The organism is Candidatus Poriferisocius sp., assembly GCF_965219775.1.
In the GTDB taxonomy this organism is placed as follows: Bacteria; Actinomycetota; Acidimicrobiia; order Acidimicrobiales; family Bin134; genus Poriferisocius.
The window spans coordinates 2,864,059-2,920,840 of sequence record NZ_OZ244793.1 but is presented as its reverse complement, the minus strand read 5'-3'; the positions used below and the strand labels follow the sequence as shown (position 1 = coordinate 2,920,840).

At 68.9% G+C, this 56,782-nt stretch carries 55 protein-coding genes, 1 tRNA gene and 1 riboswitch (2 of these 57 running past the window's edge); of the genes, 21 read left to right on the top strand and 35 right to left on the bottom strand.

Translation table 11 applies throughout. From position 1 onward, the window contains the following. The 6 genes from mfd to ACOQPQ_RS13185 all read right to left on the bottom strand — a co-directional run. Positions 1-3,402, bottom strand: the 5' portion of a protein-coding gene (gene mfd, locus ACOQPQ_RS13210; protein ID WP_420639884.1) for a transcription-repair coupling factor. 45 nt of this gene lie to the left of the window's left edge; the window shows 3,402 of its 3,447 coding nt (coding positions 1-3,402); it begins with the start codon at positions 3,400-3,402; its stop codon lies off the left edge, out of view. A gap of 35 nt (positions 3,403-3,437) precedes the next feature. Then, complete coding sequence (pth, locus tag ACOQPQ_RS13205) at positions 3,438-4,049, bottom strand: aminoacyl-tRNA hydrolase (protein WP_420639883.1); 612 nt, start codon at positions 4,047-4,049, stop codon at positions 3,438-3,440. A gap of 17 nt (positions 4,050-4,066) precedes the next feature. Further along, the gene (locus ACOQPQ_RS13200) at positions 4,067-4,747 is read right to left on the bottom strand and encodes a 50S ribosomal protein L25 (protein ID WP_420639882.1); all 681 of its coding nucleotides are present in this window, start codon (positions 4,745-4,747) and stop codon (positions 4,067-4,069) included. A 46-nt stretch (positions 4,748-4,793) separates the two neighbouring features. After that, positions 4,794-5,774: a ribose-phosphate diphosphokinase gene (locus ACOQPQ_RS13195; RefSeq protein ID WP_420639881.1), complete on the bottom strand. Its 981-nt coding sequence runs from the start codon at positions 5,772-5,774 to the stop codon at positions 4,794-4,796. 5 nt (positions 5,775-5,779) lie between these two features. Next, positions 5,780-6,745, bottom strand: coding sequence for an NTP transferase domain-containing protein (locus tag ACOQPQ_RS13190; protein WP_420639880.1), 966 nt, complete (start codon positions 6,743-6,745; stop codon positions 5,780-5,782). Positions 6,746-6,865: 120 nt separating this feature from the next. Further along, positions 6,866-6,938 (bottom strand) — tRNA-Gln (locus tag ACOQPQ_RS13185). A 112-nt stretch (positions 6,939-7,050) separates the two neighbouring features. Here ACOQPQ_RS13185 and ACOQPQ_RS13180 point away from each other — a divergent pair. Next, complete coding sequence (locus ACOQPQ_RS13180; RefSeq protein WP_419847603.1) at positions 7,051-7,152, top strand: 30S ribosomal protein bS22; 102 nt, start codon at positions 7,051-7,053, stop codon at positions 7,150-7,152. A 44-nt stretch (positions 7,153-7,196) separates the two neighbouring features. On the opposite strand, the gene ACOQPQ_RS13175 is transcribed toward ACOQPQ_RS13180, so the two are convergent. From ACOQPQ_RS13175 to ychF, 9 genes are all read right to left on the bottom strand, one after another. After that, positions 7,197-7,895, bottom strand: coding sequence for a 4-(cytidine 5'-diphospho)-2-C-methyl-D-erythritol kinase (locus ACOQPQ_RS13175; RefSeq protein ID WP_420639879.1), 699 nt, complete (start codon positions 7,893-7,895; stop codon positions 7,197-7,199). 43 nt (positions 7,896-7,938) lie between these two features. Beyond that, a complete protein-coding gene (gene rsmA / locus ACOQPQ_RS13170) occupies positions 7,939-8,754 on the bottom strand; it encodes a 16S rRNA (adenine(1518)-N(6)/adenine(1519)-N(6))-dimethyltransferase RsmA (protein WP_420639878.1) in 816 nt (271 codons plus the stop codon). Next, positions 8,751-8,903 (bottom strand): hypothetical protein, encoded by a 153-nt coding sequence (locus ACOQPQ_RS13165; RefSeq protein ID WP_420639877.1) that lies wholly within the window; start codon positions 8,901-8,903, stop codon positions 8,751-8,753. The genes rsmA and ACOQPQ_RS13165 overlap by 4 nt, the downstream gene beginning before the upstream one ends. Positions 8,904-8,913: 10 nt before the next feature. Beyond that, positions 8,914-9,660, bottom strand: coding sequence for a TatD family hydrolase (locus ACOQPQ_RS13160; RefSeq protein WP_420640413.1), 747 nt, complete (start codon positions 9,658-9,660; stop codon positions 8,914-8,916). A gap of 2 nt (positions 9,661-9,662) precedes the next feature. Further along, positions 9,663-11,162, bottom strand: coding sequence for a methionine--tRNA ligase (gene metG, locus ACOQPQ_RS13155; RefSeq protein ID WP_420639876.1), 1,500 nt, complete (start codon positions 11,160-11,162; stop codon positions 9,663-9,665). Positions 11,163-11,205: 43 nt separating this feature from the next. Then, positions 11,206-11,670 carry a VOC family protein gene (locus tag ACOQPQ_RS13150; protein ID WP_420639875.1) on the bottom strand — a complete coding sequence of 155 codons (465 nt, stop codon included), beginning with the start codon at positions 11,668-11,670 and terminating at the stop codon, positions 11,206-11,208. Positions 11,671-11,747: 77 nt separating this feature from the next. After that, entirely contained in the window at positions 11,748-12,575 is an 828-nt protein-coding gene (gene rsmI, locus ACOQPQ_RS13145; protein WP_420639874.1) for a 16S rRNA (cytidine(1402)-2'-O)-methyltransferase, read from the bottom strand. A 39-nt stretch (positions 12,576-12,614) separates the two neighbouring features. Beyond that, positions 12,615-12,962: a DUF192 domain-containing protein gene (locus ACOQPQ_RS13140; protein WP_420639873.1), complete on the bottom strand. Its 348-nt coding sequence runs from the start codon at positions 12,960-12,962 to the stop codon at positions 12,615-12,617. Positions 12,963-13,012: 50 nt separating this feature from the next. Next, positions 13,013-14,089 carry a redox-regulated ATPase YchF gene (gene ychF, locus ACOQPQ_RS13135; protein ID WP_420639872.1) on the bottom strand — a complete coding sequence of 359 codons (1,077 nt, stop codon included), beginning with the start codon at positions 14,087-14,089 and terminating at the stop codon, positions 13,013-13,015. A gap of 150 nt (positions 14,090-14,239) precedes the next feature. On the opposite strand from ychF, the gene ACOQPQ_RS13130 reads away from it, so the two are divergent. Next, entirely contained in the window at positions 14,240-14,725 is a 486-nt protein-coding gene (locus ACOQPQ_RS13130; protein ID WP_420639871.1) for a thiol-disulfide oxidoreductase DCC family protein, read from the top strand. A 42-nt stretch (positions 14,726-14,767) separates the two neighbouring features. Here the strand turns inward: ACOQPQ_RS13130 and ACOQPQ_RS13125 are convergent, their stop codons facing one another. After that, positions 14,768-15,898, bottom strand: a complete 1,131-nt coding sequence (locus ACOQPQ_RS13125; RefSeq protein WP_420639870.1) for a ferritin-like domain-containing protein — start codon at positions 15,896-15,898, stop codon at positions 14,768-14,770. Positions 15,899-16,044: 146 nt separating this feature from the next. Between ACOQPQ_RS13125 and ACOQPQ_RS13120 the strand changes: the two genes are divergently transcribed. Both ACOQPQ_RS13120 and ACOQPQ_RS13115 read left to right on the top strand, forming a co-directional pair. Further along, entirely contained in the window at positions 16,045-17,193 is a 1,149-nt protein-coding gene (locus tag ACOQPQ_RS13120; protein ID WP_420639869.1) for a BMP family ABC transporter substrate-binding protein, read from the top strand. A 385-nt stretch (positions 17,194-17,578) separates the two neighbouring features. Next, positions 17,579-18,337 carry a DUF6338 family protein gene (locus ACOQPQ_RS13115; protein WP_420639868.1) on the top strand — a complete coding sequence of 253 codons (759 nt, stop codon included), beginning with the start codon at positions 17,579-17,581 and terminating at the stop codon, positions 18,335-18,337. A 127-nt stretch (positions 18,338-18,464) separates the two neighbouring features. On the opposite strand, the gene ACOQPQ_RS13110 is transcribed toward ACOQPQ_RS13115, so the two are convergent. The 11 genes from ACOQPQ_RS13110 to deoC form a co-directional block, all read right to left on the bottom strand. Next, a complete protein-coding gene (locus ACOQPQ_RS13110; RefSeq protein WP_420639867.1) occupies positions 18,465-19,151 on the bottom strand; it encodes an HAD family hydrolase in 687 nt (228 codons plus the stop codon). Further along, complete coding sequence (locus ACOQPQ_RS13105; RefSeq protein ID WP_420639866.1) at positions 19,148-20,218, bottom strand: adenosine deaminase; 1,071 nt, start codon at positions 20,216-20,218, stop codon at positions 19,148-19,150. Before ACOQPQ_RS13105 ends, ACOQPQ_RS13110 begins: the two co-directional genes overlap by 4 nt. A 62-nt stretch (positions 20,219-20,280) precedes the next feature. Continuing rightward, positions 20,281-21,555, bottom strand: coding sequence for a thymidine phosphorylase (locus ACOQPQ_RS13100; protein ID WP_420639865.1), 1,275 nt, complete (start codon positions 21,553-21,555; stop codon positions 20,281-20,283). A 49-nt stretch (positions 21,556-21,604) separates the two neighbouring features. Further along, positions 21,605-22,006, bottom strand: a complete 402-nt coding sequence (locus tag ACOQPQ_RS13095; protein ID WP_420639864.1) for a cytidine deaminase — start codon at positions 22,004-22,006, stop codon at positions 21,605-21,607. Between the two features lie 4 nt (positions 22,007-22,010). After that, entirely contained in the window at positions 22,011-23,321 is a 1,311-nt protein-coding gene (locus tag ACOQPQ_RS13090) for an ABC transporter permease (RefSeq protein WP_420639863.1), read from the bottom strand. Further along, entirely contained in the window at positions 23,318-24,469 is a 1,152-nt protein-coding gene (locus tag ACOQPQ_RS13085; protein WP_420639862.1) for an ABC transporter permease, read from the bottom strand. The genes ACOQPQ_RS13090 and ACOQPQ_RS13085 overlap by 4 nt, the downstream gene beginning before the upstream one ends. Continuing rightward, on the bottom strand, positions 24,466-26,010 hold the full coding sequence (locus ACOQPQ_RS13080; protein ID WP_420639861.1) for an ABC transporter ATP-binding protein: 1,545 nt from the start codon (positions 26,008-26,010) through the stop codon (positions 24,466-24,468). The genes ACOQPQ_RS13085 and ACOQPQ_RS13080 overlap by 4 nt, the downstream gene beginning before the upstream one ends. Positions 26,011-26,116: 106 nt before the next feature. Then, on the bottom strand, positions 26,117-26,758 hold the full coding sequence (locus ACOQPQ_RS13075) for a 5' nucleotidase, NT5C type (protein ID WP_420639860.1): 642 nt from the start codon (positions 26,756-26,758) through the stop codon (positions 26,117-26,119). Positions 26,759-26,788: 30 nt separating this feature from the next. Then, the gene (locus tag ACOQPQ_RS13070; protein WP_420639859.1) at positions 26,789-27,676 is read right to left on the bottom strand and encodes an aldehyde dehydrogenase family protein; all 888 of its coding nucleotides are present in this window, start codon (positions 27,674-27,676) and stop codon (positions 26,789-26,791) included. Then, the gene (locus tag ACOQPQ_RS13065) at positions 27,673-29,130 is read right to left on the bottom strand and encodes an aldehyde dehydrogenase family protein (RefSeq protein ID WP_420640412.1); all 1,458 of its coding nucleotides are present in this window, start codon (positions 29,128-29,130) and stop codon (positions 27,673-27,675) included. Before ACOQPQ_RS13065 ends, ACOQPQ_RS13070 begins: the two co-directional genes overlap by 4 nt. Before the next feature lie 43 nt (positions 29,131-29,173). Continuing rightward, positions 29,174-30,100 carry a deoxyribose-phosphate aldolase gene (gene deoC / locus ACOQPQ_RS13060; protein ID WP_420640411.1) on the bottom strand — a complete coding sequence of 309 codons (927 nt, stop codon included), beginning with the start codon at positions 30,098-30,100 and terminating at the stop codon, positions 29,174-29,176. Positions 30,101-30,224: 124 nt separating this feature from the next. Here deoC and upp point away from each other — a divergent pair, with 124 nt between their 5' ends. Next, a complete protein-coding gene (gene upp, locus ACOQPQ_RS13055; RefSeq protein WP_420639858.1) occupies positions 30,225-30,848 on the top strand; it encodes a uracil phosphoribosyltransferase in 624 nt (207 codons plus the stop codon). Between the two features lie 89 nt (positions 30,849-30,937). Here the strand turns inward: upp and ACOQPQ_RS13050 are convergent, their stop codons facing one another. From ACOQPQ_RS13050 to ACOQPQ_RS13040, 3 genes are all read right to left on the bottom strand, one after another. Further along, entirely contained in the window at positions 30,938-31,357 is a 420-nt protein-coding gene (locus tag ACOQPQ_RS13050) for a hypothetical protein (RefSeq protein WP_420639857.1), read from the bottom strand. Positions 31,358-31,496: 139 nt separating this feature from the next. Beyond that, entirely contained in the window at positions 31,497-33,164 is a 1,668-nt protein-coding gene (locus ACOQPQ_RS13045) for an N-acyl-D-amino-acid deacylase family protein (protein ID WP_420639856.1), read from the bottom strand. After that, positions 33,161-34,192: a hypothetical protein gene (locus ACOQPQ_RS13040; RefSeq protein WP_420639855.1), complete on the bottom strand. Its 1,032-nt coding sequence runs from the start codon at positions 34,190-34,192 to the stop codon at positions 33,161-33,163. The genes ACOQPQ_RS13045 and ACOQPQ_RS13040 overlap by 4 nt, the downstream gene beginning before the upstream one ends. Before the next feature lie 127 nt (positions 34,193-34,319). Here ACOQPQ_RS13040 and ACOQPQ_RS13035 point away from each other — a divergent pair, with 127 nt between their 5' ends. From ACOQPQ_RS13035 to thiD, 13 genes are all read left to right on the top strand, one after another. Next, the gene (locus ACOQPQ_RS13035; RefSeq protein WP_420639854.1) at positions 34,320-34,865 is read left to right on the top strand and encodes a LysM peptidoglycan-binding domain-containing protein; all 546 of its coding nucleotides are present in this window, start codon (positions 34,320-34,322) and stop codon (positions 34,863-34,865) included. A gap of 281 nt (positions 34,866-35,146) precedes the next feature. Next, the gene (locus ACOQPQ_RS13030; protein WP_420639853.1) at positions 35,147-36,109 is read left to right on the top strand and encodes a hypothetical protein; all 963 of its coding nucleotides are present in this window, start codon (positions 35,147-35,149) and stop codon (positions 36,107-36,109) included. Between the two features lie 159 nt (positions 36,110-36,268). Next, entirely contained in the window at positions 36,269-36,898 is a 630-nt protein-coding gene (locus ACOQPQ_RS13025) for a peroxiredoxin (RefSeq protein WP_420639852.1), read from the top strand. Positions 36,899-36,916: 18 nt separating this feature from the next. After that, positions 36,917-37,663 carry an ABC transporter ATP-binding protein gene (locus ACOQPQ_RS13020; RefSeq protein ID WP_420639851.1) on the top strand — a complete coding sequence of 249 codons (747 nt, stop codon included), beginning with the start codon at positions 36,917-36,919 and terminating at the stop codon, positions 37,661-37,663. 9 nt (positions 37,664-37,672) lie between these two features. After that, complete coding sequence (locus ACOQPQ_RS13015; RefSeq protein WP_420639850.1) at positions 37,673-40,393, top strand: ABC transporter permease; 2,721 nt, start codon at positions 37,673-37,675, stop codon at positions 40,391-40,393. Positions 40,394-40,476: 83 nt separating this feature from the next. Then, a complete protein-coding gene (gene pgi, locus ACOQPQ_RS13010) occupies positions 40,477-42,018 on the top strand; it encodes a glucose-6-phosphate isomerase (RefSeq protein ID WP_420639849.1) in 1,542 nt (513 codons plus the stop codon). A gap of 3 nt (positions 42,019-42,021) precedes the next feature. Beyond that, positions 42,022-42,132, top strand: a riboswitch (TPP riboswitch). Further along, positions 42,123-43,892 (top strand): phosphomethylpyrimidine synthase ThiC, encoded by a 1,770-nt coding sequence (gene thiC / locus ACOQPQ_RS13005; protein WP_420639848.1) that lies wholly within the window; start codon positions 42,123-42,125, stop codon positions 43,890-43,892. Its footprint overlaps the riboswitch before it by 10 nt. After that, positions 43,889-44,491, top strand: a complete 603-nt coding sequence (gene thiE, locus ACOQPQ_RS13000) for a thiamine phosphate synthase (RefSeq protein ID WP_420639847.1) — start codon at positions 43,889-43,891, stop codon at positions 44,489-44,491. Before thiC ends, thiE begins: the two co-directional genes overlap by 4 nt. Then, complete coding sequence (thiO, locus tag ACOQPQ_RS12995) at positions 44,484-45,656, top strand: glycine oxidase ThiO (RefSeq protein WP_420639846.1); 1,173 nt, start codon at positions 44,484-44,486, stop codon at positions 45,654-45,656. Before thiE ends, thiO begins: the two co-directional genes overlap by 8 nt. After that, positions 45,653-45,841 (top strand): sulfur carrier protein ThiS, encoded by a 189-nt coding sequence (thiS, locus tag ACOQPQ_RS12990; RefSeq protein ID WP_420639845.1) that lies wholly within the window; start codon positions 45,653-45,655, stop codon positions 45,839-45,841. Before thiO ends, thiS begins: the two co-directional genes overlap by 4 nt. Then, positions 45,842-46,648 carry a thiazole synthase gene (locus tag ACOQPQ_RS12985; protein WP_420639844.1) on the top strand — a complete coding sequence of 269 codons (807 nt, stop codon included), beginning with the start codon at positions 45,842-45,844 and terminating at the stop codon, positions 46,646-46,648. Then, positions 46,635-47,210 carry a thiamine phosphate synthase gene (locus ACOQPQ_RS12980; RefSeq protein ID WP_420639843.1) on the top strand — a complete coding sequence of 192 codons (576 nt, stop codon included), beginning with the start codon at positions 46,635-46,637 and terminating at the stop codon, positions 47,208-47,210. The genes ACOQPQ_RS12985 and ACOQPQ_RS12980 overlap by 14 nt, the downstream gene beginning before the upstream one ends. Positions 47,211-47,301: 91 nt before the next feature. After that, entirely contained in the window at positions 47,302-48,087 is a 786-nt protein-coding gene (gene thiD / locus ACOQPQ_RS12975) for a bifunctional hydroxymethylpyrimidine kinase/phosphomethylpyrimidine kinase (protein ID WP_420639842.1), read from the top strand. A 20-nt stretch (positions 48,088-48,107) separates the two neighbouring features. Here the strand turns inward: thiD and ACOQPQ_RS12970 are convergent, their stop codons facing one another. The 3 genes from ACOQPQ_RS12970 to ACOQPQ_RS12960 are packed head-to-tail and all read right to left on the bottom strand — an operon-like array spanning position 48,108 to position 51,266. Then, positions 48,108-48,779: an O-methyltransferase gene (locus ACOQPQ_RS12970; RefSeq protein WP_420639841.1), complete on the bottom strand. Its 672-nt coding sequence runs from the start codon at positions 48,777-48,779 to the stop codon at positions 48,108-48,110. Beyond that, on the bottom strand, positions 48,776-49,180 hold the full coding sequence (locus ACOQPQ_RS12965; RefSeq protein WP_420639840.1) for a TIGR03618 family F420-dependent PPOX class oxidoreductase: 405 nt from the start codon (positions 49,178-49,180) through the stop codon (positions 48,776-48,778). The genes ACOQPQ_RS12970 and ACOQPQ_RS12965 overlap by 4 nt, the downstream gene beginning before the upstream one ends. Before the next feature lie 4 nt (positions 49,181-49,184). Then, positions 49,185-51,266 (bottom strand): HelD family protein, encoded by a 2,082-nt coding sequence (locus ACOQPQ_RS12960; RefSeq protein WP_420639839.1) that lies wholly within the window; start codon positions 51,264-51,266, stop codon positions 49,185-49,187. Positions 51,267-51,435: 169 nt separating this feature from the next. On the opposite strand from ACOQPQ_RS12960, the gene hemE reads away from it, so the two are divergent. The 3 genes from hemE to lnt all read left to right on the top strand — a co-directional run bounded on the left by hemE (position 51,436) and on the right by lnt (position 55,421). Next, positions 51,436-52,545 (top strand): uroporphyrinogen decarboxylase, encoded by a 1,110-nt coding sequence (hemE, locus tag ACOQPQ_RS12955; protein ID WP_420639838.1) that lies wholly within the window; start codon positions 51,436-51,438, stop codon positions 52,543-52,545. Then, positions 52,542-53,876 carry a protoporphyrinogen oxidase gene (gene hemG, locus ACOQPQ_RS12950; RefSeq protein ID WP_420639837.1) on the top strand — a complete coding sequence of 445 codons (1,335 nt, stop codon included), beginning with the start codon at positions 52,542-52,544 and terminating at the stop codon, positions 53,874-53,876. Before hemE ends, hemG begins: the two co-directional genes overlap by 4 nt. A gap of 63 nt (positions 53,877-53,939) precedes the next feature. Further along, positions 53,940-55,421, top strand: coding sequence for an apolipoprotein N-acyltransferase (gene lnt, locus ACOQPQ_RS12945; protein WP_420639836.1), 1,482 nt, complete (start codon positions 53,940-53,942; stop codon positions 55,419-55,421). Here lnt and dtd read toward each other — a convergent pair. Both dtd and ACOQPQ_RS12935 read right to left on the bottom strand, forming a co-directional pair. After that, positions 55,405-55,842, bottom strand: coding sequence for a D-aminoacyl-tRNA deacylase (gene dtd, locus ACOQPQ_RS12940; RefSeq protein ID WP_420639835.1), 438 nt, complete (start codon positions 55,840-55,842; stop codon positions 55,405-55,407). The genes lnt and dtd overlap by 17 nt on opposite strands. Before the next feature lie 20 nt (positions 55,843-55,862). Next, on the bottom strand, positions 55,863-56,782 hold the 3' portion of the coding sequence (locus ACOQPQ_RS12935) for an NIPSNAP family protein (RefSeq protein ID WP_420640410.1). 73 nt of this gene lie beyond the right edge of the window; the window shows 920 of its 993 coding nt (coding positions 74-993); its start codon lies off the right edge, out of view — the gene reads right to left on this strand; its stop codon occupies positions 55,863-55,865.

Here is a 56,782-nt window from a genome sequence, read left to right as displayed (position 1 = left end):
CACCAGGTCGCACAAGGCGGCCACCACCGTTTCCGCCGCGGCCCCGGCGGAGGCCAGCGGCAGGGTGAGCAGTCCCGGACCCTCCTGGTAGGTGGCCTGGGGGTAGAGCCGTTCGAGGCGCACCCGGCGGCTGGGCCGCAGCCGCACCGGGTGGATCCGGGCCACCCATTTGGGCCCGCCGAAGCCGGGACCCTTGGCCACCGACACCTCTCGCACCCCGGTCCGCAGGCACTCGCACCGCAGCCCGGCCACCTCCAGCAGCGTCCGGGCCACCTCGGGAATCGGCCCGTAGCGATCCACCCATTCCGTGGCCACATCGTCCACCTGTTCCTGGGTTTGGCAGGCCGCCACCCGGCGGTAGGCCTCCAGCCGCAACTCCTCTTTGGCCATGTAGTCCTCGGGAATGCTCGCGGCCTGGGGCAGGTCGATGGTGACCTCCACCGGTTCGGGCGCCTGTTCCCCCTTCAGCTCGGCCACTGCCTCGGTGACCAACTGGCAGTAGAGGTCGTAGCCCACCGCGGCGATGTGGCCCGACTGGCCGGTGCCCAACATGTTGCCCGCACCCCGGATCTCCAGGTCGCGCATGGCGATCTTGAATCCCGAGCCCAGCTCAGTGGCCTCGCCGATCGTCTTGAGCCGCTCGTAGGCCTCCTCGGTGATCACCCGCCCTTCCGGGGTGAACAGGTAGGCGTAGGCCCGGGAACCGGCCCGTCCCACCCGGCCCCGGAGCTGGTGGAGCTGGCCCAGGCCCAACAGGTCGGCCCGGTCCACCACCAGGGTGTTGACGGTGGGCATGTCGATGCCCGACTCGATGATGGTGGTACACACCAGCACGTCGTAGGCCCGTTCCCAGAAGTCGATCACCACCTGTTCCAGGGTGCCTTCGTCCATCTGCCCGTGGGCCACGGCGATGCGGGCCTCGGGAACCAGCTCGGCCAGGTCGACGGCCACGTGGTCGATGTCGGCCACCCGGTTGTGGACGAAGAACACCTGACCGTCGCGCAACAGTTCCCGGCGAATGGCCTCGGCCACCGGGCGCTCGTCGTAGGCCCCCACGTAGGTCAATATGGGTTGGCGATCGGCGGGGGGCGTGTGCAACAGGGTGAGGTCGCGGATGCCGGTCAGGCTCATCTCCAGGGTCCGGGGAATGGGGGTGGCGGTGAGGGTCATCACGTCCACGTCCGCCTTGATCGACTTGATGGCCTCCTTGTGGCTCACCCCGAATCGTTGTTCCTCATCCACCACCAACAGGCCCAGATCCCGAAACGTCACGTCGTCGGAGAGCAGGCGGTGGGTGCCGATCACCACGTCCACCGACCCGTCGGCCACCCCGGCCACCACGGCTCGGGCCTGGCTCGGGGACAGGAACCGGCTCAAGGCCTCCACCCGGATGGGATAGCCGGCGAAGCGCTCGCTGAAAGTCTGGTAGTGCTGCTGGGCCAGCAGGGTGGTGGGCACCAGCACCGCGGCCTGGGTGCCGTCCTGCACGGCCTTGAACACCGCCCGAATGGCCACCTCGGTCTTGCCGAATCCCACGTCGCCGCATATCAACCGGTCCATGGGCACGGCCTGCTCCATGTCGGCCTTGACCTCCACGATGGCCTTGTGCTGATCGGGGGTGAGCTGGTAGCCGAAGGCCGATTCCATCTCCGCCTGCCACGGGGTATCGGGGGTGAACGACCGGCCGGGCGTGGTGATCCGGCGCTGATACAGCACCACCAGCTCCTTGGCGATCTCGCTGACCGCCGAGCGCACCCCGCTCTTGGTCCGCTGCCAGTCGGCGCCTCCCATCTTGCTCAGGGTGGGGGATTCACCCCCGGAGTACCGGCGCACGGCGTCCACCTGGTCGGTGGGCACGTACAGCTTGTCGCCCCCCCGGTACTCCACCAGCAGGTAGTCGCGGCTAACCCCGCCGATGGCCCGGTTCACCATGCCCCGGTAGCGGCCCACCCCGTGGTGGCGGTGGACCACGTAGTCGTCCGCGGCCAGGTCGTCCAGCTCCCGGGCCGACGAACGGCGGGACCGGCTTCGACGATGGGAACGTCGGCGGCCGGTGAGTTCGGCTTCGCCCAGGACGGCCAGCCGAGCGTCGGGCAGCACGAATCCCCGCTGGAGCGGGGCCACCACCACGCACCCGCCCCCGCCACTACCCTCTTCGGGGCGGCCTTCGGTGCGAACCGGGAGGTCCACCCCGTGCTCGCGCAAGAGGGCCGCGGTCCGCCCGGCCGACCCCGGACCATCAGCGGCCACCCGCACCTGGTAGCCCTCGGCCAGTAGCCGGGACACCTGGGACACCGGGGCCGACGGATCGCCGATGGCCGAGGCCCACCCCCCCACCGCCACCGTCGGGGTGCCCGGACCGGCGGGCACTGAGGTCATGGTCCACACCGGCGACCGGCATTCGGCCAGCAGCCGGTCGTAGGCCACGTGCAGACGGGGGAACCGCTCACCGGCGGCTCCCCAGGTTTGGGCCAGCGCCCGGGCCAGATCGGCCTCTTCGGCGGCGATGTCGTGGGCCCGGGCCACCAGGCGACTGGGCTCCAGGAGAACCACCAGGGCGTCGGGACCGAGGCGATCGGTGAGGATGTGCTCGGCGTCCACCAACCAGGGCAGCCAGGATTCCATGCCGTCGAAGAACTGGCCCTCGGCCAGCCGCTCCCACTGATCCCGACCCCAAGGACTGGTGGCCACCAACTTCTGGGCGGCGGCGATGACCCCGGGCCCCGGTCGCACTTCCCGGGCGGGGAACACCATGACCTGTTCGACGGGTTCGGTGGCCCGCTGATCGGCCACGGAGAACTCGGTCAGCCGGTCCACCTCATCGCCCCACAGGTCGATGCGCACCGGGCTGTCGGCGGTTGAGGGAAACACGTCCACGATGGAGCCCCGCACGGCGAACACCCCCCGGTGCTCCACCTGGATGTCCCGCCGGTAACCCCGGTCGGCCAACGCGGCGGTCAGTTGGCTCAGGTCCAGCCGATCCCCGGCGGCCACCGTCACCGGGTCGGCGCCGTCCCCGTCGACCACCAGGCGCTGGAGCAGGGCCCGGACGGGGCCCACCACCACCGGCGGGCACCGGTTGGGATCGCCGAGCCGCCACAGGACCTGGCTGCGCCGACCCATGGTCTCCACACCGGGACTGACCCGCTCGAACGGCAGGGTCTCCCACGCCGGGAACAAACAGGCACCCCCGTCTACCATGACCGACAGGTCCCCGGCCAGGCGCTCGGCGTCGGCCGAGGTGGGGGTGGCCACCACCACGGGGCGACGGCCGTTCAGCTCGGCGATGGCGGCCAGCGCGGCGGCCTGGCCGGCTTCGGCCACCGCCAGCGAGGCGTCGCGGCGCCCCAGCACGTCGATCACCGCCGGTTCGGTGGCCAACAGCCGTCCCAGGCCGGACAATCCCGGTGTAACCCCAGCCACTCGTGACGCCCCTGTCAGTTGAACCGGTTCATGACCGCGTCCACCGGATGATCCAGCAGGGCCAGGGCGGCGTCGGCGGCCCGCTCCACCGCATCGTCGAGGGCCTGCCGGTCGACTCGACCGGGCCGCTTCAGCACATAGTTGACGCCCGCTTGGGCGTGGGGTGGCTTGCCCACGCCGATTCGGACTCGGGTGAAGTCGGCGGTGTGCAGGTGGGACCTGATCGAGGACAGGCCGTTGTGGCCGGCCAGCCCTCCGCCGTGTTTCACCTTGATGCGTCCGGGGGGCAGGTCCAGCTCGTCGTGTACCACCACCAGGCGGTCCAGCCGCTCGGCCATGCTCCAGCGGCGCACCAATGACCGGACGGCCTCACCCGATTTGTTCATGTAGGTCTGGGGAAAGGCCAACACCACGCGACGGCCGTTCACCTTGACCTCGGCCACCAGCGAGGCCTCCCGGCTCTTGCGCAACGGCTCCCGGTAGCGGTCGGCCAGCAACTCCACCACCTCGGCTCCCACGTTGTGCCGTGATCCGACGAATTCGGTGCCGGGATTGCCGAGCCCGACCACCACCAAATCAGCAGGGGTGTCGCGGTGCTTGGTGCGGGATCGCCAGCGGGGCGGCACGGCGACCTCGGCCGGACTCAGCCTGCAGCGTCGGAAGCGGCGTCGTCGGCCTGCTCGGTGGCGTCGTCGGCGCCGTCGGCCTCGCCGTCGACGTCCAGCTCACCTTCGAGCTCTTCGTCGACCTCGGGCTCTTCGACCTCGATGACCGCCATCGACGTGCTGGCCACCAACTCCTCGGGATCGCCGGCCAGTTGCGCCCCGGTGGGCAGTTGGATGTCACCGGTCCGCAGGGTGTCGCCCATCACCATGTCGCTGATGTCGATGGTCAGTTCGTTGGGGATGGCTTGGGGCTTGGCCAGCACCCGCACGGTGAAGGCGGCTTGGTCGACCACCCCGCCCTCGTTGGTCACGCCGGGGGCATCACCCACCAGCACCATGCGCACGTCGACCTCGACCTCCACGTCGGCGTCGACCCGAATGAAGTCCACGTGGATGATCTCGTTCCGCACCGGGTGGTGCTGCAGTTCCTTGACCAGGCCGAGCTGGCGGTCGTCGCCCACCTCCAGGGTGAGCAGGGCGTTGAGACCGGCCTCGGTGTTCAGGGCCGAGCGAAGCTCACGGGCGTTCACGGCCACGGCCACCGACTCTCCGCCGAGGCCGTACACCACGCCGGGAACGGCACCCTCCCGGCGCAGGCGGCGGGACGGGCGGGTACCCCGTTGGCGCGTAGTGTCGGTCTTGAGGATCAGTTCGGCCATAGCGCAGTCGGCGATTTTACCGGGCCGACGTCCAAACGGCTAGCGGTCAGGAGAGGTTCTTGCCCCCGAAGATCTCCGAAACCGAGGTGTCCTCGAACACGGCGTCGATGGCGTCGGCGATGATCTCGGCCACCGACAACACCTCGATCTTGTCGATCTGCTTCTCGGGAGCCAACGGCAGCGTGTTGGTGATCACCACCTTGGAGATCACCGAGTTCTTCAGCCGATCGATGGCCGGCCCGGAGAACACACCGTGGGTGGTAGCCGCGTAGATGGTGGCCGCCCCCCGGGCAGCCAAGGCGTCGGCCGCGGCCACGATGGTGCCTCCGGTGTCGATCATGTCGTCGATCAACACGCAGGTGCGACCGGCCACATCCCCCACCACCTCCATGACCTCCACCGCGTGCATCACATCCTTGGACCGGCGCTTGTGGACGATGGCCAGGTCGGCCCCCAGATCGTTGGTGTAGCGCTCGGCCACCTTCACCCGGCCGGCGTCGGGCGACACAATGACCAGATCGCCGTCGATGTCCTTCAGGTAGTCGGTGAGGACCGGCATGGCGGTGAGGTGATCCCAGGGTCCGTCGAAGAACCCCTGGATCTGCCCCGAGTGCAGGTCCACGCTCAGCATGCGATCGGCGCCTGCGGCCCGAAACGAGTTGGCCATCAGCTTGGCGGTGATGGGCTCGCGGCCCGCGGCTTTGCGGTCCTGGCGGGCGTAACCGAAAAAGGGGCACACCGCGGTGATCCGTTTGGCCGAGGCCCGCCGGGCGGCATCCACCATGATGAGGTGTTCCATGACGGCATCATTGATGGTGAACTCGTCGTGGGCGGTGTGGCTCTGCACGATGAACACGTCGGTGCCCCGCACCGACTCCTCGAAGCGGCAGTGGATCTCCCCGTTGGCGAAGTCACCGAGGTTGGGCTCCACCATCTCCTCGCCGAGTGCCACCGCGATCTCGGCGGCCAAGCCGTGGTTGGCCCGGCCCGAGATGATGACCAACTTCTTCTTGGTGACCAATTCCATGAGTCTCAGCTTCCTTCGACCGTGGGGGACGGAATGTGCGTACCGGGCGCCAGCGTGATGTAGGGGCCGACTTGGGCATCGGCCCCGATTTCGACATCGGTGGCCGACACCGCCTCCACCACCGCCCGGGGTCCGACCACGCAGTCGGCCAGGATGGTGTGCGGTCCGATCACCGCGCCCTCGCCGATGACCGTATGGCCCCGCAGCATCACGCCGGGGTGGATGACCACATCGGGGGCCAGCTTCACGCTGACGTCGATGTAGGCGCTGTGGGGAGCGGTGATGCGCACCCCGGAGATCATCCAGTTGCGGTTGACCCGCTGGCGCATCTCGGCTTCGGCGAACGCCAATTGCTCCCGGTCGTCCACCCCCTGCGCCTCGCTCCGATCGATGGCAAAAGTCTCCGCTTCGTGGCCGGCGGCGGTCAGCACCGATACCGCGTCGGCCAGCCCGTACTCCAGCCCGGAGGTACGGTCCGACACCCGGCGCAACGCGGGCGACAGCAGGCTCCGGCGAAAGCAGAAAATGTCGGCGTTCTCTCCATCGGCGGTGGCCACCGTGGCCGCCGCCTGGCGAACCCGGTGGTGGGCCACCAAGGCCTGCAACGTCCGGCCCTGTAGTAGCGGCATGTCGGCCGGGACCACCAGCACGTCCTCGTCGTCGGGGGCGCCGTCCAGCCCGGCCAGGGCCACCGCGGTGGCATCCGCGGTGCCCGCGGGGATGGGCTGGTCCACGTAGTCGATGGCCAGGTCGTAGGCCTCATTGGTGATGTGCTTGGCCACCTCTTCCGCACCGTGGCCCACCACCACGGCCATGTGGAGAGGCCGGGCCTCGGCCAGGGCGTCGATCACGTGCAGGACCATGGCCCGGCCGCACACGTCGTGCAGGGGTTTGGGCCGGCCCGACCGCATCCGAGCGCCCCGACCCGCGGCCAGGACGATGGCGGACAGGGGCAGGTGGTCCGACGTCATGGGCGCTCAGTCTCGGCGGGGCCAGACCACGGTGAGCCGGTCCGAAAGTCGCACGCCCACTTTCTAGCGCGAACTGGGGGGCAACCACGTGCAGGCGGCACCAATTCGCCCGACGGTCGGCTGGCGAGGCAGGGCTCGAACCTGCAACCTCCTGGTCCAAAGCCAGGCGTTCTACCGATTGAACTACTCGCCACAGAACTCCTTGCGTGGCCGCCGCAAGGCGTTACCGGCAGGCTACCCCATGGCCTCGGGGTGAATCCCCGAGTTATTGCCGGCGCGACTGGCCGGGCTAGCGTGGTCGCACCATGGGATCGTTGATCAAAAAGCGCCGCAAGCGCATGCGCAAGAAGAAGCACAAGAAGATGTTGAAGCGCACCCGTTTCCAGCGGCGAGCCCGCGGCAAGTAGCCCGAGCGCACCCGCTTCGGGCGGCGAGCCCGCGGCACAGAACCTCAGCGGGCCGGGACGGTGTGGACCACCCGGCGGTCGGCACCGGGGTGGGCCCCCTCCACAAACCAGGTGGAGCCGCTGCCCGCCAGCCGGGGTAGCCGGCCACTGGCCTCCTCCAGCGCCCGGCGGTACTGCTCGAGGCGGGGTTCCACCTGAAGCGCGGCAGGCTCCAGGTCATTGCCGTTCTCCCCCTGCGGTCCGCCCAGTTCGTCCCAGCGGCGGTACACCGCGGGCGTGGAGCAGCCGAACGGGGGGGTGAGCAGCGTCAGGGTCCGGGGAAGATGGTCCAGCGGTTCCACCTGCTCGCCGATGCCTCGCACCCGGGCCCGCCCGCCGACCAGACAGAACGGGACGTCGGCCCCCAGTCGGGCCGATCCCGCCACGTCGGCGTACCCGGCCCAGCGGAGGACGGCCGCCGCGTCGGCCGAGCCGCCCCCCAGTCCCGCCCCCGGCGGGATCCGTTTGGTCACCGTCACCCGGGCGGTGCGCCCCACCAGGTCGAGGGCCCGAGTGATGAGGTTGTCGTCCGCATCGATGTCATGCCCGCCCTCGAGGATCACCCCGCGCCCCGGCTCGATCACCAGGGTGTCGGCCAGATCCAGCGTGACCATCTCGGCGTCGATCTCGTGATAGCCGTCCGGTCGCACCCCGGTGATCCGCAACGACAACGTGAGCTTGGCATAGGCCGCAACCGTGGTCACCGAATCTGCTTCTTTCGGGGCTCTCGCCGGTTTTCGGCGGCCATCATGAGGCTGCCTCGGCCAAGGCGGCCCATTGGGCGAGGGTGAGCTGTTCGGGGCGGTCGGTGGGGTCCACGGCGGCCGCCGCGAAGTGGTCGGGGGTGACGTGAGCGGCCAGGGAGCGACGGAGCATCTGGCGGCGCCGGCCGAAAGCGGTGCGAATGAGGGCGAACAGGCGGTCGGAGTCGGCGTCGGTGGCCGGGTGGGGACGCCGCACCAAGCGCACCACGGCCGAGGACACCCGGGGGCGGGGCCAGAACACCGACGGGGATACGGTGCGGACCAGGCGGGCCTCGCACCAGTAGGCCACCTTGAGGGTGGGAATGCCGTAGGCCTTGGTGCCCACCGGAGCCACCAGGCGCTCGGCCACCTCCCGTTGGACCATCACGGTGAACGAGTCGATCCGGGGCTCGTGGTCCAGCAGGTCGAGCAGGAGCGGAACGGCGACGTTGTAGGGCAGGTTGGCCACCAATGCCCACCGACGGCCAGGGTCGCCCAGCCTGTGGCGCCACCCTGGGGCGGTGGCGTCGGCGTGAACGATCTCCACGTTGGGGGCGTCGGCGGTTTCGGCCAGCGGCGCCAGCACGTGGCGGTCGGCCTCCACCGCCAGCACATGGGCCACCTCGTCGGCCAACGCCCGGGTGAGCGACCCCAGGCCGGGGCCGATCTCCACCACCGATTGGTCGGAGTTCAGGTCGGCCGCTCGGACCATGGCGGCAATGGTGTTGGGATCGACCACGAAGTGCTGGCCCAACGCCCGGCTGGGCACCAACCCATGGCGGTCGAGCAGGTCCTGCACCTGGGTACGGGTGAGGGTCACCGCGGGCCCACCATCAGCGGGGCAACGGTCCCTGCCGGGGTAGCCGCGGCCGCAGCCTCGAGCTGCACCACCAGCACCACCAGCACGGCCACCACCACCAGCCACAAGGCCAGTCGGGCCAGATCCGGGGGCTGATCGGAGCGGGCCATGCGTGCCGGGTCAGGGGTCGAGCCGGTAGAACTCGGCGGCGTTCACCCAGGTGCGCTCGGCCACCACTTCGGGGGCCAGGTTCTTGGCGAGGGCCAGCGCCTCCCCCACCAGGGGCAGGTTGGCCGGGGAATTGGGGCGACCCCGCCGGGGGACCGGCGCCAGATAGGGCGAGTCGGTTTCCACCAGGAGGCGGTCGAGGGGGCACAGCGCGGCCGCCTCTCGCACATCGTCGGCCGAGGGGAAGCTCACGATCCCGCTGAACGACAGCATCGCCCCCCGGTCCAGCGCGGACCGGGCCTCGTCGACCCCGCCGGTGAAGCAGTGAAACACGGTGCGGTCGGGGGCCCGATGTTCGTCCAGGACGGCGAACGTGTCGTCCCACGCCTCTCGGGAGTGAATCACCAGGGGCATCTCGTGGCGGTGGGCCATCTCGATTTGGGCGGCGAAGACCGCCTGCTGGTCGGCGGGGGACGAATGGTTGTAGTGGTAATCCAACCCGCACTCACCTACCGCCACGACCCGGTCCGACCCCAGCAAATCCTCGATGCCTTCGATGCCGTGGCGGGCTTCATGGGGGTGAACCCCCACCGTGGCCCACACCCGGTCGTCGGCGTTGGCCTTGGCCACGGCAGCCCGCGAGGTGGCGAGGTCGGTCCCCACGTCGATCATGCGCTCCACCCCGGCCGCGGCGGCCCGGGCCACCACGTCGGACAGGGTGTCGGGTTCCAGGTGGCAGTGGTTGTCGGTCCAGCGCACCGTCAATCACGCAGCCGGGGGAACAGGGGCTCGCCCTGGGCCACCGGCAGGCCGCCGGGATACTGCCCCCAAACGGCCGCCGCGGGCAGTCGCTGGTCGAGAGGTGAGCCGTCCAGGCCCAGCCGGGTCCAGGCCGCCTCGCAGGAGTCGGGGATGGCCGGGGCGGCCAGCACGCAGACGATCCGCAGGGCCTCTAGGGCGTTGCCCAGCACCGGGTTGACCTGGGGGCCGGGATCCATCTTCCACGGCTCGGTGGCCTGCAGGTACTCATTGGTGTCGCGGATGAGGCGCCACGTGGCCTCCAGGGCCACCGACGGTTGGAACCGGTCCCAGGCGGCGGCCGCGTCGGCGTACACCTGAGCGGCCACGTCGGCCAGCGGGTGGTCCACGTCGGGGGCGGGACCGATCCCATCGCACTTCTGGTGGACCAGTGTGGCGGACCGCTGCAAAAGGTTGCCGAAGTTGTTGGCCAGATCGGTGTTGTAACGGTGCTGGAGGGCCTCGTGGCTGACCTCGCTGTCGGGGCCGAACGGGGTGTCCCGCAGCAGGGCGTAGCGGAAGCCGTCCACCCCGAAGTCACCGATGAGATCGGAGGGGGAGATCTGGTTGAACGCCGACTTGGACATCTTCTTCCCGCCCACCAGGAGCCAGCCGTGGACGTGGTACCGGGGCAGATCGGTCACCCCGGCGGCCAGCAGCATGGCCGGCCAGTACACGCAGTGGAAGCGGATGATGTCCTTGCCCAGCAGGTGGCGCACCGACGGCCACCATGCCCCGAACCGGTCCTCGTCGTGGCCGTACCCGGCGGCGGTGGCGTAGTTGGTGAGGGCGTCGTACCACACGTAGAACACATGGTCCGGCGCCCAGGGCACCGGAATGCCCCAGTTGATGGAGGTCCGGGTGATGGAAATGTCCCGCAGGCCGCCCCGAATGATGCCCAAGGCCTCGTTGCGGTAGCCCTCCGGAGTGATGTTGGTGGGATTGGCCTCGAACCACTCCAACAGCGGCTCCTCGAAGGCGGAGAGCTTGAAGAAGTAGTTCTCCTCGGTCATCCGCTCCACCCGGCCCGACTCGACGTCGGCGGGCGTCACCTCTTCCTCGGTGATGTAGGCCTCGTCGGCCACCGAGTACCAGCCGTCGTAGACCGCCGAATAGATGTGGCCGTTGTCGTAAGCCCGCTGCATGAGCGTCTGGACGGCATGGTGGTGGCGGGGCTCGGTGGTCCGGATGAACTCGTCGTTGGCCACCCCCAGCTCCGCCCACGCTTCCCGGAAGCGGGTACTGGTGCTGTCGGCCTGTTCCAGCGGCGACAGACCGTTGGCCTCGGCCGCCCGCTGCACCTTGAGGCCGTGCTCGTCGGTGCCGGTCAGGTAGAAGACGTCTTCGCCCAAGAGGCGGTGCCAGCGGGTGACGGCGTCACCGTTGAGCACCGTGTAGGCGTGGCCGATATGAGGAGCGTCGTTGACGTAGAAGATCGGGGTCGTCAGGAAATAGCGCGACACCACTTCACACTACTGCCCCCCGGCCTGTCGGCCCCGATTGGGTTTACTCGCCGAACATCTCGGCGGAGCGCCGAAGCACCTCCTCGGTGGACACGTCCTCCACGTGGGTGGACACGTTCCAGCGGTGGCCGAACGGGTCGATGAACATGCCGCCACGGTCCCCGTAGAAGTGCGTCTCCACCGGTCGCTCGGCGGTGGCCCCGGCAGCGACCGCCTTGGCAAAAGTGGCATCGGCGTCTTCCACGAACACGCTGATGGTCACGGCCGTACCCCCGAAGGTCTTGGGGCCCACCACTCCCATCTCGGGGAACTCGTCGGACAACATGAGCAGCCCGTCGCCGATGGCCACCTCGGCATGGGCGACCTTGCCACCGGGGGTGGGCATCCGCAGGCGCTCGGTGGCCCCGAACACCTCAGCCAGGAAGTCGATGGCCGCTACCCCGTCGTCCACACAAAGATACGGGGTGATCCGGGGATAGTCGTCGGGAATGGGTTGGACCTCGCTCATGAGACCTCCTCAGTAATTTCGGCCCCGGCCTGATGGGTCAAGGCCAGTTCGGCATCGTTTTGGGATGGCGTACCCGTTCAGTCTGCCAGGGCCAACTGGTAGACCGCTCGCCGGGAAATGCCGAGGTCGGCAGCCACGGCAGCGGCGGCGTCCCGGCGGGAGAGGCCATCGGCCAGCCGCTCGTCGAGGGCGGCTCTGATCTGGGGCTCCGTAGGGGGAGCCGAAGCGGGGCAGCCGGCCACCACCAGCACGTGCTCGCCCTTGGGCGGGGCGCCGGCAGCCCGGTCGGCGGCATCGGCCAGGGTGCCCCGCCACACCTCCTCGTGGAGCTTGGTCTGTTCCCGCACGACGGCCACCGACCGGTCCCCGCCCAGCACCGAGGCCAAATCGGCCAAGGTACGGGCCAGTCGGTGGGGGGCCTCGAACAACACCATGGTGCGGGGTTCCCGGGACAAGGCCTGCAGGCGATCGTCACGGTGTCGGCCCTTGCGGGGCAAGAACCCCTCGAAGCAGAAGCGCCCGGTGGGCAGTCCGCTCACCACCAGGGCGGCCAACGCGGCCGAGGGGCCGGGTACGGCCTCCACCTGGCCTCCGGCGTCGAGCGTGGCCCGGACCACCCGGGCGCCGGGGTCGGACACCGCCGGGGTGCCGGCGTCGGTGACCAGACACACGGTGCGGCCGCCGGCCACCAATTCGGCGATCTCGGCCGCCCCGGCGGCCTCGGTGTGCTCGTTCACCACCACCAGGCGGGGGGCTTGCACCCCGGCGTGGGACAGCAAGCGCCCGGTGCGGCGGGTGTCCTCGCAGGCCACCACGTCGGCGTCGGCCAACACGGAAACGGCGCGGGGGGAGAGGTCGCCCAAGTTGCCGATCGGGGTGGCCACCACCAGCAGCCTTCCAGCCATGATTCCTCCCAAGCTTCCTCTGCGGGTGCCGGTGCCCGACTATCCCCGCTCCCCCGCAGTCTGTCTCACCTCCAGGCGGTCTCCCGGCCTTATTCCCCATCGGGAGAACGAGCCAGCTTCGGCCTCGAGCACCGCCCGGGCCCGCCACACCGGCAATCCCACCCGGTGGCGACCCATGGTGGTGGTCTTCAGCACCACCAGGTTGCGATCCAGGTACGCCACGTCGATGGGAAAGCGCATGCCCAGGGTGTGGACCGAGAACGCCGGTCGCAGCAGCAGGACCCGGTCGTATCGGTCGCGGCCCAACAACCCCCGAGCCCGCTGTCGCCAACCGACGGCCATGTCCACGGTGGCCAGCACCTGATCGTCGCAGACGAGCCACGCCATGGCTTGATTCTCCAACTCCGGCGGCCCTCATTCAAGAGGGACTTTGCCCCTCACACGTTGAATCGGATCTCCATGACGTCACCGTCGGCCACGAGGTAGTCGCGACCCTCGGTGCGCATCCGACCCTGGTCCTTGGCCTGCGTCCAGCCACCGGCGTCGAGCAACTCCTGCCAGCCGATGACCTCGGCTCGGATGAACCCCCGTTGGAAGTCGGTGTGGATCCGTCCGGCCGCCTCCGGGGCGGTGGCCCCCTGGCGGTAGGTCCAGGCTCGGGTTTCCTTGTCGCCGGTGGTGAAGAAGGTCCGCAAGCCCAACAGGTCGTAGGCCCGATGGGTGAAGCGGCCCAGGGCGCCCTCACCCAGGCCCAGGCCCTCCAGCAGCTCGGTCCGCTCGCCGGCGGATAGCTGGGCGGCTTCGGCTTCGAGCTGCACGCACACCGCCAGGACCTCGGCCCTCCCCTCCAGCTCGATGGCCACCGGCTCGGTCACCGCGTCGGCGTCATCGAGCTGATCGTCGCCGATGTTGACCACGGCCAGGACCGGTCGGTTGGTGAGCAGGAAGCTCTCCCGCAGATCGGCCCGTTGATCACCGGACAAGTCGCTGCGATACAGGGGGATGCCCTCGCCCAGCACCTCGACGGCCGCTTCCAGGGCGGCCACCTCACCGGCCAACGTGCGGTCTTGAACCGCCGATTTGCGCCGTTTGACCAGTCGACTCTCCACCGACTCCAGATCGGCCAGCGTCAGCTCGATCTCCAGCACCCGCAAGTGCTCCAGGGGGTCGGTGGGACCGGGCACGTCGTCATCGACAAAGGCCCGAAGCACGAACACCACCGCGTCCACCTCTCGGATGCCGGCCAGGAAGCGGTTGCCCAGCCCCTCCCCTCGGCTGGCTCCCTCCACCAGGCCCCCGATGTCGGTGAACTGCACGCTGGCGGGGGTCACCGTTCGGGAGCCGCTGAGTTGGGCAATGGCGTCGAGGCGAGGGTCGGCCACCTTGGCCACCCCGATGTTGGGGCTGGTGGTGGCGAAGGCGTAGGGGGCGGCCAGCACGTCCGACCCGATCAAGGCGTTGTAGAGAGAGGACTTGCCCGAGTTGGGCAGGCCGACGAACCCGAAGCGCTCCACGGATCGCTCAGGCTAACCCCGCCCGGTAGCATTGCCTCATTGGTGTGTCGCAGAAATCGCGACGCGCCGGCATCACCCCACACGCGGAGGCGGCAATGTCGAAGCGCACCCAAAAGCGCAAGGCCCGAGCACGACGCAAGAAGGCCAACCATGGGCGCAAGCCCAACGCGGGACGAAACAGCTAGGGACCACGCCGCCAACCTCGGGGACGACCCGGCCCCGTTTTCCGATTTCGGGGCCACGCCCCCGGCGCACCCCGATCTGACGACCACCAGGGGGTGGCTGATCTACGACGGTGACTGCGGTTTCTGCTCGGCTGCGGCCCGCTGGGTGGACCGCAGGCTGGGTGACGGCTACCGGGTCGTTCCGTCGCAGCAGGCCGATCTCCACGTGCTGGGCCTGACCGATGACGACGTGGCCCGCTCCGTGTGGTGGATCGACCCCGACGGTCGCCCTTGGGACGAGCACCGCGGCATCGCCCAGGCCCTCGGGGCCCTGGGTGGCCCCTGGCCTTGGCTGGGGCGGCTGCTCACCCTGCGGCCGATGGGACCACCGGCTCGCTGGATTTATCGCCGGGTGGCCCACAACCGCCACCGACTCCGCCGCCCCGGCGCCAGCCCGACCTGCCGACGCTGAGGCGGGGGTGAGCGACAGCCTCCGGTGGTGGCCCCCACGGGCTCAGACGGCGGCGGCCTCCTCCACTTGGAAGTCCTCGTACTCCTCCCCGGTGTCCACCCAGTCTTCGAACTGGATCACGTGGATGTCCTCGAACCGGCGACGCAGCCAGCCGTCTCCGGCGTCGAGCAGGCCCAGCTTCTTGCAGTTGGGCACGATCTTGGAGAACAAGATGTTCTGGAACGGCTTGTGTTCGGGGGGCAACGACAGGAAGTTCTCCACCATGGGGCGCACGGGCACACCCATGCGCTCCCACACCTCTTGCGACAAGAACCGGTCGCGCATCCGCACGGCGGCCTCGAAGGCGAACTCCTGGCGCTCCCGCAACTCGGCTTGGGAGAGGTCGGCGTAGAACTCCTGGAGGCTGAGCACGCCGAAGGCCACGTGGCGGGCCTCGTCGGCCATCACGTAGCGCAGCAGCTTCTTGAGCAGGGGCTCGGGAGTGAGCTGGTGCATGAAACCGAAGGCGGCCAAGGCCAAGCCCTCCACCATGATCTGCATGCCGAGATAGGTCATGTCCCAGCGGCTGTCGTTGATGATGTCGTCCAGCAGCATCTTGAGGTGGGCGTTGATGGGATAGGAGTCGCCCAGCTTGGTGTCGATGTACTGGGCGAACACCTCCACGTGCCGGGCCTCGTCCACCACCTGGGTGGCGGCGTAGTACTTGGCGTCGATCCAGGGAACGGTCTCCACGATCTTGGCCGTACACAACAGGGCGCCCTGCTCGCCGTGGAGGAACTGGCTCATGCGCCATTTGAACGACTCCAGGGAGAACTCCCGCCACTCCGCCTCACCCCACTTGGCGGTGGGCAGATCAGGGTTGCTCTCGTACTCCTCGTCGGCACCCGACTCGCTGAAGATCGAGAACGCCTCGTAGGGATCCACCTCGATGGACCAGTCCAGGTCGGTCTGGGCGTTCCACTGGGAAGTCTTGGCCTTCTCGTAGAGGCGCTCCAGTTGGGGACGGGCGCCCTTGGCGTAGTCCCAGGTGAACAGGGCGTCGCTGTTGTCCTCCACGGTGTGGATCACCGAGGTGACGTCGGGGTTGGTGGTGCAAATGTCCAAGATGGTGTCGATGTCGTTGACACCGCCGCGACCGAGGATCTCCTCGTCGGAGCGAGCGGTAACGGTCATGGCGATCCTCCTCGGCTGGGCTCCCCCGCGCCGGTCCATGCTAACCCTTGCCGGCCTGCCAAGCCGTTGCGGCCCGACGTACCGCCGGCGGCATTGCTGGGGTAACCTTCAGACTTCACCAACGGCATCAGACGAAGGGACCCGTGATGCTCAAGAAGCTGTCCTCCACGATTGCAGTGCTGCTCCTGTTGGCCCTGGTGGCTGCAGGGTGCGGCAACGACGACGACTCGGACTCGGCACCGCCTCCGGATGACGCAGGCACCGGGTCTGCTGCACTCCTTACCCTGGAGGAGGAGTGCGCGGCGTGGGGTGGCCTGCAGGCGCCCGACGGCTTCCGGGTCAACATGGTCACCGACATCGGCAAGGTGGACGACGGTACCTTCAACCAGTTCGCCTACGAGGGCATGACCGGGGCCCTCGCCTGCTTCGGCATCGAGGACTCCAGCGTCATCGAGACCGCCTCAGAAGCCGACTACGACGCCAACTTGAACACGTCGGCCAGTGAGAACCCCGACGTGCTCATCACCGTGGGCTTCCTTCTCGGGACCGACACGCTCGAGGCTGCCGAAGCGAACCCGGCCATCAACTACATCGGCATCGACCAGTTCCACCTCGAGTATCCCGACAACTACGTGGGCGTGTTGTTCAACGAGCACGAAGGTGGTTTCATCGCCGGGGCCCTGGCCGCCTCGCTCAGCGAGTCGGGCGTGGTCGGCGTGGTCGGAGGACGCGAGGACGTGCCCCCGGTGGTGAAGTTCGTCAACGGCTACGAGGCGGGTGCCAAGTACATCGACCCCGACATCCAGGTGCTGTCGGTGTACAACGAGAGCTTCACCGATCCGGCCAAGGGTGCCTCCGATGCCCAGCAGTTCATCGGCGACGGTGCCGACGTGATCTTCGGAGCGGGCGGCCCCACCGGATCGGGCGGGATCAAGGCCGCCACCGAGACCGGAGCCTGGGGCATCGGCGTCGACCAGGACGAGTACTACACCACCTTCAACGGAGGCGCGGCCCCCGGCTCGGAGTACCTGGCCAGCTCGGCCATCAAGCGGGTGGACCTGTCGGTGTTCCGCAACATCGCCACCACGATCCAAGACACGTTCGCTGGCGGAGCCTACGTTCTGACCGCCGAGAATCTGGGCATCACCTACGCCCCGTTCCACGACGCCGCCGTGAGCGCCGAGGCGGCCGCCACCGTCGAGCGGGTGCGGGCCGGCTTGGCCGACGGCAGCATCACCACCGGCGTCTGCGGCATCGACGGCCTCTTCCTCAGCGAAGAATCCGCCTGCGGCTAGTCCCCAGCAGTCTCATCGAAAGGCTGTGGCTGACGCTCCATCAGCCACAGCCTTTCGCCATGGCTCTACACCCCTTGGCCTCGCCTGGGTTGCGGATGGCTGAAGCAAGCAACGACTTACCTCAGCGGCCGGTCACCCTTGCCTTGTCAGACTCAGGACAAATCGGCGACGGAGCTGGTCGGCCACCATTGATCTTCCGGCATTGCGTGTTAGGGTGACTCTGGGCATCCGAAGGAGAGCTATGGCTGACAAGCGCGAGTTTCGTGGACAACGCCACATTGGCCGACCAAGCGATGGGGTCCGCAAGCTTCGGCCTTCAACGCCACACCTGCGGCCCCAGGGGTCAAAGGATCGAGATCAAACCAAGCGGCCTGAGCAGAAGTAGTTGACCGGAGCATTCACCGGCCTTTTCGCCCTGGGGCTGGTCGTCCTTCCCGGCATCAGCTACCGGATCGCTAGAGAATTTAGGCATCAAGAACACAGATATGCCGTTAAGCGATATCGCGGACTTCGCGAAACAGCCCTTTTGCTGATCCCGGGTCTGGTATTTTCCTTTGTCGGTGTTGCTGTCTTCGGTGCTATCAGAGGCATCTTTCCGTCACATACTCCCGATGTCGGTCTCTTCCTGTTGGCACCAGGGGATTATTTCCGCATTCACCTCCCCTACATGCTGGGATGGATTGCTGGGCTTGTAGCGATCTCATGCGCGCTGGCTTATCGCGTGGGCAAGACAATCACTTGGAGGCAAGAGAGGCGGGGCGGCACTGCACAATCGTCGTGGGCTGACTGGCTCGATCCAAAGAGTGCCAAGCGGAGTATTGCTGCCCTTGGCGGGAGTTCTGTGGGCTCAAGTGATGAGAATCCTGGTGCGTACCCATATGTTGAGTGCCTCTTGACTGACGGAACTTTGGTCACTGGATTTGTCATGAGTTTCAATGAAGACTACGAGGAGTCACAAGACCGCGATCTCTGCTTCGTAGATCCTCAGGTGCGACAGGCAGGTACTGCAGAAGAGCCCTTGATCCAGTACGATGACGAGACCGTTTTGATCGTCAGTGCCTCTCGCATCCAATTCCTCACCGTCGCTCATCTCTATCTCCCTGGTGACGGCGAACTCGGCGCCGATGTTACCGGGCCTGGGTGACAGTCTGCCGCAGCTATGGCCGAACCCGAAGCTACGGGATCCGGCCTCGGGCCGAGGGGTGGTGGGTAGGGTCGGGGCATGGACAGGTCGAAGCCGAAGCAGCCTGAATCAGTGGTCGCTCTGATGGCTACTGATCGGTTAGCCAGGTGGGGAGTTGGCGGATGTCGGGGAGTTCGACCCAACCGTTGTGGGGGATGGCGGTGGGGGCTTCGAGGTCCCAGGTGAGGTGGTAGGGGATGTGGACGGCCCGAGCCCCGAGGGCCACCACCGGTTCGATGTCGGAGCGCACGGAGTTGCCCACCATCACGAAGTGCTCCGGGGCGATGTCGTGGCGCTCGAACAGGCGGGCGTAGGTGGCCTCGTCCTTTTCGGCCACGATCTCCACCGCGTCGAAGTGGTCGGCCAAACCCGAGGCGGCGATCTTGGCTTCTTGGTTCCACAGGTCGCCCTTGGTGATGAGCACCAGCCGGTAGTGGTGCTCCAGCTCATGGACGGTCTCGGCTACGCCGTCGAGCAGCTCCACCGGGTGGGCGTGCATCTCTTTGGCCCACCCCACGATGGTGTGGATTTCCTCGGCGGTGATGCGCCCCTCGGTGGCTTCGATGGCGGTCTCGATCATCGACAGCACGAATCCCTTGATGCCGTATCCGAAGATGGCCACGTTGTGACGCTCCAGCTCGATGAGCCGTTGGTGGAAGTCCACGTCGGGCAGGTAGCGAGCCACCAAGCGGGCCATGCGGTCTTCGTAGTCGGCGAAGATCGTCTCGTTGTGCCAGAGGGTGTCGTCGGCGTCCAGCCCCACGGTGTCGATCACGACACGAGGGGTGCGTAAGCCGGTTTGATGACCTGGTTGATGATGTCCAGCCGTTCGTCGAAGGGGATGAACGCACTCTTCATGGCGTTGATGGTAAGCCACCGGATGTCGGCCCATCCGAAATCGAACTCCTCCACCAACTGCATCACCTCTTTGGTCATGGAGGTGGCGCTCATCAGGCGGTTGTCGGTGTTGACCGTCACCCGGAACCGAAGGTCGTTCAGCACTTTGATGGGGTGTTCGGCGATGGACGGCGCCGCCCCGGTGTGCACGTTGGAGGTGGGGCACAGCTCCAGGGGGATGCGGCGGTCTCGTACGTAGGCGGCCAGGCGACCCAGGCGGGGGGCTTCGCCGGTGTCGAATTCGATGTCGTCCACGATGCGGACCCCGTGACCCAGCCGCTCGGTGCCGCAGTACTGAACGGCTTCCCATATGGACGGCGGCCCGTAGGCCTCGCCGGCATGGATGGTAAAGTGGAAGTTGGCCCGTTGGATCAGGTGGAAGGCATCCAGGTGCCGGGTGGGCGGGTTGCCGGCCTCGGCGCCCGCGATGTCGAACCCCACCACGCCGCGATCCCGGTGGCGCACGGCCAACTCGGCGATCTCCAAGGAGCGGGCCGCGGTGCGCATGGCGGTGACCAGGGTGCCGATGCGGATTGGCCGACCCTCGCTGCCGGCCGCGAATCCGGCCACCACCGCTTTCACCACCTCGTCCAGGCTCAGCCCGCCCTCAGTGTGCAGCTCGGGAGCGAACCGGACCTCGGCGTACGCCACGCCGTCCGCGTCGAGGTCCTCGGCGCACTCGGCGGCCACCCGCTCCAGGGCGTCGCGGGTTTGCATCACCCCCACGGTGTGGGCGAACGTCTCCAGGTACAGGGTGAGGTCGAGTCGGCTGGCCCCCCGCACCATCCACCGGGCCAGGTCCTCGGCATCGGTGGTGGGCAACCCCCCGTACCCGGTCTCCTTCGCCAGCTCCACCACCGTCTTGGGCCGCAACCCCCCATCCAGATGGTCATGCAACAGCACCTTCGGCGCCGCCCGCACCGCCTCGGTCGTGGGTCTCGTCATGAGCCCAAGCGTACGTAGCGGGGCTGGCTTCGTGCGTCGTTCGTGGCGGCGCGTACGACGATTCAGCCCTCCGCGATCCGGGTTCGGATCAGGGGCTGCGATGGTGGAGGGGTCGGGGTGAGGGTCAGGGCGTCGGCGAGGGCTTCGTGGGCGGCGGGGAGGAGATCGGGGTTGTCGGTGTGGAGTTCGGCCAGGGGGGTGCCGGCGGTCACATGGTCGCCGGCGGTCCGCAGGAGGCGGACGCCGGCCACGGGAGAGACGGGGTCTTCCTTGCGGGCTCGGCCGGCGCCCAGTCGCCAGGCGGCGGTGCCCACGGCCAGGGCGTCGATCCGGTTGACGTAGCCGTCGGCGGGGGCCCGCCACTGGTCGACCTCGCGGGCGACCGGGAGCGGGGCGTCAGGGTCGCCTCCTTGGGCGCCCACCATGGCCCGCCAGGTGTCCATGGCTCGGCCCGAGGCCAGCACCGTGGCCGGATCGGCGTCGAGGTGGGCCATGGCGACCATCTCTCGGGCCAGGGCCAGGGTCACCTCGACCAGGTCGGCGGGGCCACCACCGGCCAGGGCATCCACCGCTTCGGCCACTTCTAGGGCGTTGCCCGCCGCCCAGCCCAGGGGCTGGTCCATAGCGGTGAGCAGCGCCACCGTTTCCACGCCGTGAGCTTGACCCAACCCCACCATGGTCCGGGCCAGAATCTCACCGTCGGCGGGATCGGGCAGAAACGCCCCGGAGCCGAACTTCACGTCCAGCACCAGCCCGGCGGTGCCCTCGGCGATCTTCTTGGACATGATCGAGCTGGCGATCAGCGGAACCGACGCCACCGTGCCGGTCACATCCCGCAGGGCATACAGCACCCGGTCGGCCGGGGCCAGATCGTCGCCCGCCGCGGCGATGACCGCGCCCACTTGTCCTAGCTGTTCCAGGAATCGATCAAAGCCCACCTCGGCCCGCCAACCGGTTATGGCCTCCATCTTGTCGAGGGTGCCCCCGGAATGACCCAGCCCCCGTCCCGAGAGCTGGGGCACGGCCGCCCCGCACGCGGCCACCAGCGGACACAGCACGAGCGACACCTTGTCACCCACCCCGCCGGTGGAGTGCTTGTCCACCGTGGGCCGATCCAAGGCGGACAGGTCCAAACGCCGACCGCTGTGGATCATGGCCGCGGTCCAGGTGGCCAACTCCCGGTCGGACAAGCCCCGCCACACGATGGCCATGAGCAGGGCGGCGGCCTGCTCGGGGGGAATCCGCCCGGCGGTGACCCCGCTGATGAACCAGTTGATTTCCTGGTCGCTCAACTCCCCGCCGTCCCGCTTGGCCACGATCAGGTCCACGGCGTTCACGAGCGGTGCTCCATTGGATGCCGACGGGGTCGACCGGCCACCAACAGTGTCATGGCAGATCGTCCGGGCCGAACGCTCCGGGCAACAGATCACCTACGGTGAGGGTCTCGTTCACCTCGCAGGTTGCGCCTCCCGCCTCGTAGAGGAGCTGGCGGCATCGGCCGCACGGGGTGAGCGGGTTGCCGTCGCCGTCGGTCACCGCCACCGCCACCAAGCGGCCTCCCCCGGTGCGGTGCAGGTCGCCAACCAGGCCGCACTCGGCACACAGCGTGAGCCCGTAGGAGGCGTTCTCCACGTTGCAGCCGGTCACCACCCGACCATCGCCGGTCAGCGCGGCCGCGCCCACCGACAATTTGGAATAGGGGGCGTAGGCCGCGGCGGCCGCCCGCCGAGCGGCGGCCCACAGCTCGCTCCACGAAACCGCCTGTTGGGAACCCGCAGGATCCGACACGCCGCTAGCCGCTTCGGCGATAGGGCTGCCCGGAGGCCGCCGGGGGTATCGACCGGCCCACCGCGCCCGCCACCACCACCAGGGTGACCACGAAGGGGAGGGCCTGGAAGAACTCGCTGGGGATCTCGAAGCCGCTCACCTCCACGCCGAGGAACTGGAGACGGGTGCCCAGCGCCCGGGAGAAGCCGAACAAGACCGCGCCGCCGAAGGCCCCCCACGGTGTCCACTTGCCGAAGATCAGGGCGGCCAGGGCGATGAACCCGGCGGCGTTGGTCATGTTGTCCTCGAATCGGGCCTGCGACTCCATGGAGAACCAGGCCCCGGCCAGCCCGGCGATCAACCCGCCCAGGATCACCGACTGGTAGCGGATTCGCACCACGTCCACCCCCAGGGTTTCGGCGGCGTGGGGGTTCTCCCCGCACGAACGCACCCGCAATCCCCACGGGGTTCGGAACATCACCACCCAGGTGGCGATCACCACCAGGTACATCATCCAATAGATGGGCTTGCCCCAAAAGAGCTGGTCACCCACCACCGGGATGTTCTTCAACCAGGGCAGACCGAACTCCGCGGTGCCCACCCCGGTGGTGATGCCGCTCTTGACGATCACCTCCGAGCGCAGAAATCCGGTGAGCCCGAGGGCAAACAGGTTGATCACCACCCCCGCCACGATCTGATTCACCCCGTAACGGATGGTCAGCACGGCCAACAGGGCGGCCACCAGGCCACCGGCCACCACCGAGATGAGGATCGAGAACCAGAGCCACCCAGTGGACTGGGCGTCGCCGATGGTGGCGTAGGTCATGTAACCGATGCCCGCGCTGGCCAACATGGTGCCCTCGATGCCGATGTTGATGATCCCCGAGCGTTCACTCCACAGGCCGGTCATGGCCCCCAGGGCCAGGGGGGTGGCCAGCACCAGGGACTCGTGGAGCAGGTTGACCACGTTGGTGCCGGCGTTGTCGGACAGGGCCAGGCTCAGAACCAGTAGAAGCGGCACGAACGCCAACGCGCTCAGGAGCCGGGCCGGACCGGCCCACCGGCGAAGTCCGGCAGGGGCGAAACCCAGGGCGGCCGTCACCAGATACAGGACGCCGATGGCCAGCACCCACATGGGGGGGTCGAATCCGATGCCCGCCGGATCGGGCGGGGGCTCGAAATTGAAGCGCCGGCCGGTGTCGTTGATGCTCGGCATCACCCCGACGATGAGGGCCACGCCCACCAGGCCGAACAACAGCCCGGCCACCGAATGGCGGTCCAAGCGGGCCCGAGTGGGCGTTCGGGCCAGGCCCACGGTGTGTTGGACGGAGGTCACGTGGCCCCCCCGGCCGCGGTGGCCTTGAACGGGCTGTGGTCGTGGGCCCGCACCCGGAAGAGGTAGCGGACGATGGCGTCGGCGGCCACGAACAACAGCACCAAGGCCTGGATGATCCGCACCACATCGATGGACACGTCGGCTTCCTGTTGCATCAGGGGGGCACCCGACAGCATCGAGCCCCACAACAGGGCGGCGGCGAGGATAGCCACCGGGTTGGTGCGGGCCAACAGGGCGATGGCGATGCCGTCGAAGCCCATCAGAAAGAACGTGCCCGGTTGGAAGAACTCGTTGGTGCCGGAAATCTCCGAAGCGGCGGCCAAGCCCGCGAACGCGCCCGACGCGGCCATGGAGGCCACGATCACCCGGTTCACGTTGATGCCCGCGTAGTGGGAGGCGTGGGGGTTGAGCCCCACCGTTCCCACCTCGAACCCGAAAGTGGTGCGGCTCAGCACGAAGGCCACCACCAGGCTCACCCCCACCAGGGCGATCAGCCCGACGTGGAGCGTCGGCTGGCTGTCCACCAGCTCGGGAAGCACGGCGGTGTCGGAGATGGTCTTGGTGCGGGGAACGGTGCTCTCGGTGTCCCGTAGGACCACCGGATCGCGGGAGTTCACCATCCAGCGCACGCCGAACAGCACCAGGGAGTTGAGCATGATGGTGCTGATCACCTCGTGGGCCCCGGTTTTGGCCCGCAGCACGCCGGGAATCCCGCCCCAAATGGCCCCGCCGAGGGTGCCGGCCACCAGCACCAACGGGATGGCCACGATGCCGGGCAGATCCGACATCCACGACAGCGCGCCCACCCAGGCGGCGGTGATCCCCCCGGCCAGAAGCTGCCCCTCGGCACCGATGTTGAACAACCCGGCCCGGAAAGCGAAGGCCAGCGCCAGCGCCGAGCCGATGAACGGCACCGAGCGGGCCACCGAACCGGCCAGGGCGTCACCCCCGCCCACCATGCCCCGCAGCAGGGCCCAATAGGCGGTGAAGGGGTTGACCCCGATGATGGAGATCAGCACACCACCCACGATGAACGAAAGCAGAATGGCGTAGAACGACACGTACAACGGCTGCAGTCGCCAGGCCTCGGTCAACAGGCGGTGGGCCTGGCCGGTGGCCTTGATGAGGCTGTTGTTCACCCCGTTCACAATTGGTCCCCGTCACTCCCGGTGGCCATGAGCAAGCCCAGGTGCTCCCTGGTGGCGTCGGCCGCGTCCACCGTGCCCACCAGGGCGCCCCGGTAGAGCACGCCGATGCGGTCGGACAGTGACATGATCTCGTCCAGTTCAGCAGACACCAAGAGCACCCCAATTCCCCGGTCACGCAGTTCGATGATCTTGCGGTGGATGAACTCGATGGAGCCCACGTCCAATCCTCGAGTGGGCTGGGCCACCACCAGGGCGCGCAGTTCGCCGCTCAGTTCCCGAGCCACGATCACCTTTTGCTGGTTGCCGCCCGAAAGGGTGTTCATGGCGGCCTCCACCCCGGGGGTGCGCACGTCGAATTGCCGTACAAGGTGAGCGGCCTCTGCACTGATGGCGGCAGCATTGCGGACCCCTCGACGGGAGAAGGGGCGATGGTGGTAGCGGTTCAGCACCAGATTGTCGGCCACCGAGTACTGGGCCACCAGCCCGTGCTTGTTGCGATTCTCGGGAACGTGGGCCACCCCCAACTCGGTGATTTGGCGGGGAGCCCAGCCCGTGGTGTCGTGGCCCAGCATCTTCACCTGACCCCCGCCGGCCGGACGCATGCCGCAGATGGCCTCGACCAGCTCTCGCTGGCCGTTGCCCTCCACACCGGCGATGCCGAAGATCTCGCCGGCGTGGACCTCCACGTCCAAGCCGGTGACCGTCTCTACGCCCCGGTCGTCGGCCGCGCGCAGCCCCTGCACCTGGATCACCGGTTCCCCCGGTCTGGCCGTGACCTTGTCCACCCGGAAGACCACATCCCGGCCGACCATGAGGTTGGCCAGTGACTGCTGGGTGGCACCGTCGGCGGTGGCCGAGCCCACCACCCGGCCCCCCCGCAGCACGGTGATGCGGTCGGCCACGGCCAGTACCTCGCGCAGCTTGTGGGTGATGAAGATGATGGACTTGCCCTGGTTGGTGAGGCTCTCCACCACGGTGAAGAAGTCGTCCACCTCGCCGGGAGTGAGCACCGCGGTGGGCTCGTCGAGGATCAGAATGTCGGCGTCACGGAACAGGGCCTTCACCAGCTCCACCCGCTGTTGCTCGCCCACCGAAAGGTCGCCCACGATGGAGTCGGGGTCCACGGCCAGGCCGTACCGCTCTGCCAATGCGTCGATCTGGCGGCGGGCGGAGTCCAGATCGAGAAAGCCCCCTCGGGTGACCTCGTTGCCCAGGATGATGTTCTCGGCCACCGTGAAAACGGGGATGAGCTGGAAGTGCTGATGCACCATGCCGATGCCCCGGGCGATGGCGTCCCCCGAGTCGGCGAAGCTCACCGCCTCCCCTCGCACCCGAATGGTGCCCCGGTCGGGCCGATACAGCCCGAACACCATGTTGACCAGCGTGCTCTTCCCCGCGCCGTTCTCCCCCAGCAGGCAATGGATCTCACCCTGCTCCAGGGTCAGGCTCACGTTGTCGTTGGCCACCACCCCCGGAAAAGTCTTGGTGATTCCCTCCACCTCCAGCACCGGGCCGGTGGCGGCCTTGCCTGCTTCAGCCATCCGCAGCCCAGGCTACGCCATGAAGAGCCCGGCCATGGCCAACCACCGCGGTTGATGGTGTGGTGGAGGTGCAGCCATTGGGGACCCGGCCCCGGAGGCGGGGTGTTCAGCGGCGGTCGAGGCGGTCGGTGCTGGGGTCGAAGCCGGGGAGTTGATGTTGCACGGCGCCGGTGTGGGCGGCCAGCGCCTCGAACACCAGGGTCTCGGCCTCCTCCCAACTCGTGGCTCGGGGGGAATCCAGCTCCCGGTTGTAGGGCTGGTCGAACACGATGACGGTTCGTCCTTCGGCCCGCAACGCCTCCACGTTGTGGGGGGCGTCCTCGATGTACAGGTGGGCGTCCACCGCCGTCTTGCCGCCCACGAAGCACAAGTCCCGGTAGGGGATCTTGGCCTTGTCCAACCATTCGGCGGTGTCACCGGCGGCGATGGCGTGGTCCCAGTTGGTGTAGAGCCGGTGGGTGATGATGCGAATCCACACCCCGGCCTCCGACAGCCGCCACAGCGCCTTGGCCGCGCCGGGCATGGCCGCCATTTCGGCCAACATGCGGTGCTTGGTCACTGCCAGACGGTGGTACTCCTCGAAGTCACCGTCGGCGAATCCCCACTCCTCGAATCCCCAACTGCAGTCCAAGGGGAGCGACTCCACCGGCACACGCTTCTCGGCCGCAACCACGTTGCGAAACGCCAGGGTGTGCTGGGCGCACACCCCGTCGAGGTCCACCCCCAAAACGAACCCCTGCTCGCTCATGTCCTCACCGGTGGTAGACCACGGTGGGCGTCAACGACCCTTGGGATGCCAGACCGTCTTGGTCTCGCAGAAGGCGTCGATGAGATAAGGGCTCTGGGCGTCGGCCGAGAACCACCGCCGTTCGGCTTCGGTGGCCACCGCCACCCGGGTGATGGTGGCCGCCGCCCGACGCTGGGCGTCGGCGGCCAACTCGGCATCGCACCCGGTGAGGTCCAACCCGTTGACATCGGCGTGATCGGCCAGGGGCAGCACCATCTCGAGCCGGTGCCCGGTACAAATGTTCACCACCCCAGCGGGCACGTCGCTGAGCGCCAGGGTCTCCGCCAATGTGACGGCCACCAGCGGGCGGTGCTCGGAGGCCACCACCACCGCGGTGTTGCCCGCCACGATGACCGGGGCCAGTCGCGACACCAACCCCAGCAGCGGATGATCGTCGGGGCCCACCACCCCCACCACGCCGGTGGGTTCGGGCACGCTCAAATTGAAATAGGGGCCGGCCACCGGGTTGGCCCCACCGAGCACCGAGACGTACTTGTCCGCCCACCCGGCGTACCACACCCAGCGGTCGATGGCCGCCGCCGTCTCGGCCTCCGCATCCTGCGCAGTGGCCCCGTTGCCCGAGCGGCTGAGTTCGGCGCAGAACTCGGCCCGGCGCGACTCCATCACCTCGGCGATCCGGTAGAGAATCTGCCCCCGGTTGTAGGCGGTACGCCCGGCCCAGCCCGGCTGGGCGGCACGGGCCGAACCCACCGCAGCCCGGATGTCCTTGCGGGAACCCTGGACGGCGTGGGCCAACAGCGCGCCGTCGGCCCCGTACACCGGGTACGACCGGCCCGACTCCGACCGCTCGAAGGCCCCACCGATGTACTGCTTGAAGGTCTTGTTGACCCCCAGCCGCCCGGCCTCGACCCCGCTCACGGCACCAACTCCGCGTAGGGCGCCAAACCCGCCCGACCGCCCTCCCGGCCGTAGCCGCTGTCCTGATAGCCGCCGAACGGGCTGGACGGGTCGAACCGGTTGAACGTGTTGGCCCACACCACCCCGGCCCGCATCTGCTCGGCCATCCACAAGATCCGCGATCCCTTCTCGGTCCAGATGCCGGCCGACAACCCGTAGGCGGTGTTGTTGGCCTTGGCCACCGCCTCTTCGGCCGTGCGAAAGGTGAGCACCGACAGCACCGGGCCGAAGATCTCCTCTCGGGCGATGCGATGGGCGGTGGACACGTTGGTGAACAGCGTGGGTGGGTGGAAGAACCCTTGTTCGGGCAGCGAGCACTCGGGAGAGAACCGCGTGGCCCCTTCCTGTTCCCCGGCGGCCACCAACTCCCGGATCCGCTGGAGCTGGTCCTTCGAGTTGACCGCCCCGATGTCGGTGTTCTTGTCCAGGGGATCGCCCACCCGCAGGGTGTCCATTCGCCGCTGCAACCGGGTCACCACCTCGTCGGCCACCGTCTCCTGCACCAACAGACGGGACCCCGCGCAGCACACCTGGCCGCCGTTGAAGTAGATGCCGTTCACGATGCCTTCGGTCACCTGGTCGAGGGCGGCGTCGTCGAACACGATGTTGGCCGCCTTGCCCCCCAACTCCAGGGTGAGCCGCTTGCCGCTGCCCGCCAGGGCCGCCCCGATCTCCCGGCCCACGGCTGTCGAACCGGTGAAGGCGATCTTGTCCACCCCGGGATGGGCCACCAGGGCGGCGCCCGCTTGGTCGCCCCCGGGAACGATGTTGACCACCCCCGGCGGCAGCTCCGCGTCCTGCAACACCTCCGCCAGCAACAACGCGCTCAGCGGAGTGGTAGGCGCCGGCTTGAGCACCACCGTGTTGCCACAGGCCAGAGCCGGGGCCAACTTCCATGCGGCCATGAGCAAGGGGAAGTTCCAGGGAATCACCTGCCCGGCCACGCCCAACGGAACCGCCCGCCGACCGTTGAAGGCGTACTCCAGCTTGTCGGCCCATCCGGCGTAGTAGAAGAAGTGAGCGGCGGCCATGGGAATGTCGAAGTCCCGCGATTCCCGGATGGGCTTGCCGTTGTCCATGGTCTCGAGCACGGCGAACTCCCGAGCCCGCTCCTGGAGCAGTCGGGCGATGCGGTACAGATACTTGGCCCGATTGGCGCCGGAGAGATCCCGCCACCCCCCCTCCCAGGCCGACCGGGCGGCGGTCACCGCTCGATCGATGTCGGCCTTCGATCCCATGGCTACCTCGGCCAGGGGCCGGTTGGTGGCGGGGTTGATGGTGGGGACCACCTCCCCTCCCGTCGACTCGACCATCTCGCCGCCGATGAACGCCCCGTACTGCGGAGCCAAGCGAACCGGGGCCGCCGACTCGGGGGCGGGGGCGTAGTCCAGCCGAAAATCGGGAGCGGCTTCCACCGTCCCCGTGGGTGGCGTCGGCACCGGACTCCGGTCGGTCGTGTCAGTCAACGCTGAAGTCCTCCCGCCGCTGGTACCGACCGTCGCGGAGTTTGGCCCGCTGCATGAGCACGTCGTTGAGCAGGCTGGACGCGCCCAGGCGGAACCGCTCCGGCGACAGCCACCCGGCTCCCAGGGTCTCACCCACGATCACCAGGTAGTGCCAGGCCTGCTTGGCCGTACGGATGCCCCCGGCCAACTTCAGGCCGACCAGGGTGCCGGTTTGGTCGGCCATGTCCCGGATGGCCTCGGCCATGCACAGGGCCACCGCGGGGGTGGCCGCCGTACCGATCTTGCCGGTGGAGGTCTTGATGAAGTCGGCCCCGGCCACCATGGCCAGCATGGAGGCCCGCCGCACCTGGTCGTAGGAACCCAGTTCCCCGGTCTCCAGGATCACCTTCAGATGGGCGGAACCGCAGGCTTGTTTGGCCGCGGCGATTTCTTCATAAGCCTGCTGATAGCGGCCGGCGAGAAACGCCGAACGGTTCAACACGATGTCGATTTCGTGGGCCCCGGCGGCCACCGCCCAGGCGATTTCCGCCAAGCGGGCCTCCAGGGGGGCCAACCCCGCGGGAAAGCCGCCGGCCACGCTGGCCACCACCACCGGACTCGCCGCCAACGCCTCCACGGCCACGGGCACCAACTCGGGGTAGACGCACACGGCGGCCACCGGCGGCACCGTGGGATCGACGGCATCGGGGCGCTGCGCCCGGGCACACAGGGCCGCCACCCGGCCGGGACTGTCCGCCCCCTCCAGGGTGGTCAAGTCCATGCACCGCACCGCCAGCTCCAGCGCGGCGGCCTTGGATGTGGTCTTGATCGACCGGGTACACAGCAGGGCCGCCCGCTGTTCCAAACCCACCGCGTCCACCGGGGTGATCCGCACTCCGGCCACGGCATCGGCGGCCCCGGTGGGGGCTTCCACCGCCAGCAGATCGCTCACCCGGACCAGGATAGGGCTGGCAACCCCACAGGAGAACACCGAGCCGGGTGCCTAGCCCCCCGAGTGGCCGTCCAACCCACGATCCTCAGAGCGCTCAACCTATGGTGGGGCGATGGAGGTATCCGTCGTCGATCACCCGCTGGTGCAAGCCCGCCTGTCCGTGTTGCGGAGCGCCGAGACCGGCTCGGCAGCGTTCCGCACGGCACTCGGGGAACTCAGCGGTTTGATGATCTACGAGGCCCTCCGGGACGTGCCCGTCACCACCGTGGGCATCGACACCCCCCTGGCCCCGACCTCCGGGGTACGCATCGACCATCCCCCACTGCTGGTGCCGGTGCTGCGGGCCGGCCTGGGCATGCTGGCCGCCGCCCAGGAGCTGTTGCCCGATGCCGCCGTGGGCTTTCTCGGGGTCCGCCGCAACGAGGAGACGTTCCTGCCCGAGCCCTATCTCAACACCGTGCCCGACGATCTGGGCGGTCGGTCGGTGCTGGTGCTCGAGCCCATGCTGGCCACCGGGGGATCGCTGGCCTACGTGTGCGGTCGGATGGCCGCCGCCGGGGCCGGACGGATCACCGCAGTGTGTGTGCTGGCCGCCCCCGAGGGGGTGGCGGCCCTCGGCGAGGCGGCCCCCGGTGCCCGCCTGTTCACCGCGGCCATCGACGAGGGACTGAACGAACGGGCCTACATCGTCCCCGGACTGGGCGACGCCGGCGACCGCCAGTTCGGCGAACTCTGAGCGGATTCCTCAGACGGCGAAACTCATCGGCGCAGGCTCCTCAGCCGGCGGGAGCGTTCGGCGAACCCTGAGGCAGGCTCCGGGAACGATCAGCCCGGTCCCCCCAGGTCGGTGTCGTAGGCGCTGTAGACCACGTCGACGGCGTGGTGGTTGAGCTGATCCACCCGGTGGACGAGGTCGACCACCGACCGGCGCAGACCGGGGGTGGGCTCTTGGCTGTGCAGTCGCTCGATCTGCTGTTGCACCGAGGCCTGGAGCTGCACCTGCTCGGCCCGAATCTTGTTGACCTGGGGTACCAGGCGGGGGGCCAGTTCGATGCAATCGTCGTACAGCCCCAGGTCGCAATCGGAGCAGAACCCGGTGAGGGCTCGGCTGAGTTGGGCCAGGCTGTGTTCGAGGCGGGGCACCCAGTCGTCGGGATTGTCGGCGGGCATGCCCTCGGAAAGCAACGCCTGCAGGTCGGCCCCCGCCTTGTTCAACTCGGTGCGCCAGTCTGTCTTCTCCCCCATGGCGATCTCCTCGTCTTCATGTGGGAGCGACCACGCTGTCGCCCATGCGTTCAACCGCAGCTTAGGCCTACGGAACCCACGTGCGCCAGAGAACTTTGGGCAAATTCTTCGACAACCGCGGGACCGCCCCCGCCCCCGCCTACCGGGCCGAGGGTCGCAGGATGTCACCGGGGTGGCGGTCCACCCCGGCTTGGTCCATCTCGCCGTCGCGGCGGATGGGGGTTCCGTTCACCAGCACGTGGGTGATGCCCACCGAGGCGTCGGCGGTCAGCCGCTCGGCGTTGGCCGGGAAGTCCCGAACGCGGCGAAGCGGCCCGGGGGCCACGGTGTCGGGGTCGAACACCACCACGTCGGCAAACGCCCCTTCCCGGAGGTAGCCCCGGTCCACCAGGTTGAACAGGTCGGCCTGCACGCCCGAGAGCTTCCTCACCGCCTTCTCCACCGGCATGAGTTGGCGGTCGCGCACCCAGTTGCCCAGGAAATCGGTGGCCTGGGGGGCGTCGCAGAGCTGGCCCACGTGGGCTCCGGCATCGGACAGCCCCAGCGTGCAGCCGTCCTGCTGCAACAACATGGCCACCCCTTCGGGGTCGTCGTTGGCGATGACACAACTGATCCGGGTGGTGAGGTTGTCGGCCACCGCGGTGTCCAACAGCACGTCGAAGGGTCGAACCCCCAGCTCGGCGGCCACCTCGGTCAGCCGTCGCCCGATCAGCTCCGGCCGGGAGGACGTCTCGGCGATCTGGAAGGTCTCCCACCGGGGCCGCATGGCCCGCTGGTGCTCGAAGGCTTCCAGGGTCCGGTTGCGCCAGTCCTCGTCGTCGTAGGCCTTGAGCCGGGCGTCGTGATCCTCACTCATCAGGGCGGCGAACTCCGGGTTCACGTTGAGGGTGAACGGATCGGACATCACCATCTGGAAGGTGAGCGGCCGGGGAGTCACCTGGGGCCACACCTGGACACCGTCGGCCCAGGCGTCACGGTTGCGGGCCGCACTCTTCTCATGGAGGCCGTTGGGGAAGGTCAACAGAGCCCCGTAGGTGAACGGCACGCCCACTTGGGGCTGCAGGGTGTAGAGGTCGTCGATGCCCACCGGCTCGCCGGGGGCCACCGACACCACGCCCTGTCGCTTGTGGCCGAGCACGCCGATGAGCACCTCGAACTCCTCCCGGGTGGCCAAACGGCTGGGTATCGGCAGGCCGTCGGCCCCCCGATGGGTCATGGCAAAGCTGGTGGCCAACCCGGCCGCTCCGGCGTCGAGGGCCTCGTCCACCACCTCGGCCATGCGGGCCACCTCTTGCTCGGTGGATGCCCGCTCGTAGGCTTCGTCGCCGATCACGAACAGCCGCAGGGCGGTATGGCCGATGTAGGCCCCGAAGTTGAGGGCGATCCCCCGGCGGTCGATGGAGTTCAGGTACTGGGGAAACGTCTCGAAGTCCCAGGGGATGCCCTCGGCCAGACTGTCCACGTTCATGTCCTCGACGTTCTCCAACGTGCGGGCGATGAGGTCCTGGTGGCTCGCCCGGGTGGGGGCGATGGAGAACCCGCAGTTGCCGGCGATGACCGAGGTCACCCCGTGGTAGCACGACGGGCTGAGCGCCGGATCCCAGAACACCTGGGCGTCGTAGTGGGTGTGGATGTCGATGAAGCCGGGGGCCACCACCTGCCCGGTGGCGTCCAACTCCACCTTGCCCGTCAGCCCCGAACCGATCCCGCTGATGCGGTCCCCGGTGACGGCGACATCGGCCTCCCGTCCCGGCTCGCCCGAGCCGTCCACCACGGTTCCCCCACGGATGACAATGTCAGCACTCATGGCCCACAGTCTCCCACGCGGAGTTCGAACGCGCCCGCCCTGGTGCCAAAATGCACCACCGAGCCCACATCGATCACCCGAGGACCGTGGCGCACCACCCGCAGGGCCGCCACCTGACCGGGATGCAGGCGCCGGCTGCGCTCCCCGTCGAAGGCCAGCAGGCAGGGGCCCGCCACCTCCACGGGCGCACCCAGGTCCACGTAGTCGCTTCCCGCCAGGCCCACCGAGGTGAACCACCCCGGTGCCAGCGGCGCCCGCACCAGGCGGGCGGGATTCCCGCTGGGGGGTGAGAACTGCAGCACCACTCCCCGATCCTCCTCGGGAGTGCAGGGCAGGACGGCACCGGCCAAACCACTGAAGCCGATGGCGGCCGGATCGGCGCGGGTGAACACGCCGACCAGGAGCGTCTCGGGGTCGAACAATTCGAGGGAGCCCACGTAGGGGTCGTCCACGGCCACCGCGTCCACCAGGGCCAGGTCGGAGGATTCTTCGGCCCCATCCGGCGCCGGGCCGTGGACCTCCACCGCCACCACCTTGGCCCGGGCCGAATGGGCCGACCGGTCGACCGCCCCGGTGGCGATGAGGCCCGCGGCCATACCGGCCACGGTGGGTTCCACGTGGACGGGGAAGGCGTTGTTGGTACCGGTGGACAGCGGGATCAGCGGGGCATCGGGCCATCCCAGAGTCAGCGCCCGGTTGGTGCCGTCGCCCCCCAGGCTCACCACCGCCCCGCAGCCGAAGCTGCGCATCGCTCGGGCGGCCTCCACCGAGTCACGCTCGTCGTGATACAGCGGCAGGTCGAGAAAGACGACCTCCAGTGGCAATTGCAGATTCTCGGTGGCCCGCCGGGTGATGGAGAAGGGATCCCGGGTGAGCACCACCTGTTCCACGCCGGCCTCGAACGCTCCGTGGATCACCCTCCGCAGGATGCTGATCTTGTTCTCGATGGTGGAGGAGGCCGCGCTGGTGAGCAGTCGCCGAACGTCGCTCCCGGATCGAGGATTGGACAATATGGCCACCGCGGACACCGGCCCATGTTGCCGGCAGACGACCCGCCGGCCCTGCTTCAAGCGCGGCCCGCAGGTTGGGCCCCTTTTCCGGTCCCGGGGGCGCGTTGCGTAATGTGGAGGCCCACTGGCAAGAGGAGGTGTCGCCATGCGCCGGGCCCCAGTGTTGTTGATGGTGGTGTTGTTGGCCGTGTTGATCGCAGCCTGCGGCGGTGGCGGGGGAACCGCCACCGAGGAGCGCCCGCTGGGCTTCGACCCCGACGAGTTGCCCACCGCCACCGTGGAGGCCATCGTCCCCACCCCGGCACCCACTCCCACCCCCACCTCCACCCCGGAAGCCTTCATCTACGTGGTTCGAGAGGGCGACACCCTGGGCAGCATCGCCGACGAGTTCGGCATCGGTCTGGCGGCCATCATTGCGGTGAACGAATTCGAGAATCCGAACCTGCTGAGCATCGGCCAGGAGGTCGAGATTCCCCAGGATGCCCCGGTGGTTCTCAACAGCGACGGCACCGTTCGTCCCGGAGACCGCACCCACATCGTGGTGGAGGGCGACACCCTCTTGGGCATCGCCCTGCAGTACGGCAAGACACTCGACGAGGTGCTTCAGGCCAACAACATCACCGCGGCCAACCTGATTCAGATCGGCCAAGCGCTCATCATCCCCGCCGAGGACGAAGAGTCCGCGCCCTAACCCGCTTCGGCCCCGACAGCCACCTCGACCCCGACAACCGCGCGGATATCCACGTTTCGCGCCGATCCCGCTCCTAGTGTGAGCCCCATGGCCGTACCGGCACGCACTTGGTCGTTCGCGCTTCGGGCGCGTCGCAAGGCCACCATGTGGTGTCCCCGTTGCGACGTCACGTGGTGGGGAACGGCCCGCGATCACTGCTGGTCCTGCCGTGGTCACACCGCCACCACCCCGGCACCGGCCGCCAAGGTGCGCGCGCTCGCCGCGGGCACGGTCGGCGAGCCGTGAACGCGGCGATTGCCATTCCCGCCGTCATCATCCTGGGCTGCGCGTTGATCGCCGGCTTCATCGCTTTTTCCACCCGCAAGAAGCGGGCCCTGTGGGATATCTTCCCCGGTCCGGTACCCGAAGAAGGAGACAGGCACTTGAGAAACCGACCCCAGTTGTTCGACGGTGGGGAGGACTACGCCGACGGGCCCGGTGAGACCGGCGACCACCAGGCAGACGAGGCCCGACCCAAGCTCGAGTTGGTTGGAGGCCCGCCCAGGGACCGCCCCGCGGAGGCGGACCACCCCCGGCTGCACCACGAGAGCCTGGCCGAGTGGCATCGGCGCTACGAGCAGACGGTGTCGGCGTGGATCGAGAATCACCACAAGGTGCTGGGCGATATCAACGCCGCCGGACTCCAGATCGACCTGGCCAACCGCGACGACCTGTTGGCCGGCCACGAGGAACTTGCCCCGAAAATGCAAGAGGCGATCGCCGGCCATCCGTCACCGGTCATGCGGGCCGAGTTGAGCGCCATGCACGTTGCCGGGGAGGCGGCCGTCTTCGCCGTCCTCAAGAGCGACTACAACACCGCCCGCCGCCAACACCTCGTCTATGTGCAGTACCGGGACGAGTGGATCGAGCGTCTGCGCCAGTTCTCGGAGAGTCCGATGAGCAACCTGCGCGCCGTGATGACCACCACGGAATTCGACCTCGAGGAAATCCGGGCCGCACTGGAGACCGCGCTGATCGAGAACGAGGAAACCGAGGATGCTCAGGACGACTTCGACACCCCGCTCCTGGTGAAGGAGGAATCCACGGCCATCCCCGACGGCGCCGAACCGCCCGACGACACGCTGGACCGGGCGGTGGGCGCGCCCGAGGACTTCACCGCCGACCTCGACGGCGGCCGGCTCCGCCGCCTCTTGCGCCTTCCCAAGCGCCTTTTGGGGGAATCGGCGGGATCGCCACAGGACTGACCCATGACGGCAATTGCCCAGCCGATGGTTGGGCCGGGCCCGGTAGGCTGAGCAAGACTGTGAGCCCGAGTTTGCGGGCTCACACCTCGAAGACTCACCCGCAGAATCACCGGCAGCCTCCGCGGAGTGCCCCCGAGCACGTTTGCAAAGGAGACGAACATGGCCATCCGCTTGGGCGACACCGCCCCGGACTTCACCGCTGACACCACCGAGGGGCCGATCTCCTTCCACCAGTGGAAGGGAGACTCCTGGGCGGTGCTGTTTTCCCACCCCAAGGACTTCACCCCGGTGTGTACCACCGAGTTGGGCTACACGGCCACGCTGGCCGAGGAATTCGCCCGCCGCAACGTCAAGGTCATCGGCCTTTCGTGCGACTCGGTGGACGACCATGTGGCCTGGTCGCAGGACATCGAGGACACCCAGGGCATCCGCCCCAACTTCCCCATGATCGGCGACGCCGACCGCACCGTGGCCGACCTCTACGACATGATCCACCCCAACGCCAGCGACACCATGACCGTGCGCTCGGTGTTCGTGATCGGCCCCGACAACGCAGTCAAACTCACCATCACCTACCCGGCCAGCACCGGTAGGAACTTCGACGAGGTGCTGCGGGTGATCGACTCCTTGCAGCTCACCGCCACCAAGAAGGTGGCCACCCCGGTGAACTGGCAGCAGGGCGACGACGTGATCATCGTGCCCGCCTTGTCCAACGAAGAGGCCGCCGAGTTGTTCCCCGACGGGTGGGACGAGCAGAAGCCCTATCTCCGGGTCGTGGCCCAACCCTGAACCGGAACACGCACCATCATGACCACCACTGAACAGCAATCCATCGTTGCCGCCCGCGCCGTCAACGCCACCAAGATCTACGGCACCGGTGACACCGAGGTCCGCGCCCTCGACGGTGTGGACATCAGGTTCCAACAACGCCAGTTCACCACCATCATGGGCCCGTCGGGCTCGGGAAAGTCCACCCTCATGCACTGCATGGCGGCCCTCGACTCCCTCACCACCGGACAGGTGTTCATCGGCGACACCGACTTGGGCACCCTGGGTGACCGGGGCTTGACCCTGCTGCGACGAGGACGGGTGGGATTTGTATTCCAGGCCTACAACTTGGTGCCCACCCTGACCGCCATGGAGAACATCACCCTGCCCATGGACCTGGCCGGTCGAGACTTCGACCGCCAGTGGGTGGATCACGTGGTCTCCACAGTCGGCCTCGGCGACCGACTGACCCACCGGCCCAGCGAGTTGTCCGGCGGCCAGCAACAACGGGTGGCCGTGTCTCGGGCACTGGCGACCAAGCCGGAGATCATCTTCGCCGACGAACCCACCGGCAACCTGGATTCCCAGACCAGCTCCGAGATATTGGCGTTCATGCGCCAAGCCGTCGACGAGCTCAACCAGACCATTGTGATGGTCACGCACGATCCGATGGCGGCGGCCTTCGCCGATCGAGCCGTGTTCCTGGTGGACGGCGGCATCCACGGCGAAATGCCCAATCCCACCGCCGATCAGGTTCTCGACTACATGAAGAACATCGGCGGCTGACCGACCTCCATGGCCCTGCTGCGCTACACCCTCAAGAGCATCGCCGGCGCCCGGATCCGGTTCTTCCTCACCACGCTGGCGGTGGTCGTCGGCGTGGCCTTCACAGTGGGCGTCTTCGTGACCACCGACGGGCTGCGGTCCACCTTTGACGACCTCTCCGAGGACATCTTCCGTGGGGTCGACCTGTCGGTCCGCTCCGAGGTGGAGTTCGGCGACCGCGACTTCGGCGCCCCTCTGGTCGACCCGAGCATTGAGGACGCGGTGCGAGCCATCGACGGGGTGGCCGCCGCCGAAGGCGGGATCTTCGAATTCAACGTGATCGCCATCAAGTCCGACGGCGAGCCGCTGTCCAGTTTCGGCCCGCCACAGATGGGGGTGAGTTGGCCCCAAGACCAGGAACTCAGCCAGGTCAGCGTGTGGCCCGACGGCATCAGCCGGCCCCCCCGAGGGCCCGACGAGTTCGCCATGGACGCCACCACCGCCCAGGAGAATGGTTTCCTCGTGGGGGAGCGTTACCGGGTGTCCACCCCTTCGGGCACCCAGGAGTTCACCCTGGTGGGGCACTTCCGATTCGGCACCGGCGAAGATGCCACCGTCGGGGCCCAAATCGTGGCCTGGGATCCCGAAACGGCGCGGGAGGTGCTGCACGACGGCGGCGGTTACGACAGCATCGACATTCGCTTGACCCCCGATGCCTCCAAGGAGGAGGTGGCCGCGGCCATAAGCGCCGTGATTCCTGCAGGCACCGAGGTGGTGGCCAACGAGCAGTTGGTGGAAGAGCAGACCGACGCGTTCAACGAGGTGATCGGCTTCTTCCAGAACTTCCTGCTGGGATTCGCCATCGTCATCCTGGTGGTGTCGGCCTTCATCATCTACAACACCTTCACCATCATTGTGGGCCAGCGGATACGAGAGCTGGGGCTGCTTCGTGCGCTGGGCGCCAGCGGGCGGCAGATCACCCAGTCGGTGGTGTGCGAAGCGGTGGTGGTCGGTCTGGTCTCCACCTTGGTGGGGCTCGGACTGGGAGTGCTGGTGGCCTTGGGCCTGCAAGCCATGTTCTCCGCCCTGGGCGCCGACTTGCCCGATTCGCCCGTCATCATCGGTGCCAACACCGTGGTATCGGCCGTCGCCATCGGGGTGGGGGTCACCTTGGCGTCGGCCATCTGGCCGGCACTGCGAGCCCGACGAGTGACGCCCATTGCTGCATTGGCCGAGGATGCCCGACTGGGTACTTCCGACACGGTGCGGTCCGCAGCATGGGGAGTGCCGCTGACCGTTCTGGGCATCGCCGTCGTGGCCGCCGGAATCGCTTCGCAGTCGGTGGCTCTGATCGTGATCACCGCCCTGCTCGGGGCCATTCTCATCTACACCGGAGGAACCCGGTTGCATCCCCTGGCCGGTCGAGTGGCCGTGTTGGTGTTGGGCGCGGTGATTCTGGGCGTGGCCGTGGTGGCCGACATGTCCACCACCGACATTCTGGCCCTGTTGGGCATGGGCGCCCTGTTGGTGTTCGTGGGCATGAACCTGGTCAGCCCGGTCTTTGCCGATCCGGTGGCCCGATTCCTGGGTTGGCTCCCGGCCCGCCTGTTCGGAGTGAGCGGAAGACTCTCCCGCCAGAACGCCGCTCGTAGCCCCCGACGCACGGCCAGCACGGCTTCGGCGCTCATGATCGGGCTGGCCCTGGTGTCGATGGTGACCGTGCTCGGTCAGTCGTTCAAGCAAACCCTCTCGGACACCCTGGAAGACTCAGTGGAAGCCGACTGGCTGATCTGCATCGGCAGTTGCGGCGACCCCACCGCCGCGTTCAGTCCCTTGGCCGCCCAAGCCATGGCCCAACAGCCTGAGCTGTCCTCGGTGATCTCCTATCGATTCCGCTTTGAATCCACCCGCACCACCGCCAACGGCGAAATCCAGGACATTGGATCAACCGACCTCTCCGAGGTCAGCCGCCACATCGACGTGGACGTCCTCAGCGGCAGCACGGTGGGAGCAGGGGCCGGCCAGATACTGCTGTACGAGGACGAGGCCGAGGAGCTGGGCGTAGGAGTCGGCGATGGCGTGGAGCTGGAGTTCCTGGGCGGGCAGTCGGCCACCTTCGAGGTGGTCGCGGTGTACGCCGACAACACCATCCTGGGGGACTGGCTGATCGACAACGAGGATTGGGACCGCTACCTCACCGGCACGCAGGACCAGTTCATCTCTGCGGTCACGGCGCCCGGATCGTCGGCCGAGCAAGCACGAGCCGCCCTGGAATCGGTGACCGTGGACTATCCGCAGTTGGAGGTGCGGGACCAGGCCGAGTTCCGAGAGAACCAAGAGAGCCAGATCGACACCTTCTTGGTGGTGGTCAACGTGTTCTTGGGCATCTCCCTGGTGATCGCCCTCATGGGCATCGCCAACACCCTGGCCCTGTCGGTGTTCGAGCGCACCCGCGAACTCGGGATGTTGCGTGCAGTGGGCACCACTCGAGGGCAAACACGATGGATGGTCCTCTGGGAGGGGGCCATCGTGGCCACCTTCGGTGGCTTGATGGGAACGGTGATCGGCGTGTTGTTCGGCTGGGCTGCGGTAGTGGTGATCCCCGACAGCTTCATCTCCTCGTTCGCCGTGCCGTGGCCGACGCTGGTGGTCTACGTGGTCATCTCCGCCATCGCCGGGCTGATCGCCGCGCTGTTCCCCGCCATCCGTGCCGGGAGACTCAACGTGCTCCAGGCCATCTACCACCAGTAGTCCTCCGGCACGTTTGCCTGGCCGATTTCTCTCCGATTTGCCGGGGCAGCCGAACGGGTCTGCGCCACGGTTACGCTCCGGGGATGCACGACACCGGCGAATGGCGGGCGCTGGCCGACCACCGGCAGTCGTTGGCCACCGTGCATCTGGGGGACCTGTTCGGCGGTGACCCTGAACGGGGCCCGCGGTTCACCGCAGCCGCAGAGGGGTTGGTGGTGGACTACTCCAAGAACCGGCTCACCACCGAGACGGTGGCAATGCTGGGCGCCCTGGCCGACCGGGCCGGGCTGCGCCGCCACATCCACGCCCTATTGAACGGCGAACCGGTGAACACCACCGAACAGCGCCCCGCGTGGCACACCGCCCTGCGACGGCCCGACCCCCCGCCCGAGGTCGCCCAGGAAAGGGAACGCCTGACCGCTTACGCCCGCCAAGCCCGGGACGGGCGGTGGCGGGCGGTGGTGAACATCGGCATCGGTGGCTCCGACCTGGGCCCGGCCATGGCCACCGCCGCCCTCGGGGCCTACGCCACCGACGACGTGGACGTGCGCTTCCTGTCCAATGTGGACGGGGCCCACTTCCGGGCCGTCACCCGAGGGCTGGACCCGGCCGCCACCCTGTTCGTCGTCTCGTCCAAGACCTTCAGCACCATCGAGACCCTGACCAACGCCCGCACCGCCCGAGCGTGGGTGGCCGAGGCGGTGGGGCCCAAAACGGCCCGCGCTCACTTCGCGGCGGTCACCGCCGACCCCGAACGGGCACGGGAATGGGGCATCGACCCCGAATCGGTGTTCCGGCTGTGGGACTGGGTGGGAGGACGCTATTCGCTGGCCTCAGCCGTGGGACTCAGCCTCATGATCTCCATCGGCCCTGACGCCTTCACCGAGCTACTCGCCGGGATGCACGCCATGGACGAGCATTTCCGATCGGCCCCGTGGGCCGAGAACCTTCCCGCCCTGCTCGGCCTCATCGGCGTCTGGAACCGCAACTTCTGGGGGTGGCCGACCCACGCCGTGCTGCCCTACGCCCAGGAGCTGGCCCTGTTCCCGGCCTACCTCCAGCAACTCGACATGGAGAGCAACGGCAAATCGGTGCGGGCCGACGGCACACCGGTGACCACTGCGACCGGCCCGGTGGTGTGGGGCGGACCCGGAACCAACGGACAGCACGCCTTCCACCAACTCCTGCACCAGGGCGCCGACGTCGTGCCGGTGGACTTCATCGGCTTCTGCCGGCCCAACCACGCCTACGCCGAACACCACGATCTGCTCATGGCCAACCTCTTGGCCCAGGCCGAGGCCTTGGCCTTCGGCGCTCCCGATGCCGACAACCCCCACCGGCGCTTTACCGGCAACCGGCCCAGCACCGTCATACTCGGCGACCGGCTCGCCCCACGGACACTGGGTCAACTGGTCGCCCTGTACGAGCACAAGGTGTTCACCCAGGCCACCGTGTGGGGCATCAACCCCTTCGACCAATGGGGGGTGGAGCTGGGCAAGTCCCTGGCCGCCGACATTGCCGGGGAGTTTGCCGACCCGGCCGTCCCTCCTGGGACCCGCCGCGACTCCTCCACCCGGTCTCTCATCGATCACTACCTCGCCCACCGCGACCATGTGGCAAGATAAGCGCAACAACCACGCGGGAGCTCGAGGATCGTCGGGCTGAGAGGGTGTCCGCCGGCACCGACCGCTGAACCTGATCCGGATAACGCCGGCGAAGGGAGATGAAGATGAGCCTCACCGGCCAAGACGCAACGCCGACCAACGGCCACAACGGGGCCGAGCCCCAAGGCACCACTGCCCGGCCCGCCCGGGAGAAGATCTACGTGGCCGGCACCCGGCCCGACGTGCGGGTGCCGTTCACCCAGGTCAACCTCACCGCCCCCGAACCCCCCTTCCTGCTCTACGACACCAGCGGCCCCGGGTCCGATCCCGACGTCGGGCTGCCGCCGCTGCGGCTGGGGTGGATCACCGAGCGGAACGACACCGAGGAAATCGACGGGCGGGCCGCCGAGTTGCGCGACGACGGCCGCCGGGCGGTGCGCCAGGGCCAAGCCTCTGACCCCTTCCGGGGCGAGCGCCGACCGGTGCGACGGGCCACCGGTGGGGCGGTGACCCAAATGGCCTACGCCCGCCGAGGAGAGATCACCCCGGAAATGGAGTTCATCGCCACCCGAGAGCGGCTGGACGCCGAACTGGTGCGGTCCGAGGTGGCCCGGGGTCGGGCCATCATTCCGGCCAACGTGAACCACCCCGAATCCGAGCCGATGATCATCGGTCGCACCTTTCTCACCAAGGTCAACGCCAACATAGGGAACTCGGCGGTCACCTCGTCGATCGCCGAGGAGGTGGAGAAGCTCACCTGGGCCACCCGGTGGGGGGCCGACACGGTGATGGACCTGTCCACCGGCCCCGACATCCACACCACCCGGGAGTGGATCATCCGCAACTCGCCGGTGCCCATCGGCACCGTGCCCATCTACCAGGCCCTGGAGAAGACCAACGGACAACCCGAGGAACTCACCTGGGAGATCTACCGCGACACGGTCATCGAGCAGGCCCAACAGGGGGTGGACTACATGACCGTCCACGCCGGGGTGCTACTGCGCTACGTGCCCCTCACCGCCGAGCGCACCACCGGGATCGTCAGCCGGGGGGGCTCGATTTTGGCCGCTTGGTGCCTGGCCCACCATCAGGAGAACTTCCTCTATACCCACTTCGACGAGCTGTGCGAGATCTTCGCCGCCTACGACGTGGCCTTCTCGCTGGGCGACGGGCTACGGCCCGGTTCGATTGCCGACGCCAACGACACCGCCCAGATGGCCGAGCTGGAGACCCTGGGTGAACTCACCGGACGGGCCTGGGCCCACGACGTGCAGGTGATGATCGAGGGACCGGGCCACGTGCCCCTCAACAAGATCAAGGAGAACGTGACCCTGGAGAGGGAGTGGTGCCAGGACGCCCCCTTCTACACGCTGGGGCCGCTCACCACCGACGTGGCCCCCGGCTACGACCACATCACCTCGGCCATCGGGGCGGCCAACATCGGCTGGTACGGCACCGCCATGCTGTGTTACGTGACCCCCAAGGAGCACCTGGGCCTGCCCAATCGGGCCGACGTGAAGGACGGGGTGATCGCCTACAAGATCGCCGCCCACGCCGCCGACGTGGCCAAGGGCCATCCCGGAGCCCAGGCGTGGGACGACGCCTTGTCCAAGGCCCGCTTCGAGTTCCGCTGGGCCGACCAGTTCAACCTCTCGCTCGATCCCGAGACGGCCCTGAAGTACCACGACGAGACCCTGCCCGCAGAGCCGGCCAAGACCGCCCACTTCTGCTCCATGTGCGGCCCCAAGTTCTGCTCCATGAAGATCACCCAGGACGTGCGGGACTACGCCGCCCGCCACGGGGTGGACGAATCGGTGGCCATCGAGCTGGGCCTGAAGTCCAAGGCCGACGAGTTCCGCACTCAGGGTGCGGAGATTTACTCGGCCGGGTCGTGAGCCAACCGGTTCCCCGGCTCCATGTCATCGCCGACCGTGCCGACCTGGCGGCCGCCGCCTATCGGGGGGGCGCGCCGGCGGTCCAGGTGCGGATCAAAGGCGACGGCGACGCCACCGTGCTGGCCGAATGCCGCCGGATCGTGGCTGAGGCGCAACCGAGCCGGGGGGTGGTGATCGTGAACGACCGGGCCGACATCGCCTTGGCCGCGGGGGCCGACGGGGTCCACGGAGGGGCCGACGACTTGCCGGTGGCGGAGCTACGGCGTCTGCTCGGGCCCGACCGCCTGGTGGGGGGCACCGCCCGTGACCCCGACACCGCCCGCCGTCACCAAGACGACGGTGCCTCGTACGTGGGGGTCGGTCCGGTGTACGCCACCACCACCAAGACCGGGCTGCCCGATCCCCTCGGGCCCGCCGGGGTGGAACGGGTGGCCACCGCGCTGGACATTCCGGTGATCGCCATCGCCGGGATCAACGTCCACCGGATCCCGGAGCTGCTGGAGGCCGGCGCCCACGGTGTGGCGGTGATCGGGGCGGTGGCCCACGCCGCCGACCCGACGGCGGCCACCGCCGAGATGTTGGAGGCCCTCGGTGGCTGAGGAGCTTGTGCGGACCGAGAATCCGTCGAGGCCCGAACCGCCGGCCAACCCCGACATCGTGGTGGTGGGGGGCGGCATCATCGGCTTGGCGGTCGCCTGGCAGTTGCAACGAGACGGCGCCGAGGTGGTGGTGCTCGACCCCGCACCGGGCTCGGGGGCCAGCCACGCGGCGGCCGGCATGCTCGCCCCCATTCACGAGGCCTATTGGGGCGAGGACCACATCTTGACGCTGAACCTGGCCGCCAGCCGGGCGTGGCCCGCCTTCGCCGACGCCCTGGGCACCGAGGCGGTGGACTATCGCCGCGACGGCATGCTGATGGCCGCCTTCGACGCCGACGACAAGGCCCTGCTCGACAACACCGGGGATCTGCACGATCAGAAGGGGCTGCCGGTGGAGCGGCTGCGCAGCCGGGAGTGCCGGGCCCGGGAACCGCTGCTGGCCCCCGCGGTGCGGGGCGGGGTCTACTCCCCGCTCGACCACCACGTGAACCCCCGCCTGGTGGTGGCCGAGCTGTTGCACCGGGTGCCGACCCTGGCCGTGGCCGCCACCGAGGTGGCCCCCCGGCGGGTGGTGACCGACGACGGCCGGGTCTTGGGCTGTCAACAGGTGGTGGTGGCCGCCGGGGCATGGACCGGACGACTGCTGGAGGTGCCCATTCGACCCATCAAGGGGCAGATCATCCGATTGATCGGCCCGCCGGAGTTGCTGCGGCTCCCGGTTCGGGGGGTGGTGCGGGGGTCCAGCGTGTACGCGGTGCCCCGAAGCAACGGGGAGATCGTGGTGGGGGCCACCCAGGAGGAGCAGGGGTTCGACACCCGGGTGACGGCGGGCGGTATCCACCAGTTGCTGTGGGACGTGCTCACGCTGCTGCCCGGACTGAGCGAACTGGAGATGGTGGAGACCTGGGCCGGTCTGCGGCCGGGCGCACCCGACAACGCCCCGATCATCGGCATCGGCAACGACGGCATCGCCTATGCCGCCGGCCACTACCGCAACGGCATCCTCACCGCGCCGATCACCGCCGCCGCGGTGGCCGCGGTGGTCCAGCGCCGGGAATCACCGGTGGACCTGTCGGCGTTTCGCCCCGACCGGTTCCGCGCCCCGCGGGCGGCGCCATCGCCCACCACGGCCGCTGCCGAGCCCCCGCGTCAGGTGTCGGCATGATCGTGGTGGTCAACGGGGAGCCACGGGAGGTGGCCTCGGAGACCACGGTGGGCCACCTCGCCCCCCACCAGCGAGGGGTGGCGGTGGCCGTCAACCGGGAGATCGTGCCCCGCAGCTTGTGGGGCCACGCCCGGCTGGCCGAGGGCGACCGCGTCGAGATTCTGGAAGCGGCCCAGGGAGGGTAGATGAGCATCGGGATCACCCCGGCGCCCGCGGCGCCCGCCCACGACCCCTGGAGCGTGGCCCAGCGCAGCTTCACCAGCCGGCTGATCACCGGCACCGGGGGGATGACCAACCTGGCCGTGCTGGAGCGGGCGTTGGCCGCATCGGGGTGCGAGTTGGTCACCGTGGCCCTGCGGCGGGTGTCGCCCGAGGCCTCCGGTTCGATCCTGGACGTGATCGACCGTCTGGGCCTGGCCGTGCTGCCCAACACCGCCGGCTGCCACACCGCGGCCGACGCGGTGCTCACCGCCCGAATGGCCCGGGAGGCCTTCGAGACCGACCTGGTCAAGCTGGAGGTGATCGCCGACGACATCACCCTGTTGCCCGAGAGCATCGAGCTGGTGGAGGCCGCCGAAGCGCTGGTGGACGACGGCTTTGCCGTGTTGGCCTACACCAACGACGACCCGGTGCTGGCCCGCCGCCTGGAGGATCTGGGCTGCGCGTCGGTGATGCCGCTGGGGGCCCCCATCGGGTCGGGGTTGGGCATTCGCAATCCCCACAACATCGAGATGATCGTGGAGCAGGCGTCGGTGCCGGTGGTACTGGACGCGGGCATCGGCACTGCCTCCGACGCCGCGCTGGCCATGGAGCTGGGGTGCGACGCGGTGATGGTGGCCTCGGCCATCACCCGGGCCCGCGACCCCGAGCTGATGGCGGTGGCCATGCGCCTGGCCACCGAGGCCGGCCGCCAGGCCCGGTTGGCCGGGCGAATTCCCAAGCGCTTCCTGGCCGAGGCCTCGACCTCCCTGCAAGGCCGTGCCCAGTTCTGATCACCGGCGGCCGTTCAGCGACCAGCCCTCGCTGACCTCGGAGCTGTTGGTGCTGACCGACGTCGCCGTTCGGGCCCCCGCGGTGATCCTGCGGGCCAAGGACCGGCCACCGCAGCAGCGCAGGGAGCTGGCCCGCCAGATGCGGGACCGCACCGACTACCTCATCCTGGCCTCGATGATCGACCCATCGGCCGACGGCGTCCACCTGGCCGGATTCGACCGCTACCCCAAGGGCTACCCGGGCATCGTCGGGCGGTCGTGCCACCGCCTGGAGGAGGTGCGCCAAGCCGAACTCGAAGGGGTGGACTACGTGACCATTTCCCCGGTTTTCGCAACCGCCTCCAAGCCGGGCTACGGGCCGCCGCTGGGGCTCCGGGGGCTGGGCCGCATCGCCCGCCAGGCCCATGTCCCGGTGTACGCCTTGGGGGGAATAGACGTGGGCCGGGTGGCCGCCTGCCGAGACGCCGGGGCCTCGGGGGTGGCAGTCCAGGGGGCGGTGGCCCGCAGTCCCTCTCCGGAGGACACCATCGCCGCCATCCTGGAAGAGTGGCGCTCGGGATGACCGACCCGCACACCCCTTGGCCTTGGGCGGGCCGGGCCCGCCGGGGGGTGGCCGGGCGGCGTCGCTGCCCCCTGGGCCGTTGCGGTGCGCGATGAATCCGGCGGTGGCCCTCAGCGTGGCCGGATCGGACTCCTCGGGCGGGGCCGGGGTGGCCGCCGATCTGGCCACCTTCGCCGCCTGGGGGGTACACGGCTCCGTGGCCATCACCGCGGTGACCGCCCAGAACACGGTGGGCGTCCAGGGCGTGTACCCGCTCCCCGCCGATTTCGTCGCCCAACAGCTCGACTCGGTGCTCGACGACCTGCCGGTGGCCGGGGTGAAGACCGGGATGTTGGCCAACCGGGAGATCATCGCCGTGGTCGGCGACTACGCCGCCTCCGGACGCCTGCCCAACCTGGTGGTGGACCCGGTGATGGTGTCGTCCACCGGCGCCCGCCTCCTGGATGCGGGATCAGAGACCCTCTATCTGGAGCTGATGGCCCACGCGGTGGTAGCCGCCCCCAACGCCCGCGAGGCCGCCGTGCTCCGAGAAGTCGGCGGGCTGGAAAGCCCCGATGCGCTCGGCGAGCGTTGCGGGGGGCGGCTGGTGGTGACCGGAGAGGCCACCGCCGTCGACCGGGTGTACCACGACGGCCACTGGACCGAACTGACCGCCGAGGTGGTGCCCACCGCCAACGACCACGGCACCGGCTGCACCTTCTCGGCCTCGGTGGCCGCCGGCCTGGCCATCGGTATGGAGCCACCCGAGGCCATCGAGGCGGCCAAACGCTACGTACACACCTGCATCGCGCGCTCGGCTTCCTGGCAACTGGGCCGGGGCCGGGGTCCGGTGGCACACCTGGCGAACGAACCGGTGGTCCGAACGCCCGCCCCCTGAATGGAGCCCTTGGCCCAACCTCAGTCGGGTGCTCGGGTGATCAGTGTGAGGCCGTCGGCCACCGGGAGCATCACCTGGGCGGTGCGGGGATCGGCCACCACGGCGTCATTGAACGCCCGGATGGCGGCCAGGCTGGAGTCCTGATCGGAATCGGCATCCGGATCGACCACCCGGCCACCCCACAGCACGTTGTCCACCAGGATGACGCCCCGAGGGCTGAGCCGACGCAGGATCTCCTCGTAGTAGATGAGGTACGACTCCTTGTCGGCGTCGATGAAGGCCAGATCGATGGTCGGATCGTCGGGCAGGGCCGCCAAGGTCTCGGTCGCCGGGGCGATGATCACCTCGATCTTGTCGGCCACCCCGGCCCGCTCCCAGAACGGCCGGCCGATGCTCACCCACTCCTCGCTGACGTCGCAGCACAACAGACGCCCGCCGGGGGCCAGGCCCCGGGCGATGGACAGGGCCGATAGGCCGGTGAAGGTGCCCACCTCGACGGCGAACCGCACGTCCAGCAGACCGGTGAGCATGGTCATGAAGGCCGCCTGTTCCGGGGCGATCTGCATCCCGGACACTCCGCCCAACTCCACGGTGACGTCGATCAGCTCCTGGGTGACCGGATCGATGCCCGCCCCGTGGGCCACCAGGTACTCGTGGGTGACCGCGTTCAGGCCGAATCCCTTGGGGGTCATCGGGCCACCCGACCCAGCACGGCATCCACGTCAATGAGGATCACCCGCCGGTCGGCGCCCCGATCCTTGGGTGGACGATAGCGCCGTCCGTAGCGGGCCACGGCGTCGGCACACTCCTCGGCATCGGCCGACACCCTGGCGGTCCCCTCCAGGGTGACCCACCGTCCGCCGTCCACCTGACACAGGGCGGCCCGCCCACCTCCGGCCTCCGCCAACAACCGCACCTTCTTGGCCCCGCTCCAGGTGATGATCCGTGCGGTGGTGCCGGCGGCGTCCCAGGTGAATCCCACCGGCGTGACATGGGGCGTGCCGTCGGGACGCAGCACGGTGAGCGACGCCAGATGGCGCTCCTCCAGGAAGGCGGTCATCTCCTCGCTCAGGTTTTGGGGATCGTGGGCCATGGTTTCAGTCTTTCTGGTCGAGCAACGGCGGGGGCAGCGGGCGGGCGTGGACGACGACGAGATGCTGGGTGGCCCGGGTCATGGCCACGTAGAGGGCCCGCATTCCCTGGGGGAGCCTCTCGGAAATGTCCGCCGGCTCCACCACTACGGCGACATCCACCTCCAACCCCTTGACCAACTCCACCGGCACGATGGTGACCCGGGACTCCAACCCCCGCTCGTAGACCAGGCCGTGGTCGACCCCGGCGTCGGTGAGCGCCTCGGAGATGGCGTCGGCCTCCGACGACAGACCGATCACCGCCAGGTTGCCCTTGGCCAGCTTGTTCAACTCGGCTTCCACCTCTCGGACCACGGCGGCGACGAGATGGTTCGGGCCACTGCGGCCTTCGCCGGAGCCGTTGGGGCCGGTGGTGCGGCGGGTGCGGCCACCCGATGCCCCCGGCGGGGCCACGGCCACGAACCGGGGCGGGCGACCCTCCAGACGAATGGACTGCGGGGGGCGCAGGCCGGGGACGGCGGCGTCGAGCACCCGTCCGGCCACCTCCATGATGGGTTGCGGCAGGCGATAGCCGATGGTCAGCTCGGCGAAACGGGGCTCGGCCCGCCCGGGAAGGTGTTCGATCACCGTGTCCCAGGTGTCGTGCCCCCAGGCCGACGTGGCCTGGGCAATGTCGCCCACCACCGTCATGGAGCCGTTGAGCGAGCGGCGCCGGATCATCCTGAGCTGCATGGGCGACAGATCCTGGGCCTCGTCCACCACGATGTGGCCGTAGGCCCGCACCGAATCGGCCTGACGATGGCCCGGCCGGGGCCCGAGCAAGGCCAGGGCTTCATCCAACAGCGGGGCGTCATCGGCGGTCCAGACCACCTCCGAGGCGTGGGCCGCCCGCGGGCGGTGCAACATGTCGATCTCCCTGGCGTTCAGCACCGACGTGGCCGCCGAGCGAAGCAGCGCCGGGGAGCCGAACAGGTCGTGGAGCAGGTGGGCCGGTGTGAGCACGGGCCACATCCATTCCAGGGCCTCCCGCAAATCCCGGCTGCCGTGCAGTTGCTCACGCACCACGGCGGCGTCGATCTCGGGTGCCGTGGAACGCGATCCGCTGTCGGCCAGTTGCCGATAGAGGGCGTCCTCCACGAAGCGGCGGGCCCGATTGTGGGTGCGGAACCGCGTGCGGGCCTGGGCGACGATGCGTTCGCTCTGGGCCACGGTGAGCCTCAGTCGGCGCAGGCCGAAACCCACGGTCACGTCGGCGCGCAGCGGACGCTGTCGATCCCGACAGGCCCGGCGGAGCACCGAGATCATGCGCAGGTCACCCTTGAGCCGGGCCGGGCCGGGGGCGTCCAATCCCTTGACCCGTATGCCCGGCAAGAGATCGGCCAGCATCGACACCTCCACCCCGGCCTCCCCCAACGACGGCAGCACCTGCTCGATGTAGGTCAGGAAGAGGCGGTTGGGCCCGAGCACCAACAGGCCCTGGCCCTCCAGGGGGAACCGGTGGGTGTAGAGCAGGTAGGCGGCCCGGTGCAGCGCGGCCACCGTCTTGCCGGTTCCGGGACCGCCCTGCACCACCAGCACGCCGGGCAGGGGTGAGCGGATGATGGCGTCCTGTTCGGACTGGATGGTGGCCGCGGCGTCGGCCAGGCGCCCGGAGCGTCCGGCCTCCAGGCCGGCCCGCAGGGTGGCCTCCCCCACCAGGGGCAGGCGACCCCGGCCGTTGATGCCTCCGAAGTACTCGTCTTCCACCCCCAGCAGCTCCCGCCCCCGGGTCACGAAGTGGCGGCGCCGCTCCAGGCCCATGGGGTCGCTGCCGGTGGCCCGGTAGAAGGCCTCGGCCGCCGGGGCCCGCCAGTCGATGGTCACCGGCTCCTGGTGGTCGTCCCACACCGCCACCCGACCCACGTAGAGTCGGTCCCCATCTCGACCGTCGGGGTCCTCGCTCCAGTCGAGTCGGCCGAACACCAACGAGGCGTCGCCGATGTCGAGGGCGCCGAGGCGGGTGCTGATGGAATCCCAGATGATCTCCCGCTCGAAGCGGGCCTGGTGGGTGCCCCCGGCGCCCACCTCCACCATCCCCTTCAGGGACAAGGCGCGCTCCCTGGCGGTTTCCAGGGCTTCGTGGGCTCGATGTATGTAGGTCTGCTCCGCGAGGTGATCGGGATGGATCGGAGGCTCCTCGGACTCAATGCGATGTCGGCAAACAGTTGATTCTAGTCCGCCCGGATTCAACCGGGGCGACCAGGGCTTTTCCCGGTGGATGTGGTTGCGCCTCGGTGATGGCACCAGTCGCCGGGATGATCGGTACGGTTTGGGCGTGGTTGTCGGGTGCGACGTTGCCGACCTTCCCTTTGTGCGGGCGTGTCGGGGGCTGCCCTCCGAACGGGTACCGGTGTGGTTCATGCGCCAGGCCGGGCGGTCGCTGCCCGAGTACCGGGCGCTGCGGGGCGAGGGGTCGATGCTGGACACCATTGCCCGCCCCGATGTGGCCACCGAGATCACCCTGCAGCCGGTGCGCCGCTACGGGGTGGACGCCGCCATCTTGTACTCCGACATCGTGGTGCCCACCCACGCCATCGGGTTCGGGGTGGACATCGTGCCCGGCGTGGGACCGGTGGTGGAGCACCCGTTCCGCGAGGCCCGTGACCTGGCTCGCCTGCGCCCCCTCGACCCGGAGGCCGACACCCCCTACGTGCTGGAGACCGTCCGGAACCTGGTCGCCGAACTCCAGGTGCCGCTGATCGCCTTCGCCGGGGCCCCGTTCACCATGGCCTCTTACCTGGTGGAGGGGGGGCCGTCTCGCACGCACGCCCTCACCAAATCGCTGATGTACGGCGACCCCGTGCTGTGGGCCGCCCTGCTCGAGCGGCTGGCCGACCTGGCCATCGCCTCCATCACCTCCCAGCTCGACGCCGGGGCATCCGCCTTCCAACTGTTCGATTCCTGGGCCGGGGCTCTGGCCCCCCACGACTACGAGCGGTTCGTGCTGCCCGCCAGCCGGCGGGTGTTCGCGGAGGTGGCCGACCACCGGGCCGACGCGCCGGGCATCCATTTCGGGGTGGGCACCGGCGAGCTGTTGGAACTGTTGGCCCAAGCCGGGGCCGACGTGGTGGGGGTGGACTGGCGGGTGCATCTGGACGACGCCCGCGCCCGTTTGGGGCCCGGCGTGGCCGTGCAGGGCAATTTGGATCCCGCCGCGGTGTTGGCCCCCCCACCGGTGGTGGCCGAGCGGGTGGCCGACGTGCTGGACCGCAACGCCGGGCGACCGGGGCACATTTTCAACTTGGGCCATGGCGTGCTGCCCGAGACCGATCCCGAGGTGTTGGCGCAGGTGGTCGAGCAGGTACACGGGTATCGGCCCATTCCATGAGAATTGCGGTAGTAGGGGCCGGGATCACGGGGCTGGCCGCGGGGTACGAGGCGGCCCGGTCCGGCGCCGAGGTGGTGGTGTACGAGGCCTCGCCCCGGGCCGGAGGTCGGATGCTCACCTCCGAGCTGGCCGGGCAGGCGGTGGACGAGGGTCCCGACGCGTTTCTGGCCCGGGTGCCGTGGGCGGTGGAGCTGTGCCGGGAGTTGGGCTTGGGCCCCGAGTTGGTGTCGCCCGCCCAGCGGTCGGCCTTCGTCTACTCCCGGGGGGCGCTACGGACGTTGCCCCTGCCCAACGTGCTCGGGGTTCCGCTGGACTTCGACGCCCTGGCCGCCTCGGGGATCGTCTCGCCGGACGGGGTGGACCGGGCCCGCCGAGAGCCGGATCTGGCCGGTTCCCCGCTGACCGGCGACCAAGCGGTGGGGGCGCTGGTTCGCCGACGGCTGGGCGACGAGGTGGCCGACCGCCTGGTCGACCCATTGATCGGGGGCATCAACGCCTCGTCCATCGACCACCTGAGCGTGCGGGCCGCCGTGCCCCAACTGGCCGAGGCCGCAGCCCGTGGCCCCAGCCTGGTTCGGGAGCTGACTCACCTGGCCGCCTCGGCGACAACCGATCCCGAAGCCCCGGTGTTTCACACCCTGCCCGGCGGCATGGCGCGGTTGTCCGACGAGCTGGCCGACCGGCTGGGCGACCGGCTCCGGCTGTCGTCGGCGGTGCCCGACGTGGGCCACGTGGACGCCGACCGGGTGATAGTCACGGCCCCCGCCGCCGAGGCCGCCGCCATGGTGGCCCGGGTGTCGCCCACCGCGGCCGGGTTGCTGGGCGGCATCGAGTACGCCTCGGTGGTGTTGGTGTCGTTGGCCTACGCCGCCGATGATGTCCACCACCCCGTGGCCGGGTCGGGCTACCTGGTGCCCGCGGTGGAGGGGCGGACCATCACCGCCTGCTCGTGGGCGTCGAGCAAGTGGGCCCACGTGGGTTCGGACGGCACGGTGGTGTTGCGAGTGTCGGTCGGTCGCCACGGCGACAACCGGGCGATGACCCTGAGTGACGACGGGTTGGTCGACGCGGTGCGCGACGACCTGGGGGTGACCATGGGGCTGAGCGCCGAGCCCCACGCCGTGCGCATCAGCCGGTGGGAACGGTCGCTGCCGCAGTTCCGACCTGGCCACCTGGAACTGGTGGCCGACATCGAGTCGGCTGTGGCCCGCGACGCACCGTGGCTGACGGTGACCGGGGCGTGGGCGCGGGGCCTGGGGGTGGCGGCCTGCATCCACCAGGGCCGAACCGCCGCCCAGACGGCCTTGGACGCAGCCGAGGCAGCCGGGTGAGCCGACCGTCGCCCGGTCTGCGGCTCGCCGGGGCATGGGCATCCCCGGCCTGGTGAGCCGGCCATGACCTCCCGTGCGGTGCGGTGGCTCCGAACCAGTGGCTGGGCCGCGGCGGGCGCCCTGGGAGCGGGTGGGCTGGTGGCCCTGTCAATGCCCCCCTGGGGCTGGTGGCCGCTGGCGGTGGTCGGTTTGGTGGCGTTGGAACGCCTCCTGGCCGACCAGCCGGTGGGAGCGCGATTCTGGCGCGGGTTCGGATTCGGGGTGGGATGGCTGTTTCCGGCCACCTTCTGGATGGTCGACTTCAGCCCGCCCGGCTACCTGGCGGTGGTGGTGGTGTTCTCGGCGCTGTACGGCCTGGTGGGAGCCGCCTGTCCACCGGGACGGCATCGTTGGGCCGCTCTCCCCGGCCTGTTCGTGCTGGCCGGGGCCATCCGCTGGCGGTGGCCGTTCGGCGGGGTGCCGCTGGCCACCCTGCCCATGAGCCAGGTGGACAGCCCGTGGGCCACCACGGTGCGGCTATTGGGCCCATTGCTGTTGGTGGGGGTGGTCGTGGGGGTGGCCATGGTGGGCGCCGCGGCCGTCGAGCGCCGATGGCGGGCCGGCTTGGTGCTGGCGGTGGTGGTCGGGGGGTTCTGGGGGGCAGCCACCGCGGCGCCCGCCGGAACGGCGGTCGGAACCATCGACGTGGCCGTGGTCCAGGGGGGTGGACCGCAGCGCACCCGGGCGGTGAACACCGACCCCCGGGTGGTGTTCGAGCGGCACCTGGAGGCCAGCCGGCAGGTGAGGCCTCCGGTGGATCTGGTGGTGTGGCCCGAAGACGTGGTGGACGTGCCCGGTCTGTTCGCGGGCAGCGAGCAGCAGCGCCGGCTTGCCCAACTGGCCCGAGTCCTCGACGCCACCTTGGTGGCCGGTGTGGTGGAGGACGTGTCGGCCACCGCGGCGGCCAACTTCGCCGCAGTGTTCGCCCCCGATGGCACCCAGGTCGGCCGCTACGACAAGGTCCGGCTGGTGCCGTTCGGGGAGTACGTGCCGCTGCGTTCGCTGATCGAGCCGCTGGCTCCCGAGGAGTTGCCGGTCCGGGACATGCGCCCCGGCACCGGCCCGGCGGTGGTGGACTCCCCGGCCGGGCGCCTCGGAGTGTCCATAAGCTGGGAGATCTTCTTCGAGAATCGGGCCCGCGACGCCATCGGCAACGGCGGCCAGGTGCTGTTGAACCCCACCAACGGGTCCAGCTACTGGCTCACCATCGTGCAGACCCAGCAGATTGCCAGTTCCCGGCTGCGGGCGATGGAGACCGGTCGGTGGGTGGCCCAAGCCGCCCCTACCGGGTTCAGTGCCTTCATCGACCCCGACGGCAACGTGCACCAACGGACCGGGGTCTCCGAGCAGAAGGTGATTCAGGCCCCCGTCGAACTGCGCACCGGCCACACCCTGGCCACCCACCTGGGTCCCTGGCCCATGATCGCCTTGGCGTTGGCCTTGGTGGCCACGGCCTGGGGCTTCCACGCCCGGTCCACCGGCCGGCCAATCAGACTTCGAGCATGAGGGTCACCGGGCCGTCGTTGACCAACTCCACGGCCATCATGGCCCCGAAGGAGCCGGTGGCCACCGTGGCCCCCAGATGGCGCAGTTCGGCAATCAACTCCTCGATCAGCCCGGAAGCCTGATCAGGGGCGGCCGCTCCCAGAAACGAGGGTCGGCGACCCCGGCTGGTGTCCCCGTAGAGGGTGAACTGGCTGATCACCAGCACCTCACCGCTGGTGTCGGCCACCGAGCGGTTCATGTGCCCGTTCTCGTCGGTGAAGATGCGCAGGTTCCACAGCTTGGCGGCCAGCTTGGTGGCGGTGGCGCCGTCGTCGTCATGGGTCACCCCCACCAAGCAGCACAGACCCGGCCCGATCTCCCCGATGACCTCGCCGTCCACCCGGACCCGGGCCTCCGCCGCCCGCTGCACCAGCGCTCGCATCCGCTCAACCTACCGGTGGGCTACGGGAGTGTCGAAGGGTCGGCCGCCCGATGGAAGCGTCGGGTCCCGCCCCGCACCAGGGGCATGGCCCGGGCGACGAAGTCCTTCCAGTTCGGGTCGGCGATGGTCGTGGCCCGGAGGTCGCTGTACGCAGCCAGGGAGTCGATCCGCCAGGTGGAATGGACCTCGATCTCCAGGTACCCCTGGTCGACGGTGCGCCCGCGATGCACGAGGGGGCAGCCGCCTGCTTCCATGAACCGGTCGTAGTGCCGTTCGAGCAGGTCCACGTAGGTGTCGGCGTCGGCGGGGTCGATACGGGCGGTGATGGAGTACTGCACCGGCGTGGTGTCCGGTGGCGTCGGGGGTGACGCTTGCTGCTCTTCGGATGACAGTCCGAACGGGCACGTGAAGATCTGCAGCGAACCCACGTTGATGCCCAGACCGGCCAGACCCTCCACACTTGAGCAGGCCCTACCGTCCGAGCCGGCCAGGTAGCCCTCCAATTGGGCCGTATCGGTGAAGGCCTGCTCCCACACATGGGTCCAGGCCCGGCCCTTGGCCGACACCCACCCCACATCGTCGGCACCGAACGCCGAGCCCGCCATGCCCTGGGGTTGGGCGGCGAGGGCCTGGACGGCCGACGCGTCGGCGTCGCTGCCTGCGTTCAGCAGCAGCACCCTGCGGATGCCGCCTCGGACTTGTTGGGCGGCGTCGGCCGTGGTGTAGCGGGTGGCGTAGGTGTTCTCGGTGATGCACTCGGGGCTGTCGGGCATGACGTAGTTGTCGATGGCCCCGATGTGGTAGGGGTGCACCATGTAGGGGCCGGAGTAGCTGGCCTCGTCCACAAAGGTGTTTTCCCAGACCACGGTGCCCGCATCGTGATCCCAGCCGGCGGAGGAATCCGACAAGCCGGGGATGAAGCGATCGGCCGCGCTCAGCA

Bases quoted from the DNA above. Each gene is read 5' to 3' on its own strand.
- ACOQPQ_RS13075 (WP_420639860.1), bottom strand. From the start codon at position 26,758: ATGAGCGAGCAGGGGTTCGTTTTGGGGGTGGACCTCGACGGGGTGTGC.
- ACOQPQ_RS12985 (WP_420639844.1), top strand. From the start codon at position 45,842: ATGAGCATCGGGATCACCCCGGCGCCCGCGGCGCCCGCCCACGACCCC.
- ACOQPQ_RS13105 (WP_420639866.1), bottom strand. From the start codon at position 20,218: ATGACGAGACCCACGACCGAGGCGGTGCGGGCGGCGCCGAAGGTGCTG.
- ACOQPQ_RS13020 (WP_420639851.1), top strand. From the start codon at position 36,917: ATGACCACCACTGAACAGCAATCCATCGTTGCCGCCCGCGCCGTCAAC.
- upp (WP_420639858.1), top strand. From the start codon at position 30,225: ATGGAGGTATCCGTCGTCGATCACCCGCTGGTGCAAGCCCGCCTGTCC.
- ACOQPQ_RS13045 (WP_420639856.1), bottom strand. From the start codon at position 33,164: ATGAGTGCTGACATTGTCATCCGTGGGGGAACCGTGGTGGACGGCTCG.
- lnt (WP_420639836.1), top strand. From the start codon at position 53,940: ATGACCTCCCGTGCGGTGCGGTGGCTCCGAACCAGTGGCTGGGCCGCG.
- thiC (WP_420639848.1), top strand. From the start codon at position 42,123: ATGAGCCTCACCGGCCAAGACGCAACGCCGACCAACGGCCACAACGGG.
- ACOQPQ_RS13200 (WP_420639882.1), bottom strand. From the start codon at position 4,747: ATGGCCGAACTGATCCTCAAGACCGACACTACGCGCCAACGGGGTACC.
- ACOQPQ_RS13165 (WP_420639877.1), bottom strand. From the start codon at position 8,903: ATGGCCCGCTCCGATCAGCCCCCGGATCTGGCCCGACTGGCCTTGTGG.
- ACOQPQ_RS13125 (WP_420639870.1), bottom strand. From the start codon at position 15,898: ATGACCGTTACCGCTCGCTCCGACGAGGAGATCCTCGGTCGCGGCGGT.
- ACOQPQ_RS13025 (WP_420639852.1), top strand. From the start codon at position 36,269: ATGGCCATCCGCTTGGGCGACACCGCCCCGGACTTCACCGCTGACACC.
- thiD (WP_420639842.1), top strand. From the start codon at position 47,302: ATGAATCCGGCGGTGGCCCTCAGCGTGGCCGGATCGGACTCCTCGGGC.
- ACOQPQ_RS13150 (WP_420639875.1), bottom strand. From the start codon at position 11,670: ATGAGCGAGGTCCAACCCATTCCCGACGACTATCCCCGGATCACCCCG.
- ACOQPQ_RS13190 (WP_420639880.1), bottom strand. From the start codon at position 6,745: ATGACGTCGGACCACCTGCCCCTGTCCGCCATCGTCCTGGCCGCGGGT.
- ACOQPQ_RS12970 (WP_420639841.1), bottom strand. From the start codon at position 48,779: ATGACCCCCAAGGGATTCGGCCTGAACGCGGTCACCCACGAGTACCTG.
- ACOQPQ_RS13140 (WP_420639873.1), bottom strand. From the start codon at position 12,962: ATGGCGTGGCTCGTCTGCGACGATCAGGTGCTGGCCACCGTGGACATG.
- ACOQPQ_RS13035 (WP_420639854.1), top strand. From the start codon at position 34,320: ATGCGCCGGGCCCCAGTGTTGTTGATGGTGGTGTTGTTGGCCGTGTTG.
- hemG (WP_420639837.1), top strand. From the start codon at position 52,542: ATGAGAATTGCGGTAGTAGGGGCCGGGATCACGGGGCTGGCCGCGGGG.
- thiS (WP_420639845.1), top strand. From the start codon at position 45,653: ATGATCGTGGTGGTCAACGGGGAGCCACGGGAGGTGGCCTCGGAGACC.
- rsmI (WP_420639874.1), bottom strand. From the start codon at position 12,575: ATGGCTGGAAGGCTGCTGGTGGTGGCCACCCCGATCGGCAACTTGGGC.
- ACOQPQ_RS12965 (WP_420639840.1), bottom strand. From the start codon at position 49,180: ATGGCCCACGATCCCCAAAACCTGAGCGAGGAGATGACCGCCTTCCTG.
- ACOQPQ_RS13080 (WP_420639861.1), bottom strand. From the start codon at position 26,010: ATGGCTGAAGCAGGCAAGGCCGCCACCGGCCCGGTGCTGGAGGTGGAG.
- dtd (WP_420639835.1), bottom strand. From the start codon at position 55,842: ATGCGAGCGCTGGTGCAGCGGGCGGCGGAGGCCCGGGTCCGGGTGGAC.
- ACOQPQ_RS13180 (WP_419847603.1), top strand. From the start codon at position 7,051: ATGGGATCGTTGATCAAAAAGCGCCGCAAGCGCATGCGCAAGAAGAAG.
- ACOQPQ_RS13120 (WP_420639869.1), top strand. From the start codon at position 16,045: ATGCTCAAGAAGCTGTCCTCCACGATTGCAGTGCTGCTCCTGTTGGCC.
- ACOQPQ_RS13050 (WP_420639857.1), bottom strand. From the start codon at position 31,357: ATGGGGGAGAAGACAGACTGGCGCACCGAGTTGAACAAGGCGGGGGCC.
- ACOQPQ_RS13130 (WP_420639871.1), top strand. From the start codon at position 14,240: ATGGGCGCAAGCCCAACGCGGGACGAAACAGCTAGGGACCACGCCGCC.
- pgi (WP_420639849.1), top strand. From the start codon at position 40,477: ATGCACGACACCGGCGAATGGCGGGCGCTGGCCGACCACCGGCAGTCG.
- ACOQPQ_RS13015 (WP_420639850.1), top strand. From the start codon at position 37,673: ATGGCCCTGCTGCGCTACACCCTCAAGAGCATCGCCGGCGCCCGGATC.
- ACOQPQ_RS13195 (WP_420639881.1), bottom strand. From the start codon at position 5,774: ATGGAATTGGTCACCAAGAAGAAGTTGGTCATCATCTCGGGCCGGGCC.
- hemE (WP_420639838.1), top strand. From the start codon at position 51,436: ATGTGGTTGCGCCTCGGTGATGGCACCAGTCGCCGGGATGATCGGTAC.